The following is a 52,727-nucleotide window of genomic DNA, read 5'->3' as shown; positions in this document are numbered from 1 at the left end:
TCACCACTTCTACGAGGTTGATGAGAGTGGGGCCTTGGGCGATCTGCGAGACACAACTCTGGTAAACGCTGGTGAAAGCCGCGATGTCATCTGTGTCTTCGATAACCCTGGTCGCTGGTTGATCCATTGCCACATGCTCAGCCACGCCGTTGGCGGGATGCGAACATGGGTGAATGTGGCATGAGGTGGGTGATCCCAATCTTGCTGTCTTTGGCATCCCCAGTTGCCGCTGATCACAACTGGGATCACCGCGACATCGTTGCGGGTCAAAGCCTTTATTCAGACAACTGCGCATCCTGCCACGGTGCCAACCTTGAGGGACAGCCGAACTGGCAATCCCCGAACGCCGATGGTGTGCTTCCAGCCCCGCCGCATGACGGGACAGGTCACACGTGGCACCATGATGATGAACTGCTGTTCGAGTATACCAAACTCGGTGGCGCTGCTGCATTGGAGATCAGGGGTGTAACTGGGTTCAACAGCGGGATGCCAGGTTTCGGCGAAACACTCACAGATGATGAGATATGGGATATCCTCGCCTACATCAGATCAACTTGGTCTGAGCGGGAACGCGAAGTCCAAGCCAGCAGGAACCCTCCCCACTAACAATTCAGTGGAGTCGCTTCATCCACAACAGGACTTGCCCTCTTGTATCGGCGGGCAAGGAACCGTCGCATACGAACAGTAAACGCAGCAGTCACCGCTCAGTGGCTTGAGTACAGTTTGGCATGACTTGCATTCATAAAACCACTGACACGCATCTGTTGGCATCATTTCAGTTTCGACATGCCCACAGTCGGGACAGGTCAGTGTGGACTCAAGAACAACTACTGTTTCCGTCGTTGCCATATCGCGTACCCCGTAAGAATAAGAAACCCTGCCAGAATTGGCAGCAAAACTGCGTCGTTATACAGCACACCCAATAACCTAGTAAGACCGAGTGCGGTCAAAACGATTGGTAGCAACGGCGTAAAGCAACACAGCGCAGCAAGCAGCGTTCCCCCAATGCCAAATGCCAATAGTTTATTTTTCATATTGCTATCCCTCGTCGTACCGACTGTGCGGTTATAGCCAAGGTTTGATTTGCATTGGCACCCGCCATCCAGTCATAGCTCCTGTAGCGACTACAGGAGCAAGAGAAATGTTTACCATCGGGAAAGCTTCGCAGAAGAGCGGCGTCCACATTGAGACGATCCGTTATTACGAACGTGAGGGGCTTGTTCCGAAACCTGATCGCTCGGCGGCAGGGCGACGCCTGTATACCGCTGATGAAATTGCAAAGTTGCGTTTCGTAAAGCGTTGCCGTGATCTTGGGTTTCCGATGTCGATCATCCAAACATTGCTTTCATTGAACGACCAGCAAGGTCGTTCTTGTAAGGAAGTGAAGAGCATGGCCGAGGACCAACTAGTCGCGATCAATGCCAAGATTGATAGTCTTGAACGACTTCGTGCGGCCTTACAGCGCCTGTCTGCGAGTTGTGATGAGGGGACATCTTCATGCCCGATGCTGGATAGCTTGATGAGCGAGGCTCCAACGGTGCCACTTTAGCTGACTATCAGCCAACTGATCTGAATGATTACGTTAGGCTGTACTGTCCACGTCCTGTTTGAACCACACGACCGTCATCACACAATGCCCGCAGTGCGCGATAGCAGGCTTCTTGACTGAGATTGATGCGGGTGGCCAACTCGGTCACCGTAGCATCGAAGTACCCTGCCTGAACCGCAGCCAAGATGCGGTCTTTGGCCGACGGGATTGCCAGCAACTCGATATGTGCGCGGTACTGTTGGACCTGAATTGCAAGCAACCTTGTGAAGCCTTCGAAGAACTCTGGATTGGATTGCAATGTGGCTTTGACATCTGCCTTTGCGATCTTCGTGACGCTCCCAGCTTCAGTGCAAATCGCATCGCAATGGTAGGTCTCTGAGAAGACTGATGCCTCAGCAAACAGCCCGCCCGAAACCGCCCTATGAAGGGTCAAAGTGTCGCCACCCAGCCCAGTACGTTTCAGCGTCACGCACCCAGAGACGACACGGTAAAGTCCTGATGTTGTCTGGTTTTGGCGAAACAGCACGTCACCTTTTTGCATGTCAATTGCGCGACACGCAGTCCTGGGTAGATGGGAGAAAGGATCAGAAATCATATGATTGAGATCATAAGCGGCCAGAGTGAAGTTGGATAGGGTTATCAAGAAATAGGAGGATTCAATGAAGCTAGGACTTTTATCAGCAGCCATGATGTTCGTCGCATCCAACGCCATGGCACAACATGCGCATACGTCGGGGTCACCAAACGAAGCGGGTCAGTCCCAGTTCGCAGCGATTTCTGAGATCGTGAAATTGCTGCGTGACGACACAGACACGGACTGGACGCAGGTAGATATCAAAGCACTGCGTGATCACCTCGTGGATATGGACAACGTGACGACGAGGGCATCGGTTGAGCGAAAGGTCGATGAGTTGAGTGTGACGTTCACAGTCACGGGAGATGATGTGGTAGCATCGTCCATCAGACGCATGGTGTTGGCACATAGCCCGATGTTGCAGGGATCATCGGATTGGACCGTCACCGCTGGGGAAATAGATGATGGCGCATCGATGCTGGTCCAGGTCGGGTCAGATGAAGAGCTAAACCAAGTGCTGGGATTGGGATTCTTTGGATTGATGACAATCGGTGCGCATCACCAACAGCACCATCTCATGATCGCGACTGGGCGGTCGCCACACTAACCGCTTCGTTTCTCACAAACGGTCGGTTCCAAGATTCTCGATAGCACCAGAACAGCATGAAATCCTGGCCCATATATCACTGGTTACAGGATCATCGTTACCCCCTATCGAAACCTATCTCCCATCTTGTTATGCTTGTGATGAGTTTTGAGAAGGAGAATGCATGAAGGTTGGCTATGCGCGGATTAGCACAGATACACAGACCCATGATGCACAGGTTGCAGCACTCAAGGCGGCAGGGTGTGAACGCATCTTCACTGAGGTGGCGTCGGGTTCAAGGAAAGATCGCCCCGTGCTTGCCGAGGTCTTGGGATACCTACGTCCTGATTCGTGTGACACTTTGGTAGTCTATAAGTTGGATCGGGTTGCACGAAGCCTCCCACACCTCATTGAAATCATGGACCACCTGAAGGCAAATGGCATCGAGTTCCAGAGCGTAACTGAGGCCATTGATACCAACACTAGCTCTGGGCGTTTGATGTTCCACGTGGTCGGTGCCATCGGAGAATTTGAACGTGACCTAATCCGAGAACGCACCCAAGCTGGTCTAAAGGCGGCACGAGCAAAGGGGCGTGTTGGAGGTCGGCCTCGTCAGATGACCCAAGAGAAGGTTATGGCGGCGAAAGAACTCCTGACTAATGGTACTGCCGTGAGAGACGTGGCAGAGGCCATGGGTGTCTCAGTCCCGACACTATACAGATGGCTACCAGCGTCGGTGCGGTGAAGACCCCTCGAACCCAGTTGCACATCCGCCGATCCAGACCTATCCGTAACGGATGAACGTATCCATTTCCGTTACGGCTTGTCGGCATTGCAAAGCCGAACTTGCACCTAGTAGCCATCGATCTGATCGCAAGTTCTGTTCAGACCGATGCAAGCAGGCTGACTACCGACGTCGACGGAAAATCAAAGAGAAACCCGTCGAAGCTCTGGTGCGGGGTAACAACGCTGATCTGATGAAGAACGTGGCCAGTCTATATGCTGCTGATCCCGACATCACCATTGCTGATGTGACCTATGGCAAAGGTGCGTTCTGGAGGAAAACGCCTCATCTGAAGATCACGGGATCGGACCTGCTCACAGTACCAGACCGTCCGTACGATTTTCGCAGCTTGCCATATGCCGACCAGTCATTCGATATAGTGGTGTTTGATCCGCCATACCTCGTCTGGCCTGGCAACCACATGTCAGATGACCGCTACCGCAATGCGGAGACGACAAAGGGCATCGACTACAAAGGCGTTCGTCAACTTTACCAAGACGGGCTTCTGGAGGCTGCACGGGTCGCCAGGCGACAGATATGGGTGAAGTGCAAAGATACCGTGGAGGGGCCACGACAACGGTTCCTGCATGTACACCTGCTACAGGATGCTGAGGCATTGGGTCTGCGGGGGCGTGATCTGTTCGTATTGGATGCGACCAGTAGGATGCCGAACAACCACTGGTCCACACAAAAACACGCACGGAAGACCATGTCGTATCTGTGGGTCTTTGATGTCATCAGATAATTTTCTTGAGGTCCGATGATGTTGCGTCTTCAAGTTCAGGGTGCCACACCAAGCTTCTCAAAGAACGCTGCATGTCGAGCCTTTGCACCTGAAATTAAGTCCGTGTATGATGTTACTTCCATAAAGATTTTAAAGCCTTCATCCCATCTGTAGTATGACTTCGACCCTGCTTTTTTGTAGAATCCGCCGATACGCTTCATCACCTGTCGTAACGTCTCCGTATCATCTGCCACGATCTGACACATGAATGGCGTCTGGTCTTCAATGGTCCTAATCAGCCTCCCATCATATCGAGTTGCTTCGCCAGCTTTGCGAAGCTCATCAACATAGTCTTGCACCTGCGTGAAAGGGTTGTCTGCCATCGTGTAGTCGTTTCGTTTCGGTCGTTTGAACTCAACGATTGTTATCGGCTCTTGCGAAGACGCTTTGTCAAAGCCCATCCCAAGATCGAACAGAGTCACATCAGGTCGCCGCTTGTCCGTGCTGGCTGACTGGGCTTGAATTTGCTTGTCGGAGTTGAAGTAAGAATAGAACGCAAGCCTGTCATCGATGACCCAAAGATTATGGTCGTCATAGCTAAGGTCGCTTTTGGTGGTCCCCAATGGGCAAATGAGTTCGTGAACGACCCGTTCGTAGTGAGCCTTTTCAGCGTCAATGTCGGCAAAACCAGTCTTCTCTTCGAAGATGTCGAGGATCAGTTTGCGCTTGTAAATATACTCAGCCAGAGATGACAGTGACTCGTCTTGCAACTCCGACACATAAGCCTTGGCCTTCTGCTCGATGTCTGGACGGTCCTTTGCTTTCGCCTCAGCAAACTGTCGTCTGGTCTTCTTGTATTGACGCAGGGAATGACGGGACAATTCTACAAAAATTTCCTCATCCTTCTGCGTAGACAAGGATAGCTTATCCGCGATTTCTTCAGGGTTCTTGGCGATGTTGTAGAAACGCAGATGCTCATTGCGCACATTGACGATTGTCTGAATCTGGCGCTCACGCACGAGGTCGATCTCAACCTTCAAGAAGTCATGCATGTGGGTGATGCATTCACGCTTGAGTTCATCAATAGTCTCGGCGCTTAGGGAGAACTCGGTTCTGGTATCGTTGACCGAACTATCCAGCATCGGGCCTTCCAGGTAACCGAAGAACGCATATTTGCCGTCAATCGCCTTCAAGCCGATCACGCCGTCCATATCGTAGCGGTTGACAGCCCGACCATGCGCACCAAAGAACAGCCCATTGGTGCCCTTCTCGTCATCCGAATAGTTTTTCGGAACTAAGAAGCAGTTGAGTGACAATTTGCGTTCTTCGCTGTCCACACTGACTTGGACAGGAAACGTTCCATCTCGAACAACATCATCTGTAAATTTGTCGAACAATACGATGCTCTTCTTAGAGTCCATCAGCGTGATCTTGGGGCAATCAACATTGACGAAATAGTTGATGAAATGAGCAACGGTTCTGACAGCAACGGTTTCTAGCTTGGCAGGGATGTGAAGGGCGTACGCGGTCTTTAGTGGGGTCAGTCGCACAGATGTGCCGATCTCTCCACTGGATGTGTGGTGGTTGAGTTTCGAAATCGGTTCGTCAGGATCAGCAACAAAATCGAATGAGATCGATTTGCTGCCATCGTCATCAAAGTAGTTGCTGGATATTGATACCTTATCGGCGACCTTCAACCACAGCAGCCGCCCCACGCCTTTGCCGCCGAACTTCACCTTCTTCATGGAGTCCGACTTCCGAAAGGAAATCATGTTGTTGGTATCAAGCCCGATACCATTGTCTGTTATGACGAAGCCTGTGTAGGAGCCTTCTTCATTTTCTGTCATCTCAATATCAATGATACCCGATGACAGGCGGTCTGTACCGAAACGCTCCTGGATCTTATGAATCGAGTTCATGAGTGCTTCAAACATCGGTTGAAGGGTATTTTTCGGCGACGGGGCCAGTGATAGATTATTGATCCGTCCGATGGGATCGGACAACCAGCCAGTTTCAACCACAATCATTTCCTTCTTTAAATGCGATCAACCTAGCCAACGGATAGTTCAATTGAAAGGTGACTTGTCTTCAATGTATTGTGGATCAGGCAGTAACCGTGCGTAGCACCGAGAAGCGCAGTAGCATCAGTGCCAAGGACCGATAGCCAATCAACCTATGCACCGCACCCAATATTCATATGCTATGGCTTGAGCATCCACCTTTCGAAATCATGATAATGCGTGTTTGGATCAATGCCTTGAAAGTCGGTCATAGCTTCCCACTCAGCATCATAGGTCAATGGTCTGGTACGCAGTGAACGGGTTCGACCTTTGAGATGAGGTAGGATTCTGTTCGGTGAAAAGTGACCGCAATCACGGTGTATCTCAATGAGATGCCGACCATCACAATACAAGTCATCGTCCGTCAGTCTTGAGTGCTGATCCACAAAGAACCAGATGACTTTAGCAGCCGATGCACCTGCTGAAACACGGCCAACAAGTTGAGATCGGTGTCTTCAATTCAGGCGTCACAGTCTCCACGCCTAATCGCGGGTTTCTTTGAAACCCCTGATAGCTTCTGTCTTCGTCGTCGAGCGTCGACCTTTCGCCTTCGAAGCTCACGTTCATTTTGCTCATTTTTCCGTTCTCGCAGATCAGATCGCGCACCATATTTGATGCTAGGGATCGCATAACCTTCAGTGCCGTCCTCAAACTCCAGTTTGCCACCAGTTGGGATCAGCGGACCAATCTCACGGGTGGTGTTGAGGGTTTTCATCTCGTGTTGGGCGAAAACAAGTCTGGCTTTCTGATGCGTGGTCATCCGTTTGTAGGCGGGTGTTTCCTGAAACAGAGACCGACGCGGTGCGTCATTGCAGTGCCCGTGTAAAACACAAGAAGAGACACCAGGTGCATCCATCAATTCGATACCCTGAGACTGGAACATCTTACGTTCATCTTCATTGTACCATGCACGGGCGTAAGTGTTCACATGATTGATCTTAAACAAATCTAGTCCTCGATCATCCATGTACAAAGCAAAATCACATAAGGCGTCTTCACGCTGACGACCTGCAAAGCCTTCAGTGGTCGTACCCAGCGCAGCAACACGAATGCACCGACGACAATCACCTTCATTGATGTCAACGTCGCCGTCAGCACCAGTGACCAATTCCTCCAGCTTCCAAATGTATGCCAGTATGTCGTCCAAATTCTCCTGAATGGTTTTGTTCCGATCAAGCTCTTGGCGATGTGTGCGGCGATATCCAGGAAACTCTGCATCCAAAAGGGATTGGTAAAGCGTGTTGCTTTGCACCCGCACCAGCCGATGTGAGCTTACGACGAATCCACCTGTTTCTGGAAAATCCCAATGCAGTTCCGCACACATACGCTGTAACGCTGCTCTGTCATGGTAATCTTCAAATGAACGCCGATCAGGTTCGAATGCACCCACCTCTACATAGCCAGCACCAGCAGCTTCCATGGCCTTCTGGATCGTCCTAAAGCTGGCACGTGCATCAGCCATCATGGCTTCCTGCTGATCCATATATTGGACGACACCATGAACAACGGTTTCCATGGTCCATTCTCCGATACAGTCATCGAAGAACAAGCTGTCCAGATCGAGATGCATGGATCGTGCCATCAGGTGACGTGCAATGGCACACAACGGCGAAGATGGGTGTGCGGCACCGTCCAGCATATTGATCTTGTCGTAGAGGGCTTTGCATTCAGGTTTGTGCAGACGCTTCTTGAGGGCCTTCAGAATGCGCTTCGTCGCTTTGAGTTCACGGATTAGATATGGCATCCGCAGCAGGCCCTCAGGGTTGCTCATCACATAGTCCCTGTAACGCTGCGAGAAGATCGTCTTGCTCATCGTCCGTTGCAGGCGACCGTTCTCTGACTTACTTCGTTGCTCTTCGAGATCATCGCGGTTGAACCGACGTGACTGCTTCTTGTGTTTCATTTGACTTGGCGAAAGCCGTGACATCGTGGTGGTGATGTTGGGCCGAACGCTTCCTGTTAAATCTGCGTCAGCCAAAGGGCATCAGGCCGCAAAACGCGGTTCTGGTACGCCGTGACGCACCAGGCTAACGAGGTATTTAGGTAAGTTGGTTGATGCCGCAGCACCCGTGACTGCTGGGTGCACCCCGACGACAGGATTTCCCTAAATAAGGATATGACCCTTTAGGAGAAAACCGATGTCAGGAACCCGCAACACGATCCGTAACTTGGACCCCGATCTGGTGACCGAAGCCAAGGTGCATGTCCTTCAGACAGGGCGGCGTACACTAGGTGAGTTGGTCACTGACGCAATTGAACTGCTTATCGACCACGAGACCCGTGAAGACCCTCAGGACGCCAGTGATGGCCGTTCTGCGTTGGTGTGACGATCTACATTCACATCGATGTTGCGGTGGTGGAAGGCCACCGTGGAATAGTGCTGACATCGCATAACCCCGTTAAGAAATTATCGGGAATTGGACCCGACGGAAGGCATCGGTGAATTTGCACCGCGCATCTCAAAGCTAGGGAGGTGGATGTTCTGGATCAATGAAAAATAAGGACGTTGGGGAAATCGTGATCTGGATTATGTTCTTGAAGAATAAACAAATTATTCATCAAGAATGAGTGGTTTGTTCGTCACGAACGGTTTGGTGTGCGTCCTGCTGAACCAAGAAATCAAAGCACTTTTGCAGCACCGCCTATCTCAGCAGCGTTCATTCATGACGAATGAAATCACGGCATAAATCCTGCAAACTGTAACATTTGAGGTTTCACCGCACGGCACTGGCACCCAAAGGAGATTAAGTGAGTGACGAATCACGATCTGAACACCCGCTTTCACTAAGCAATGTGACTGGGGTAGAAGGTACCAGGCGATTTATCATGGCAACGATGTCAGGTCGTCTGTTTCTAGGATCGACGATACCATGATCAATGTGCACCTGATCAACGCATCTTTTGTGCAAACGCACTGCGATCAGTATTCGTCCAGTGAAGCTGGTGGGCCAAGCGATGTCGGCAAAGGCTTTGACGAGGTATGGCTTCAGCAGGGTCTCGTATTCTGCGATCTCCATGGCTTGGACCTTTCGGTGATACATTCTGGGAATATCGATTGGCTTCACACCCATCTGAGAACGGATGTGATTGCGATGGAGGAGACGTTCGTACACCTGCTGACGCTGATCACCTGATAACGATCCGTTGCATCTACCTATCAATGTCGGCCAAAGCCCCGCAGAGGCGTTTTCCGAGGCCCTGGAGGCCATTGTTGCCGCCACGTACCCAGATGATCACTAGCGCGGCTTTACGGCGCTCCACCCATGCGTGACGTTCTGCATCGTCTAAAGTGTACCAGCGTTGCCAAAACGATCCGCGATGGTGTTTGGGGAGATTGGCCAATACAGCGTTGATCTGGTTCACCCACTGGTCTGTCGTGAATGCTGGTACAGCATCCATCGACAGTGTCGGGTGCAGCACGGGACTTAACCATCGCCCCATTAGCCGATCAAACCAATTTCGTTCGTCACGAATGGTCCGCACTCAGCTATCGGTACTGGATAACTGATCACGTGCGTTGGCTTCCATCTCTGCAACCAGATCAACATTCTCAGCCCGCCACGCAACGTATGCCGCATAGCCACGCTGGTTCACTCCAGCCCGCTCAGCAGCACTCATGGACTGGTAAGCGACCATATCGACCTCAGTAAGGAACCCCAGCTTCACCTCGGTGTAAATGCTGGTGCAGGTCTCAACTTCGGCATGAGACAGAACCCGCACCTCGGCTGCTTCGCTGCAAAGTAGGTAGGACGCAATCAGGGTTAAGGCTTCTGCTGTCAAGTGACTCTCCTTGTGTCAGTCATCTGTAAGAACGTCGTATTATGACTATTTTGGAATCAATATAGGCATAATATGCTTACTTATAGCCGTAAGTGGCGTAATATGTAACTGCCCAAACTGGAGAATTTCAGCGAAGATGATTGCCAAGCAACACATGAAGGCTGGGACCAATGGGACCAAACGTTCCGAACAACATCGCAAAACATCGCAGGGCACTGGATATGTCCCAGGATACGCTTGCTGGAAAGTTGGGCATCACGAAATCACAGGTGTCACGGCTGGAACGTGGGCTGTCGTCCATTACCCAAAGCAGGATGCTCCAGTTAACCGAGCTATTCGGGATCGAACCCCATGCATTGTTCAATGATGCAGCGTCGCGAGAGGACATCGACTTGGATTTGATGCGGGCCGTGATCGTGCAACTCGATGAGATGCTGCTTCGTCTGGGCGTTAACCTGACACCAGAACAGCGAGGTGACCTAACCGTGGAGTTATACAGACTGGAAGTGAGAGGGTTGGACGAAGATCAACTCTCAGATCACCAAGTGAACATCAAACGCTTCGAGGGAATGGTGAAGGCGTTGGGGAATTGATTTCATAAAGATAGGTCACCGTCGCGGATCAGTGGCTTCAACCCACTTCCGCTTAACCTCAAACTCAGGGCCATCAACATAGTGGCGGATCGCACCAGCCTCTTTGTGGCCCAAGATGGCACGTTGTACCTGTATGTCTGCACCAGCGCGGCGCATCGCATTGACGAATGTTGACCTGAGTGAGTACAGGGCTTTCTGTGGGTCTGTAATCGGGGTCTGCATCTTATCCCTAAGGAGACGGCTGAAGTTGTGGCGCACAGAGCCGACCTGGTCAGTCTTGATCGACTGAAAAGTCTTTAGTCCACCAGATGCTATCCATCGTGGGAAATCACCTATATCTGGATGAAGAGGGACGACCCTTGTTGAGCTTTCGGTCTTGCTGCCAGTGATGCGTATCCAGTCATCTGTGACATCATCTGGTGTCAGCCTAATGACTTCGATTGGCCGCATACCTGAGAAAGCCAATACCCTCACGACCATGTGGATGGCCTCACGACGCGGATCAGACAATCCTTGCACAGGTGACGACCAAAGCTCGTCAGCAGCGTTCATGATCCGTGTGAACTCACGTGGGTCGAATGGTTTCCACTTCCTTTCTTCAATTGGCCTTTTGTCTTTGGGGAGTTTGACCCCAAGCATAGGATTCACTGGGATGATGTCTTCATCGAAGGCGAATGCAAAGATACCTTTGATTGGTGTGAAGATGGCTTGGATGGAAGCGACTTGAATTGTCCCGATCAAATTGTCCCTCAACTGCTTCAAGTCTTCAGCGCGAACATGTGCCAGTGGAACATCGCCTGTGATCGCAATGAGCCTGGCTACCTCACGGCGATACTTTGACCGCGTCCCAGTCCGAATGGAGTTGAATTTACAGTAATTCTCCAAGACCGCTGTAATACTGTTCTTGTCATGTGTGACGCTTGAAATCTTTCGTTCAATACGATGCTTTGCAAACATGTATTCATCCCGATCATCAGGATCAGTTGGCGGTGTTGGGTTTGGACCAAAGTACTGCTGGAAAATGCGCCTTAGCTCGTCACGGTAGCGTTCATCGGACATCGGTCTTGGTGGGTGACGCGTGAACTCAAATTCAACCAAACCAACATCAGATGAGTGGGTCTGAGCCAATTCAATGAACTCAGGGTAGGGCGTAAGTTTGATTTTTCCTAACTTGGGTCCACCGCGTTTTGCATATTCTATTTTAGCGCGTAGTTGGAGAACCTCATGCTCTGGGGCCTTGGCCTTTGAGTGGTATTCATCGAGCTTGCTGACTTCTTCCAGAGCGTACATCCAAGGTTTGGGTAAGTCTTCAACCGAAGCAAGCTGGTCGCCTACAATGTGGACTGACGATTCACCAAGTCGCTCCACGATGCTTTGGTGTGCATCATCCTCTGCCCGTAGCACTTCGGCTTCAACCGCGTCGTAGCCTTCAGGTGTCTTCAGTTTGGTCAGCAGATCGTCGTGTTCTTCAGCCCAGTTGACGACAAGCTGGACAGCCTTGGCGTAGCTGACATCTCCACATGGCATTTGCCACTTGGATATCCCCAATAATTCCCGAAACTGATCGGGTACGCGGCGCTGGTAGTAATACCGTCCACGATCAATTTTCAGGTATTTCACCTTCTTCTCAACAGTCATTTGTATCGAAAACCGCGTGATATGTATCGAAAATATGCCATCTCAGCGTTGATCATATGCTGAATAGCTATAAAAATCAACGCTGTAGAGTGAATGGTGGGCGACCCTGGAATCGAACCAGGCGTGCGTCTCCGCGAGGGAGTTACAGTCCCCTGCCACACCTTGCGGCCTGTCGCCCACTGGCGCGCTGGATAGCCTTGGCCCCTTGGGGCGTCAAGATGAAAATCACGCGCATTTGGCACGGGTTCACAGGGGCCGCATAGTCAGGTATCGGCAGGGGCACGCAACGCCGGGGACGATGATGAAAAAGCCAAAATGGGTGATCGCCAAAGAACAGGCCAAACGCGCCGCCGCAGCCGAGACGGTCTGGCTTTTCGGGCTGCACGCGGTGCGCGATGCTTTACAGAATCCGGCGCGCGAAAAGCTGCGGCTGGTGGTGACGCGCAATGCCCTGGATAAGCTGGCGGATGCCGTGCAAGCCGCTGAAATCGAACCGGAAATCTCGGACCCGCGCAAGTTTGCAGCGCCCATTGATCCACAATCGGTGCATCAGGGGGCCGCACTTGAGGTCAAGCCGCTCAACTGGGGATCGTTGGAGGACGTGGCGCTGGGCGACGGGGCGATGCCACCACGCATGGTGCTGCTCGACCGGGTGACAGACCCGCATAATGTGGGTGCGATCCTGCGTTCAGCGGAAGTCTTTGGCGCGCGGGCGGTGGTTGCCGTGCAGCGCCACTCCGCGCCTGAAACCGGTGCTTTGGCCAAGACCGCCAGCGGCGCGTTGGAGCGCCAGCCCTATATTCGTGTGCGCAATCTGGCTGACACGATGATCGCGCTCAAGGACATGGGTTATCTGGTGCTGGGCCTTGATGGGACGGCAACCGCGACGATGGAAGAAGCGCTGGACGGTAAACGCGACCGGGCCGTCGCACTCGTTTTGGGGGCAGAGGGGCCGGGATTGCGAGAAAAGACGCTTGAAACCTGCGACCAATTGGTACGGATTGACGCAACTGGCGGTTTTGGTTCGCTCAACGTCTCAAATGCGGCCGCAGTTGCCCTATATGCTTCCAAAGCATAGGAGGCCCCATGGGTGCTGTGAAAGTTGCGACATGTTGTTATTGCGGCACCAAGGCGGCGCTGGTTCTCAAGGGGAAATCCCGGCATGAATTGGCCTGTGCGACCTGCGGTGCGCCGCTGCACCGGTTGAAAATGTTACCAAATGCGCCGCGCGGTGCGACCGCGCCTGCGGCGACGCCCGCCCGCCCGGCCCCTCGCATTGACCCATCCCACGGTGTGAAACCTGCAGGCTGGGGTAAGAAAAAGCGTAAGAAACGCAAAGGTTTGGGGCGCAAAGTGTTTGAAGAATTGTGGGACGTGGTCGAAGATATCTTTGACTGAAACATTTGTCCGCCTGCTTTCACGCCTTGGCGAGCAGGGTCGCATTTGCAGGCAGCCTCGCGCATTTTAGGCTCAGACCCGCAATCTGAGGACCCAAAATGATGCTGACCCGTCGATCCATGATTGGCCTTTTGGCCGCAACACCATTCCTGGCCCGTCCGGCCTTTGCCGCCAGCCCCGAGGTTTTTGCCGAAGGTGGCCTTGCCATCCGTGGCGCTGATCCTGTGGCCTTTTTCACAGCCGGAGCGCCGACCGCAGGTGACGCGGCACACAGCCTGATGTGGAAAGGGGCGACATGGCAATTTGCAAGCGCCGAGAACATGACGCTTTTTGAAGCAAATCCAGAGGCTTACGCGCCGCAATTCGGCGGGTATTGTGCCTTTGCGATGTCCAAAGGTGCCATCGCCACCTCTGTCCCGGAGGCCTGGACGATTGTGGATGACAAGCTTTATCTGAACTACTCGGTGAATGTCCGCACCATCTGGTCGCAAGACATTCCAGGCAATATCGAAAAGGCCAATGGGCATTGGCCTGACATCCTCACGGCGTGATCACATCGCAGTGCGAGGGCCTTTTTCGGCATCGGGGCGACCCCATCTGTTTCACAGGGCAGTCCCCCGGAACAACTGCCTGAAAGACTGTCCCTCGTTCCACAAACTGCGCCCGGTTGATCCGGGCGCTTTTTTGTGACCACGTAAGCCATGACCTATTCCGACGCTCATCTGCGCGAGATTCTGCACCGCACCAAGACCATCGTTGTGGTCGGTGTGTCGGCCAATCCGGTGCGGCCCAGCTATTATGTCGCGCGATATCTGACGCTGAAGGGGTTTGCGGTCACACCGGTCAATCCGGGGTTGGCCGGGCAGTCGCTATTCGGGGTGGAGGTTTACCCTGACCTCAAGAGCGTCCCGCATGACATTGATATGGTGGATATTTTTCGCCGCTCTGATGCGGTACCGCCGATTGTGGATGAGGCGCTGGCGCGTTGGCCCAAGTTGCAGACCATCTGGATGCAGATTGGTGTGGAGCATGCGCAGGCAGCCGCAAAAGCAGAGGCGCGTGGGGTGGATGTGATCCAGAACCGCTGCCCCAAGATTGAATATCAGCGGTTGTTCGGAGAGCTGCGGATGGGTGGGTTCAACACCGGGATCATTTCGTCCAAGCTGTGATGTCATGGGGGCTGGCCCCCAAACACACAGTAAATTGGGGGCCAGCCCCCAAACCCCCGGGATTATTCTAGCCAGAAGAAGAGGGACGTGCCGCTTTTTCGGCAATGCCGGAGGTGCCCTGACGGCGGGCGAGTTCGGTCAGGACGTCATCAAGCGGGACGTCACGGGCGGCGAGCATGACAAGCAGGTGGTAGAGGACGTCGGCGGCCTCTGTCGTCAAGGCAGCACGGTCGCCTTTGACCGCTTCGATGATCGCCTCAATCGCTTCTTCCCCGAACTTTTCGGCGCATTTTTCAGGGCCCTGCGCCAGCAGTTTGGCGGTCCAGCTGGATGCGGGGTCAGCGCCTTTGCGCGCGGCGATGGTGGTGGCGAGGTCGTCGAGCGTCATGTCATCCTCATCGGGATACCGTTGGCGGCCATATGCGCCTTTGCCTCGGCGATTGTGTAGGTGCCGAAGTGAAAGATTGATGCCGCCAGCACGGCAGATGCGCCGCCTTCGGTCACACCTTCGACAAGGTGATCCAGCGTACCAACACCGCCAGAAGCGATGACAGGCACGTTCACCGCATCGCTGACTGCACGGGTAAGCGGCAGGTTGAAGCCCGCTTTCGTGCCGTCGCGATCCATTGAGGTCAGCAGGATCTCTCCTGCACCTTTTGAAACGACTGTCTGGGCAAACTCCACCGCGTCGATGCCCGTGGCGCGGCGTCCACCGTGGGTGAAGATCTCCCACCGGCCGGGTGCGACGGTTTTGGCGTCGATGGCCACCACGATGCATTGACTGCCAAAGCGCAGTGCCGCCTCGGCCACGACATCTGGGTTGGCCACGGCGGCTGAGTTAAAACTGACCTTGTCAGCACCGGCCATCAGCAGATTGCGCACGTCATGGTGGGTGCGGACGCCGCCGCCGATGGTCAGCGGCATAAAGCATTGCTCGGCCGTGCGGGTCGCCAGATCGTACATGGTGCCGCGGTTTTCTTCCGTGGCCAAGATGTCGAGGAAACACAGCTCGTCCGCGCCAGCCGCGTTATAGGCAATGGCGGCATCGACCGGGTCGCCTGCGTCAATCAGATCGACAAAGTTCACGCCCTTGACCACGCGGCCTTCGGCGACGTCTAGGCAGGGGATGATGCGGGTCTTGAGCATGGGGGGCGTGATAGGGCGGATTACTGCAAAGGGGAAGGGGGCAAACGTGATCGCTGCAAGGGGTGCAATTGTGGATGATCCGGTTAAGCTGCCTGTCAGTTTGGGATGGGACACGATGAAACGGTTAATCGGTATCTTCTTGTTGTGCGTGATCGCGCTGCCCGCGCTGGCAGAGCGCAGGGTCGCGCTTTTGATCGGCAACAATGCGTATGATGCGGTTGAACCGCTTGCCAAGGCGGTCGCTGACGCCGAGGCGATGGCCGCGCGGTTGTCGGACGTGGGGTTCGAAGTGATCCTGGCCACCGACGTGACACGGCGCGACTTCAACCTAAGGATTTCGCAGTTCACGGGCTATCTGGGGCCGGGGGACACCGCGTTTATCTTCTTTGCAGGCCACGGGGTCGAGATTGATGGCGAGAACTATCTGTTGCCGACGGACATCGTTGTGCCTGATGCGGCCTCTTCCGACTTTGTGCGGTCTGAATCGATCCCGCTATCGGGGCTTCTGGATCGGGTGCGCCGCACCGGAGCGCGGGCGACCCTTGCGGTGATTGATGCCTGCCGCAACAACCCTTTCCCGCAGCGCGCAGGCCGATCTATTGGCGGCACGCGGGGACTTGCGCGGTTGGCCGCACCCGAGGGGACGTTTGTGATGTTTTCGGCAGGTGCTGGGCAATTGGCGCTGGATCAACTGAATGCGCAGGATGACGCGGAAAACTCTGTCTTTACGCGGTTGTTGTTGCCCAAGATCGGTCAGCCGGGGTTGGAGTTGCGAGAGCTGATCTCGGATTTGCGGGTCGAGGTGCGCGATCTGGCACGCAGCGAGAACCACGCGCAGTTTCCGGCCTATTATGACGAGCTTTTGGGCGATTTCTATTTCACCAAGGCCTCGGCAGTCTCGACCGGAGGTGTTGCTTCTGATCCGCTGCAAATCCCCAAAGACATCCCCGAACTCAGCAACATGGGCGCGGTTGTGACCACCAAATCGGTGGATGAAGTGATGGCCGCGCTCGAGGCCGCGGTGATGGATTTGGGCGGGCAAGTTTATGGCCGAATTGATCCACACGCGGTTGCCGCGCGTGGCGGCGAGGGTGTGACAATGATGCGCGCGCTATGGTTCAGTGATCCCGCCCTTGACGCCATTGCGATCCGCGAAAACAAGCTGTCGGCGCTGTTGTTGCCGCTGAAGGTGCTGGTGTTTGAACACAACGGGCAAACTGTCTTGGCATACGAACATCCGACAGAGCTGTTTGATGATCTGACGTTTGCCGGGAATACGGATTTTCTGGACCTCTATGCCTCGATGCTGTGGGCGGTGACGGGAACGGCTGCACGCTAGATCCTGCCGACTGTCATCTGCTCGCGCAAATGTCAGTGGCGTGCCACTTGTGACGTGGCAGTGTCGGCCCATGTCATTTGGAGGATGAGATGAAGTCTTTGATAGCAGCGGTATTGATCGCAAGCGGGAGCATGGCCATGGCCGAAAACGTTACCAAATCTTCGCCCCTTAGCGTCGATGAAACGATCAACGGGCTTGGGGCCGCAGTTGAAGGGGCAGGGGCCACGGTTTTTGCGCGGGTCAATCACGCCGCAGGTGCAGAGAGCGTCGGCAAGTCGATCCCGGATGCACAGTTGCTGATCTTCGGAAACCCGGCGCTGGGTACGCAGGCGATGGAACAGGACTTGCGCGCCGGGCTGGTGCTGCCGTTGCGGGTGCTGGCCTATCAGGATGTGGAGGGCAACACACAGATGACCTGGGCCACGGCAGAGACTTTGTTCGAGGGGCTCGACATCCCTGCCGACGCGGATGTGGTGAAGAAGGTCAACGGTGCGCTGAACATGCTGACCGACAAGGCGATGAGCGCAAATTAGCGCCGAACATCTGCCGCTGTCGCTGGCGATTATTCGACGAATAATCGGTGCCCGCCCTGGATCGGCCGTCGATCAGGTATTCAGCGCTGCCAGCGCTTCTGCCAGATCAATCGCGCCGTCATAAAGCGCCCGGCCAGAGATCGCGCCTGCGATGACGCCCGTGTCACGCAGCGCGGTCAGGTCGGCCATTGACGACACGCCGCCTGATGCGATCACCGGAATGTCCACCGCGCGGGCGAGTGCTTCTGTCGCGGGGATGTTCGGCCCCTTCATCGCGCCGTCACGGTTGATGTCGGTGTAGATGATCGCGGCGATGCCCGCGTCCTCGAACGATTTGGCGAGGTCGGTGACCATCACATCTGTTTCCTCGGCCCAGCCGCGCGTGGCGACGCGGCCATTGCGGGCATCCAATCCAACAGCGACCTTGCCGGGGAATTCCCGCGCAGCCTCGCGCACCAGATCGGGGTTTTCGACCGCGACCGTGCCAAGGATCACGCGGGCCAACCCCTTGTCGATCCAGCGTTCAATCGTCGCCATGTCCCGGATGCCACCACCCAATTGCGCAGGCACGGGGCAGGCTTTCAGGATCGCCTCTACCGGGGCGGCGTTGACGGGTTCACCGGCGAAAGCGCCGTTCAGGTCAACAAGGTGCAGCCATTGACATCCTGCCGCAACAAAGGCGCGCGCCTGTGCTGCGGGGTCGTCATTGAAAACTGTGGTCTGGTCCATATCCCCATGCACCAGCCGCACAGCGTTGCCGTCTTTGAGGTCAATGGCGGGATAAAGGATCATGGCAAGGCTCCGTGCGTTTTGGGCCTTTTGACCAAGGGTTGCAGCATTTGCAACCCAACGTCAGGCTTGATTGGGTCGCGGCAGGGCGGTCATGGTTGCCCCATCACTCAGGGAGGAATGAGACATGAAACGCTTTTTGGTCACTTTGGTGGCGATCTTTGGCTTTGCAACCGCCGCTGCGGCACAGGACGCCGCAGTTGGAATCTGGCAGACCGAAGTCGACGACGGGGCATTCGCCCATATTTTGATGCAGCCATGTGGCAATGCCGTTTGCGGGACAATTCAGCGGACCTTCAATGCGGATGGGTCAGAGTTTCAGTCGGAAAACATCGGCAAGCAGATCGTGATCAATATGATCCCCAACGGCGACGGGTCCTATAACGGTCAGGTGTTCCGCCCGTCGAACGGCAAGACCTACACCGGCAAGATGCAAGTTAACGGCAACGCGTTGCGGCTGCAGGGTTGCGTTGCGGGTGGCCTGTTGTGCGCCAGTCAGAACTGGGTTCGCGCGGGCTGAATTTGGTCAGAATGAAAAGAAGGCCCCGCTGGCAACGGCGGGGCCTTTTTCGTCGGTTCATTGGCATTTCAGAGACGTTCAGAGAACGCTTTAGCGCCCACACAATTCCCGGTTCAGCAGCCCGGTCTCAACCAGCATGCAGCGGTCCCGTGCTTCGAAATAATATCCGCGTGCGTACCACATGACCGCCCGCGCCTCGTCCCCGTCGGACACGAGCCACGCGCCGCGCAGGTATTTGCCCGCGTAGCGGAGTGTGACCTCTGGGTCGAGCAGTTCGGACGGCGGGCCACGGTGGCCCATGGTGCGGGCCGTCTCAGGCAGAATCTGCATCATGCCCCAATAAGGACCGTTGCGCGCGCGGGGGCGGTAGTCGCTTTCACGCTGGATCACCCGGTGGATCAGGCTGGCGGGGATGTCATGAAAGGCCGCGTATTCATTGATAAGCGCGCGTAATTCCGGTGTTTCATTGGGATACAGCCCCGGCTCTGCCTGACGGGTGACAGCGGGTGCTGGCTTGCGACCGCAAGCGGGCAAGGCCAGGAGCATCAAGATTGCGGTGCGGCGTTCAAATATCATGGCTCCTCCTAGCAGAATGTTGCCGTCTTGCGCAGCCTGAAAGCAATGGCCAGACAAGCGGTGGCAATCTTGCGCCAAGGTCTTTGCTTAACGTATTGCTTAATTAACGAATGTGTTTATTAAGGGACCATGACCCTCGAATCCCACCTTGATCAGACATTTGCAGCACTGGCGCATCCCACACGGCGCGCAATTCTTGCGCGATTGGCGCAGGGAGATGCTACGGTCAACGATCTGGCCGCCCCGTTTGAGATGAGCCTGCCTGCGGTGTCGCGGCACATCAAAGTGCTGGAAGAGGCGGGGCTGATCTCTCGAGGGCGCAACGCGCAGTTTCGGCCCTGTAAACTGAATCCCGAACCAGTGCGCGCTGTGGCAGATTGGGCCGCGCAATATCAGCACATCTGGGGCGTGCGATTTGATGCAATGGACGATGTTTTGAAAGCAATGAAGGACAAAACTGATGAGTGACACGCAAATCTGGGCGCGGATAGAGCGCACATTTGACGCCGCAATTGACGCGGTTTGGGCCATGTGGACCGATCCAGCCATGTTCCAGAAATGGTATGGTCCGATGGGTATGACGGTGCCGATGGCGGAAATGGATGTACGTGTTGGCGGCACCCGCAAAATCGCGATGGAAATGGTGACACCTGACCGGACGATGAAGATGTATTTCACCGGCGTCTATAAAGAGGTCAATCCGACCAGCCGTCTTGTCTATACCGAAGCCATGTGCGACGCCGATGGTACATTGATCCCGCCGTCGCAGATGGGCATGCCCGAAGGCACGCCAGACATCACCGAAGTCATTGTCGAACTCCGTGCCGAGGGCGACAAGACCGCCATGACAATGGTGCATGTGGGCGTGCCAGCCGGATCACCGGGCGAAGGCGGCTGGAATCAGGCGATCGACAAGCTGGAAGCAATGCTCGCCGCCTAGGGTGTCCACCGCAGGAAGTTTGCGATCATTCGCAAACCGGCATCCTGGCTTTTCTCAGGATGGAACTGCGCCCCGATGATCGTGTCACGGCCGACCAGGGCCGTGACGTCACCGCCATAGTCGACGTGTGCCAAAACATGAGCGGGGTCAGCGGCTTGCATGGCGAAGCTGTGCACGAAATATGCGTGATCGCCTGATGTGATCCCATCCAGCACCGGGTGTGGCTGGTCAATCACCAAATTGTTCCACCCCATGTGCGGCACCTTCAGCCCCGGTGCATCAATTGCGCGGATGTCGCCGGGCACCCAGCCAAAGCCGGGCGTCTCCTGATACTCATGACCGGTCGTTGCCAGCATCTGCATCCCGACGCAAATCCCGAAGAATGGCACTGCGCGCTGCTCCACGCTCTCGATGATTGCCTCGGCCAAGGCGGTGCGGCCAAACAGCTCTGCCCGGCAATGCGGGAAAGCGCCGTCGCCGGGCAGCACGATCCGGTCGGCACGGGCCACCACATCGGCATCAGAGGTCACGACCACAGGGCCGCTGCCAACTTCTGTCGCCATACGTTCAAATGCCTTTTGCGCCGAATGCAGATTGCCGCTGTCGTAGTCGACAAGAACCGTTGTCACAGCGCACCTTTGGTGGATGGGATCGCATCCGCCTTGCGCGGATCGGTTTCGAGCGCATCACGCAAAGACCGGGCCACCGCTTTGAAAGCGGCCTCGGTGATGTGGTGGGCGTTGAAACCATGCAGCTTGTCGATTTGCAGTGTGATCCCGCCATGCGTGCTGAAGGCCTGAAAAAATTCGCGCACCAATTCGGTGTCGAACGTGCCGATCTTGCCAAAGGGCAACTCCAGATTACAGATCAGATAGGGCCGCGCTGACAGGTCCAGCGCACAACGCACCTGCGCGTCATCCATTGCGAGATGGCAGGAACCGTAACGCACGATGCCCTTTTTGTCGCCCATGGCTTGCGTCAGAGCTTGACCCAGCGCGATGCCCACGTCCTCGACGGTGTGGTGATCATCAATGTGCAGATCACCCGACGCCCGCACATTCATGTCAATCAACGCATGGCGCGACAGCTGGTCCAGCATGTGGTCAAAAAAGCCCACGCCGGTCTGGTTGTCGTAACGGCCCGTGCCATCAAGATTGATGGTGACGGTGATATCCGTCTCGGCAGTTTTGCGGGTGATCGTTGCCTTGCGCATCCGTCTCTCCGTTGGTGTTCACGCGGCTTATAGGGGCAGGGGCAGGCCGCGCCAAGCTGCGCGATGACTGAATGTGAAAGCCGTGACCGGATCGCACCGGCCTAGAACGAAACAAGGCCGCGCAAGCAGCGCGGCCTTTGGTTTCGAATTGGAGCGGGCGATGAGATTCGAACTCACGACCCTAACCTTGGCAAGGTTATGCTCTACCCCTGAGCTACGCCCGCGCGCCAATTCGTGAGGCGTGATCTATAAACACTTCGCAGTCTGCGCAAGACCAAAATCGCACATTTTCTCAATTTGTGGGGTCTGACGTGGCAGAGCCTGTGTCCTCAAAAACCTGGGTCTTCAGGCCGACATCTTCGCTATGGGCGATAACGCCGTTCGGGGCCAGCAAAAGCAGTCCATAGGCCGGTGGTTCGTCGATTGAAAGCGATGAATTGACGTCATCAAAGTCGAGGACGCCTTGATGGCAGGGGCTTTTGAACATGGTCCAGGGCACGCCTCGGCTGCTGCCAGAAATGGTGCGGTGGACATGACCACAAAAGAGATGCGTGGACGGGTGCGCTGCCAAAAGGTTCAGCAATGCGTCACCATCCGCAAGTTTGATTGCATCCATGCCAACAATTCCGGTGTCAAACGGCGGATGATGGGTGAAAATCAGCGGGATGCGTCCATCAGCGCTTTCAAGCGCCGTACGCAGCCAGCCCATGCGGTCAGCGCACAAAAGTCCGCTGTGGTGTCCTGCGGGATAGGGTGGGCCGACGAGCGTATCCAGCGTGATTATGCGGTGTTCCCCGACGTCCATGACATGTTGGATATGACCATGGGCCGTTTGCGGTGCATTGGGGAAGAAATTCAAAAACGCATCGCGTCGGTCGTGGTTGCCCATCATCGGGACTACCGGCATCGGGACAGGGGCCAGGGCGTCTCGCAACCGTTCATATTGTGCGGGCAGGCCATGATGGGTCAGATCACCCATCAGCACCATCGCCACGGCGTCACCGTGGTCGGCCAGGGCCGCGTCGCGCACCATCTCAAACCGCGCCAGCGGGTCCAGCCCGATGATCTGCTGATCGGGGCGTGTGATGTGCACGTCAGTGATGACAATGATCTTTTGCATGCCGCATCAAAGGCGCAAATCCCATCGCAAGGCAATCAGGATTCGGAAAATTCGATCAGATCCCAGCGGTTGCCAAAAGGGTCCTGAAAAACCGCAACAGTGCCATAGGGTTCACGGCGTGGCGCTTCTTCGAATGTGACACCTTGTGTCAGCATTCGGGCGTGATCGGCGGCAAAATCATCGGTTTGCAGAAACAGCCAGACCCGTCCGCCGCCCTGGCGACCGACAAAGGCCGCTTGGTCGCCCACGGCGCGGGCCAGCAGAAACGCAGTTTGCGCGCCCGGCGGTGCGACGCGGACCCAACGCTTGCCGTCCCCCATATCGGTATCTTCGAGCAGCTCAAACCCCATCGGGCCGGTAAAGAACGCGATGCCGGCGTCATAATCCGGGACGAGGATCGCGACGAGATGCAGTTTCAACTGCAGGTCCAGTCGGCCTCGAACGGCGGCTTTGCCAGATCGTTCAGCTGATCCAGACTTGCGGCATCGCCCTGCTGTTCAAGTATCACACGCGTTGTGTAATTGCCGTATTGCGCCCCGCTTGGGTGATACCACGCCCAGTCCACGATCATGTCATAGTCAAAACCGATCTGATCCCCAAGGTTCAGACCGGGAAGAGCATGCGGTTGATTTGCCAAAAGTCCGGCAAACTCTGCCCCGTCCCACGCTGCAAAAGGGTTCACCCAGATGATTTCATGCGTCATCTCGGGGTGATCCACTGGGATCTTCACTTTCAGCAAACCGCCACCGGGGCCATATCCTTCGTCATCAACGGCTTGGCACAGGAATAGGGGCAGCGACTTTTGCGCCGCTGCAATGGCAGCATTCATCGTCGGATCGTCAGACCCAAATGGCGTGACTGGATCACCGCTTGCCTGCCCATGCGCTTGGCCAGCGCAGGTAAGAGTGACTGCCACGATGGTGTGTCGCAACATCACTCCAACTCGACCAGCAAATCCTTGGCGTCGATTTGACCTCCAGCGGTGACATGCACCGCCTTGACCACCGCGTCGCGTTCGGCGTGGATGCCGGTTTCCATCTTCATTGCCTCGATGGTCAGCAGCAGATCGCCTGCCTTGACCTCTTTGCCCGCTGTCGCTGCCACGGTTGCGACAACACCGGGCATCGGCGCGCCGATATGGTTCGCGTTGCCGTCTTCCGCCTTGGGGCGGCTGATCTTGTCGGCGGCGGCCAGGCGGTTCATCACGCGAATGGTGCGGGGCTGGCCGTTGAGTTCAAAGAAGACTTTGACCTCGCCATCCTCGTTCATGTCAGATGTCGCCTGCATGCGGATTTCGAGCGTTTTGCCGGGGTCAATCTCTGCTGTAATCTCTTCGCCCGGTTCCATGCCGTAAAAGAACGTCTTAGTCGGCAGGGTCCGCACGGGGCCGTAGGTCCGGTGACGACCCATGTAGTCAAGGAAGACCTTGGGGTACATCAGATAGCCGTTCAGATCCTCGTCATCGACCGGTTTGCCATCCAGTTGCTGAGAGAGGTCCGCGCGGGTCGCCTCTAGATCGACGGGTTCAAGGTGCTTGCCGGGGCGATCTGTCGACGGTTTTTCACCCTTGAGCACCTTTTTCTGGATCGCCTTGGGCCAGCCGCCGGGGGGTTGGCCCAGGCTGCCCTTCATCATGTCGACAACACTGTCAGGGAACACCACGTCGGTCTTGGGGTCTTCCACATCGTCGCGGGTGAGGTTCTGGCTGACCATCATCAGCGCCATGTCACCGACCACCTTCGAGGACGGTGTGACCTTCACGATATCGCCGAACATCTGGTTCACATCTGCATAGGTCTGTGCGACCTCGTGCCAGCGTTCTTCCAGCCCAAGTGACCGGGCCTGCGCCTTGAGGTTGGTGAACTGACCGCCGGGCATCTCGTGCAGGTAAACCTCTGACGCGGGCGCTTGCAGGCCGGATTCGAAGGCGAGGTAGTGGGCGCGCACACTTTCCCAATAGTTGGAAATCTCGCGGATCGCGCTGACATCCAGCCCGGTATCCCGCTCGCTGCCTTTGAGCGCCTCAACAATCGAGCCCAGCGTCGGCTGACTGGTGTTGCCTGACAGCGCGTCCATCGCGCCATCGACACAATCGACACCTGCAGCGGTGGCCGCCATGACCGTCGCAATGGCGGCACCAGACGTGTCATGCGTGTGGAAGTGGACGGGCAGGCCAACCTCTTCCTTGAGCGCCGTGATAAGGGCGGTGGCCGCGGCCGGTTTCAAGAGGCCCGCCATATCCTTGAGGCCCAGCACATGTGCGCCTGCGGCCTCAAGCTCTTTGGCCATTCCGACGTAATATTTCAGGTCATACTTGCTGCGGTCGGGGTCCAGCAAATCGCCGGTGTAGCAAACCGTGCCTTCGCAGACCTTGTTCGCTTCGATCACCGCGTCCATTGCGACGCGCATGTTGTCCACCCAATTGAGGCTGTCGAAGACCCGGAACACATCCACGCCGCTGGCTGCGGCCTGTGCTACAAAGGCCTGCACCACATTGTCGGGGTAGTTGGTGTAGCCGACACCATTGCTGGCGCGCAGCAGCATTTGGGTCATGATGTTGGGCATGTTTGCGCGGATGTCGCGCAGGCGCTGCCAGGGGCATTCCTGCAGGAACCGGTAAGCCACATCAAAAGTCGCACCGCCCCAGCATTCCACGCTGAACAATTGGTTCATCTTGGCGGCATAGGTCGGTGCCACGCGGATCATGTCGATAGAGCGCATCCGCGTTGCCAGCAAAGACTGGTGCCCATCCCGCATAGTGGTGTCAGTGATCAGCAGTTGCGGCTGATCCTTCATCCATTGCGCCACCGCCTCTGGTCCGAAGTCATCCAGAATGTTGCGTGTGCCGGGGACCACATCGGTGCTGGGTTTGACCGGCGCTTTGGGGGGCTTGACGTCGGCGGCGGGGCGCGGACGGCCAGCGGTCTCAGGATGCCCGTTTACGGTGATATCCGCGATATAGGTAAGGATCTTGGTGGCGCGGTCGCGGCGCTTGGAAAAGTTGAACAGGTCCGGCGTCTCGTCAATGAACTTGGTGTGGTATTCATTGTTCAGGAACGTCGGATGCTTCAGCAGGTTTTCCACAAAGGCAATGTTGGTGCTGACCCCGCGAATACGAAACTCGCGCAGGGCGCGGTCCATCCGTGCAATCGCCATCTCTGGTGTCGGGGCTTTCGCGGTGACCTTGGTCAGCAGACTGTCATAGTAGCGCGTGATCACAGCACCGGAATAGGCGGTGCCGCCGTCCAGACGGATGCCGGGGCCGGTGGCGGACCGGTAGGTGCCAATGCGGCCATAGTCGGGGATAAAGTTGTTTTGGGGGTCTTCTGTCGTGACCCGGCATTGCAGCGCGTGACCGTCCAGTTTGACGTCGTACTGGCTTGCGCAGCCGGTGGCTTCGACGATACTTTTGCCTTCGGCGATCAGGATTTGGGCGCGGACGATGTCGATGCCCGTGACCTCTTCGGTGACGGTGTGTTCCACCTGCACACGGGGGTTCACTTCGATGAAGTAGAACTCTCCACTGTCCATATCCATCAGGAATTCGACCGTGCCCGCACATTCGTAATTCACATGCTGGCAGATTTTCTTGCCCAGATTGCAAAGCTGTTCGCGCTGGGTGCCAGACAAATAGGGGGCCGGGGCGCGTTCAACGACCTTTTGGTTGCGACGCTGGACCGAACAATCGCGTTCCCACAGGTGATAAATCTGGCCCTGACTGTCGCCAAGGATCTGCACCTCGACGTGGCGGGCACGCAGGATCATCTTTTCCAGATAGCCCTCGCCATTGCCAAAGGCCGCTTCTGCTTCGCGCCGGCCTTCCAGCACTTTCTCTTCCAACTCGTCCTCGGACATGATCGGGCGCATGCCGCGACCACCGCCGCCCCATGACGCCTTGAGCATCAAGGGATAGCCGACCTCTTTGGCCTCTTTCTTGATCGCGGCCATATCGTCGCCCAGCACCTCAGTCGCGGGGATCACAGGCACGCCCGCCTCAATCGCGACGTGGCGCGCGCTGGCTTTGTCACCCAGCTTGCGCATGGTTTCGGCCTTGGGGCCGATGAAGGTGATGCCGTTGGCGGCACAGGCGTCAACAAACTCGGGGTTCTCGGACAACAAACCGTAGCCGGGGTGGATCGCATCTGCCCCGGACATTTTTGCGACGCGAATGATCTCTTCAATGCTGAGGTAGGCGGCAACGGGACCAAGGTCTTCACCGATGCGGTAAGCCTCGTCAGCTTTGAAACGGTGCAAGCCCAGCTTGTCCTCTTCAGCGAAAACCGCGACGGTCTTCTTTCCCATCTCGTTGGCAGCGCGCATGATGCGGATGGCGATTTCGCCGCGATTGGCAACGAGGATCTTGGTGAATTCGGACAAGGGAAGGCTCCTTCTTCGCAGTTGCAGCATTGTTAAGGTGCCGATGCAGAGAGGTAAATACGGGTTTCTACGCTGTTTGCGCCCAAACTTGGCCGTTGACGATCATGCCGCGTAATAAAGTTACGTCAAATTTGTGTTGGCGTTGCGATTGTTGCGGGCAGGTCGCCAAGTCGACGGGCGCCGATTTGTCCCATGTTGCTGATCATGTCCTGCCGCAGCAGGTCCACTACATGACGCGCACCTACATCCCCCAGCGCGCCCAAGCCATAGTGAAAGGCCCGTCCCAGCATCACGAAATCCGCGCCGAGCGCGATGGCGCGCAAGATATCCAACCCGCCAGAAATGCCGCTGTCAAAGATCACCGGCAATTGTGTTGCGGCACGAATCCCCGGAAGCGCGGCAATTGTCGCCACACTCCCCGCAAACTGGCGTCCGGCATGGTTGCTGACCCAGATCGCATCGACCCCTTCATCCGAGAGCCGTGCGGCATCGCCGGGGTTCATCACCCCTTTGACAATGAGCGGCCCGTCCCAGGCATCGCGCAGCTCTTTCAGGTAATCCCAGTCAGGGGAGGTGCGCATCAGGTATCCGATGTGTTCGTTGGACGGCAGCACGCGACGTTCCGTCGTGTAGCTTTCCATCAGCTTCGGACGGGGCATGCCGGTTTTGCGGATGCCATTGGTCCATGCTGGGCAAAGCGCCATCTGAGCCAGAATTTTGGGTGTGATCGTCGGCGGATTGGTCATCCCGCCTCTGATCTGACGTTCACGGCGCGACGCGACGGGCACGTCGACTGTCAGGATCAGACCGGTAAAGCCTGCGTCCTTTGCCCGTTTGAGCATATCCGCAAGGATCGTGCGATCGCGCGGGGGATAAAGCTGAAACCACGCGTTCGGCCCCAGCGATCCGGCCAGATCCTCTGGCGTCTGGCTGGCCATTGTGGACAGACAATAGGGCATTCCCTCAGCGGCGGCCAATCGGGCAAGACTGTGTTCGGCCCCTGGCCAAATCAACCCGGACATGCCCACAGGCGCCACGCCAAAGGGCAGGGGAAAGTCCTGCCCGAAGAGCGTTGTGGACAAATCAGGCGTGCCTTCGCCATGCAGGATCGAGGTGCGCAGCATCACGTCCTGCAAGGCGTCATGATTGCGCTGCAATGTGGATTCGTCACCTGTGGCACTATCAAGGTATTCCCAAACGAAGTGCGGGATGCGCCGCCGGGCACGAGATTTCAGATCGCTCAGAGCGGGATATCGGCTGTGCAGGTTCATCGCGCGGACGCTAGTGGAGCGGTCGCAGAATGAAAAGGCGGGCGGCGGTTGGGGTGGACAACGAGGGAGCCTCCGGCGGGCATATTTTTATTCAAAAGAAAGGTGGGAACAGAATGTGAACACCTCTTTTGCTGTGCGGGGTTTTCCGCTATCTTGTGCCGCATGAGCCATTTTAGCGAAGATGATGCCTTTGAGGCTGCGGCCGTTCCGCTGAGCCGTCAGGCTATGGTGGGGCGGTCGGCGCCCTATCTGGAGGGGTTGAACCCTGCACAAAGGGCGGCTGTTGAGGCGCTAGAGGGGCCGGTCCTGATGCTTGCCGGGGCGGGGACGGGCAAGACCAAGGCTCTCATGACCCGATTGGCACACCTAGTGTTTACTGGCAGTGCGACTCCGAGAGAGATTTTGTGTGTGACGTTCACCAACAAAGCAGCCAAGCAAATGCGTGATCGGCTCGAGGTCGAGCCATTTGGTATCAAGACGCCGATGCAGTGGATGGGCACTTTCCATGCCATCTGTGTGAAGCAACTCCGTAGGCATGCCGAGATGGTCGGGTTGAAGTCGAACTTCACCATTTTGGACAGCGACGACCAGCTGCGGCTTATGAAACAATTAATTATTGCCGCAGGAATCGACGAAAAACGCTGGCCGCCGCGGATGCTGGCGGGGATTATTGATGGCTGGAAGAACCGTGCGTTAACCCCTGAAAATGTGCCGGTCGCGGACAGCGGTGCGTTCGACCACAAGGGAGTGGCGCTTTATGCGGCTTATCAACAACGGCTGCTGGAACTGAATGCCTGCGATTTTGGCGATCTGCTGCTGCACATGGTCACCATATTCCAAAACCATGAAGATATCCTGAACCAGTACCAACGCTGGTTCCGTTTCATACTGGTCGACGAATATCAGGATACAAACGTCGCCCAATATCTCTGGCTGCGGCTACTGGCGGGTGGGCACAAGAATATCTGTTGCGTGGGCGATGATGACCAGTCAATCTATGGTTGGCGTGGGGCCGAAGTGGGCAATATCCTGCGGTTTGAAAAGGATTTTCCCGGCGCAACTGTTGTCCGGTTGGAGCAGAATTACCGATCTACAGCGCATATTCTTGCCGCTGCATCCGGTGTCATTGCCGCCAATAAGGGCCGTTTGGGCAAGACGCTGTTCACGGAAGCCGAGGGCGGCGAGAAGGTGCGGTTGATTGGGCATTGGGATGGTGAGGAAGAGGCGCGCTGGATCGGGGAAGAGGCGGAAGCCTTGCAGCGCGGTACGCGAGGATTGGATGGTAAGTCGCTGGATGATATGGCGATTTTGGTCCGGGCCAGTCATCAGATGCGGGCCTTTGAAGATCGGTTCTTAACCATAGGGCTGCCCTATCGCGTGATCGGCGGGCCGCGGTTTTACGAACGGATGGAGATCCGCGATGCAATGGCCTATTTCCGGCTGGCCGTCAGCCCCGACAATGATCTGGCGTTTGAGCGGATCGTAAATACGCCTAAGCGGGGACTAGGGGAAAAATCCGTCGCCAAGATACTGCGTACCGCGCGTGAAAACGGCATGATCAACTTGGATGGTGCAGCCTCTTGTCTTGAGAGTGGTGAGATAAAGGGAGCTGGCGCCAAAGAACTACGAGTCTTCATCGATGTCGTTGAATTTTGGCAGCAGTTGCAAAGGTACGGGGGGCAGGAGCATCGCGCGAAAGAATGTATAGAAAACGCTGAGATAGCGGAAGAAGAAGCCGTGCTTCTTCAGCAGCGAATTGACGCGCTTAGAGATGAACTGCCGGAGTACGAAGCAGGCCGAGAGAAGCACCTAGCGCGCCTAAATGCTTTGATTGAAGAGTTTGAGAGGCAAACAAAATTAGCCCAACATATGCGACTTGGTGCTGAGGCAATTCTTGGCAATCATATTGCCTTTGCAGAGCTCATACTCGATCAGTCGGGCTACATCAAAATGTGGCAAAACGACAAGACGCCAGAGGCACCGGGGCGGCTGGAGAACCTCAAGGAACTGGTCAAGGCGCTGGAGAATTTCGACAACCTGCAAGGGTTCCTGGAACACGTCGCGTTGATCATGGACAACGAATCCGAGGATGCCGAAGAAAAGATCAGCATCATGACGCTTCATGCAGCTAAGGGTTTGGAATTCCCTGTTATTTTCCTGCCCGGATGGGAAGATGGGCTGTTCCCCAGTCAGCGCAGTATGGATGAGAGCGGGCTGAAGGGGCTAGAGGAAGAGCGCAGGCTGGCCTATGTCGGCATCACCCGCGCGGAAGAGATTTGCACGATAAGTTTCGCAGCAAACAGAAGGGTTTACGGGCAATGGCAGTCGGCGATGCCATCGCGTTTCATAGACGAATTGCCCCCCGAAAATGTCGAGGTTTTGACGCCGCCGGGGCTTTATGGCGGGGGCTTTGGTGCGGCGGGGATGTCGGCAAGTGCCAGCCCCGCGATGCAGGGCGCGATGGGATCGGACCTGCATGAAAAGGCCGCAAAATCAGATGTTTACAATTCTCCGGGGTGGCGGCGGTTGCAGAACCGAAGCCAGCAGCGCGGCATGTCGATGCCCGGTGAGGCACGCAATATGACGATTGATCTGGACGCGGTCAGCGCGTTCACCACGGGCGACCGGGTGTTCCACCAAAAGTTTGGCTATGGTCAAGTGGTTGGAATCGAAGGGGATAAACTGGATATCGACTTTGAAAAGGCGGGGTCCAAGAAGGTCGTGGCGCGGTTTGTGGTGAATGCAGATGCCGCCGACGACGTGCCGTTTTAGCCCGCTTGCCGATTAACACACCGCGCCAAAGGCGGCCGTTAACCAAACCAGACGGGGTAAAGGGTTAACACCAAAAGAAGCGCCATTGCCCCGTTAAAAAGCCGCAACCGACCCGGGCGTGACAAGAGTCGCTTGAGCTGCGTCCCAAGCGTGGCCCAGAGGGTAATCGACGGAAAATTGGTCATCGCAAAGACACCCGCCACCAACACCACGGGCCCCAGACTGCCGTCGCCGGGGGTGAAATTGGAGATGGCCGTCAGTGCCATGTACCACGCCTTGGGGTTGACCCATTGAAAGGCGGCGGCTTGCAGAAAGGTGAAGGGCTTGCCACGCGCTTCGCCCGTCCGGGGCGGTGCAGCGGTGGCAATTTTCCAAGCAAGATAAAGAAGATAGAGCGTTGAGATCAGTTGCATGACCGTCTGCGCGACAGGGTAGAGCTCAAAAATCTGCCCCAGACCCAATCCGACGAGGGTGACCATAAAAGCGTGGCCCAAGGAGATCCCCAACATATGCGGGATCGTGCGCCGGAACCCGAAATTGGCACCAGAGGCCATCAACATCAGGTTGTTTGGACCGGGGGTGGCAGAGCTGACAAAGGCAAAGCCGATCAGGGCAATCAAGAGGTCATAGGTCATTGCGCAATCCTACATCGCAATAGGCGCGATGAAATTGCATTCTGTGTGAAATTCGTGCTAGTTGTGCAACCTATGTTGAAAATTGACGAAATTGGCGCGCAAATATTGCGTGAATTGACCCGCGATGGGCGGATCAGCAACTTGGTGCTGGCTGAAAAAGTCGGGCTGTCGCCCTCGGCCTGTTCACGGCGCGTCACCGAGATGGAGCGGGCGGGGATCATTAAGGGTTACCTCGCACGTTTGGACCCGATGCACACCGGGCAGGCCTATGTCGTCTATGTTGCGGTGGGTCTGGCAGAGCATACCAAGTCTGCGCAATTCACCTTTGAGCGCGCGATGAAAGCCGCACCTGAGGTCACAGAATGCCACAATGTGGCGGGCGCGTTCGAATATATGCTGCGCGTCGAGGTCGAAGACCTGCCATCTTACAAAGCCTTTCATACCAATACCTTGGGGACCGTTCCGCATGTGAGGTCGATCACCAGCTATATGGTCATGGGCAGCCCAAAGGACCTGCGGAGTTAACGCCAGTTCCGTTAACCCTGTTCTGGCACAATGGGTTAATCCGCGCATCCGGTGCACAAAGCATGCACATTGCATGCATATCCAAATGTGAACATGCGTTAAGGCTGGGGCGTCAGATCAGTGGTTGTGCCTCGGGGCGGTATCAGAACAGGGTCGGATTTTCGCACTCCCCAAAAAGAAACGGCGATGCGCGGGAGGAGGTGCACATCGCCGTTCTTATTGGTGGCGCATTCCCCCGGGAGGAGGTGGGAGTTTGCGCCGGTGTCATCGAAACCAGCCAGGGAGGAGGTTGGTGGCTTCGACCAACGGGCTTGCGCCGGGAGGAGGTGGCGGGCCCGTATTCTGTTTTGACAAGAATGGCGGCTCCGGGAGGAGGTGGAGCCGCCACCTTGTGTCTGGCCTGGCCGGATCAGGGAGGAGGTTGACCGGTCAGGCACTGGTCAGGACTGCCGCGGGAGGAGGTGCAGCAGGCCCGATGCGGTCGGCTTACTTGCCGTAGGCAGCTTCGTAAGCGACGGCCTTGATCGACGCGCGGCTGATGCCGAGGTCGGCCAGCTCGCGGCTGGACAGGGTTTCAAGTTCGGCCACGGTTGTGCGGAAGACTTTCCGCTTGGCGGAGGCTTCTGCCCACTGCGCCCGGAAGTCTGCGAATTTTTCGGCCAGCGACAGGCCAGCGGTGTTTGTGTTTGTATATGCCATCATGCGTCTCTTTTCATTCTTCACTGCGTTGCGCCGTATTGCGCCTCGTGGACCAGATTTAGGGATATGCTGCGATTGCACAATGCATGATGCTGCAATGCGGCTATGCACCAAGTGCATGATGACCAAGGGTAAATCTTCAAAATGCTGACACAATAGGCAGAATCGCCGCGAGGCCTTGCGGTTTGCATGTGTCTCAACGATGTTGCCTTGCGTTTGGGCGTTCAGCAAAGAGGCGATCATGGCAGAGAAAAACGACATTCTGGCGGCTTTGGCCCGCGTTGGCCTGCCCGATGGCGGCGATTTGGTGAGCCGCGATATGATCCGCGCGCTGACGGTCGAGGGTGACGCCGTGCGGTTTGTCATCGAAGCGCCGGATGCGGCCATGGCCGCCCGGATGGAGCCCGTCCGGCAGGCCGCCGAACAGGCGGTTATCGGGTTGGGCGCAGCACAGGTGAGCGTCATTCTGACGGCACATGGTCCGGCGCCCAAGCCGCAACAGGCGCCGCCAAGCCTGAAGGTCGGCCGGCATCCGGAACCACAGGCGGGGCCGAGCAAGCCTGCGGGCGTGGACCGGATTATTGCCATCGGGTCCGGCAAGGGCGGGGTGGGTAAATCCACCGTGTCCAGCAATCTTGCCGTCGCCTTGGCCAGGGAAGGGCGGCGCGTGGGGCTGTTGGATGCCGATATTTACGGTCCCAGCCAGCCGCGCATGATGGGTGTCAACAAGCGCCCCGGCAGCCCCGATGGCAAGACGATCATCCCGTTGCAGGCGCATGGGGTCACGATGATGTCGATTGGGCTGATGGTGGACCCCGACAAGGCCGTGGTCTGGCGCGGGCCGATGCTGATGGGGGCGCTGCAACAGATGCTGGGGCAGGTGGAATGGGGCGAACTGGACGTGTTGCTGGTCGATCTGCCGCCCGGCACGGGGGATGTGCAGTTGACGCTGTGCCAAAAGACGCAGCTGACCGGCGCGCTGGTGGTCAGCACGCCGCAGGATGTGGCCCTGCTGGATGCGCGCAAGGCGCTGGACATGTTCAAGACGCTGCACACACCGGTGCTGGGGCTGATCGAGAACATGTCGCAGTTTGTCTGCCCGGATTGTGGTGCGACCCACGACATCTTTGGTGCGGGCGGGGTTGAGGCGGAAGCCGCGCGCATTGGCGCGCCGTTCCTGGGCAGCTTGCCGATTGATCTGGACACCCGGCTGGCCGGGGATGCGGGCACGCCTGTGGCCGCAGGCGATGGGCCGATGGCAGAGGCCTATGCCGCGCTGGCAAGGCGTTTCATCGCGGGCGGCATGGCATGATCCGCGCCGCTGCGCCCAGCGATCACGATGCGATCTGGGCGCTACTGGAGCCGGTGTTTCGCGCAGGCGAGACCTATGCCGTGGATCCAGCGATCAGCCGGGATGATGCGCTGGCCTATTGGACGGGGGGTGCTGCTTGTTATGTGACCGAGGTGGATGGGGCCATTGTTGGCACCTATTACATCCGCACCAACCAGCCCGGCGGCGGCGCGCATGTCTGCAATTGCGGATATGTCGTCGGGGACGCCGCGCGGGGGCGTGGGCTGGCCGGGCAGATGTGCGAGGCCAGTCAGGAACAGGCCCGCGCGCTGGGTTATCGCGCCATGCAGTTCAACTTTGTCTTGGCCAGCAATGCAGGCGCTGTGCGGTTGTGGCGTCGGCTGGGGTTTGAGACGGTCGGCACGATCCCGGCGGCGTTCGATCATCCCAAGCTGGGTATGGTGGATGCCTACGTGATGTATAAACAGTTCAAGTAGTGTCGAAAATCACCCCTGCGCCGCCCAATTGAGGCCGAAATTCCTGTGCAGGCTTGTCCCAAGTAAAAGGGGCAGGAGCAGGCCGCATGGAATTGAAAGAGATCATTTTGGGCGCCGTTTCGCTTTGCGCGGTGGTCATGCTTGGCACCGGGGCAGGGCTGAAAGAGCTGGGGCTGGTTGGTCCGAATGGTGCCTTTGGCGGCGGTGGTCTGTCGATTGGCGGCAGCATCAATGACCGCGCTGACGACAATCTGCTGCATTGGGATTTGTCGATGGGCAAGCTGCACCCCAAGGGGATTGCCACCACTGACGGCTATGCATTGATCCGGCAAGTGGCGGTCGCGCATCCCGGTGAGACGCGGCAGGAACCAAGCGGCATTGTGCCGTTGGTCGCGGATGATTGCACCGCGCGCGCGCCCGCACCCGGCGAGGTTGTTGCCAGTGTTTATGGTGCGGTCAGCTATTTCGAGAGCGGCATTCACGCAATCACACACGATCAGCTGGCCTATCAGGCGGAGAACTGGCTGGAAGATCAGGTCAGAAACCTGAGCAAGCCGCGCCCGTTGCCGAGCGGGCGGCTGCAGACGATGGATATTGTCGATGTCTATGTCACCGATACCCGCGCGCCGGTCTATCTGATCCTGCAAAGCGACGGCAACGGGCTGGCGTGGAATCTGCAACTGGCGCCGGGTGTGGAGCTGGCGCAAGTGACGGTGATCGCGCAGCAGACGGTGGGCGTGGCCAATGTGCCGGACGGCGTGCCGATTGATCTGATCGGAACCGGTTGCGGTGTAGATGTCACGCGGATGCCGCGTCCGCAGTGGGATTTTGTGGAAAACACCCGCAACGGGATTGGCGATCAGGACCTTCTGGATCAGCATTATGCGCGGGCCGGGGCCTATGCCGATTGGTTCTATGGCGTCTTTGGCGTGGGGCCAGAGCAGGCAACAGCCGGGTTCGGCAAACAGTCTTATGTGTTGGCGGGGCCGATGCCGGCCGCGGACGCCTTGATTGATTACACGCCGATGGGTGTGCTGCATCTGACCGAAACCGCGTTGGTGCTGGAAGGTTCGCGCAGCGAGCGACAGGCAAAGCGGGACGCTGCGATAGAAGAGATTCTGGTCTCTGCAATCAACGGGCCGGTCAGTGATCTGCAATATACGCAACCGATGCTGCGTGACGGCGTGACCTTGCAGGGGGATCAGTGATGTTGTTTTTTCGTATTCTGCAGTTTCTGGTTGGTGGTCTGTTCCTGAGCGCGCTCGCGTTTTTTGCCGTCGTCACCTTTGGTACGGGGCAGGGCGAGGTGGCCCAAGCGCAAGAGGGGCCAGCGGTTGAACGGCGCGACCAGTTGGAAGAGGCTATTCTGGCGGACCGGCCAGAGGGTGAGGGGCTGAGCTTTCTGGAAAACCTGATCGTGACGGTGACCGGCAAGGCGATCACGGCTGTTGAAGACGCAGAGGCCGAGGGTGTGTTGGACGTGGCGACGCTGAACCGGGAGCATGTGGTCGAGATTGACCAGTTTGTCCATCTGGCCGATTTGATACCTGCGGGAATGATGTCGCCGCCAGAGGTGGACCGAGATACTTTTGCGCTGGCGCAAGTGCCGCGCTATTTGCGCGAACGCGAGTGCCCGCTGTTGTTGGAAGAACTGGCAGTGGCTTGCCAAGTGCTGAGCGCGCGGGTGTCGGCGGAAGAGGACAACATCTATCAAGTCGATGCCAAGATCGCATTTGTCGCAGAGGCCGCGCCGGGCGATGTACCGCTGGTCGAAAACCTGCGCACGGTGGCAGAATGGTTTGACGTTTATGATGGCGAGCGTCCGCGCGGCGACCGCGCCGATCAGGACGCGGTGCGCCGCCTGAGCTATGCGCAGGTCGTCACGCAATGCGCGGCCCTGCGTGAGACTTACGGCAATTGCGTGGTCGAAGAGGTGGACGTGAATTTCCGCCGGAACGACGCAACCCCAGAGGCAGAGCGGGTCTTTGTGCGGGTCAAAGTCTCTGCGATCGTGCCGGGGTCTGACAGCTAGTCCCAGTTGGGAATTCACGGAATCGATTGGTTCGGGCCGAATCAAATCGTGTGAATCGCATGGTTTTACCGGCGTGCGCGGGGTCTTATGGCCCCGTTATTGCCGTTGGGGCGGGGGATTTCGAAAAAAGTTGGGATTTTTGTGTCGGTGTGTGAATCGCGAGAGCGTGAGCGCATGTTGATCGGCAACTTCTTGCTGGCACAACATGTAGTGTCACGCGTCGCGGAGATCTAGATTTGGTGGTGTCTGGCGATCGCACAGATTCACGTTAGTTCACAAAAATCCCAGAAAAGTGTGGACAGAACCATGTGGTTCCGGCACAAAGAGTGCACGGTAACGACGGGCAAACGATCAAAGGGACGACAAGATCCCAACCGGCAAAAGTCAGGTTTCATACAGGCCCCCGAATTACTGAACAAAGAGATCCGGCGCGCGAGCGAGCAGACATCCCCCCAGGTGGCGCGCGCAGCTGGACTAGCCCCCACGGGGCAGAGGGCGGCGGATTGAGCAGTGGCAGCAGCTCAATCCGCCGTTTTCACATTCGAAGGACGAAACGAAAGACGGGACGTAAGTGGCACTGAAGTTTACAGGCGAACACACCCAAAAGGTGGACAGCAAGGGGCGCATGAGCGTGCCTGCTGATTTTCGTCGTGTGCTTGAAGGTGGCGATCCTGACTGGGCGGCTGGCCTGCCGATGAAGTGCCAGATTGTTTATGGTGACCACCTGGATGGGCGGTTGCAGGTCTATTCGGTGGCCGAATACGACAAGGTCATGGACCGGATCGAGGCGATGCCCGATAGCGACCCCAACAAGGACCACATCACGCATCTGATGATTACCCAGTCCGAGCCGCTGACAGTGGACAAGGACGGGCGCGCGGTGCTGCCGTTGAAGCGCCGCGAGAAGCTGGGTCTGACGGAAGGCGCGCTATCGTTCCGTGGCAGGTTGAGCCATTTTGAGATTTGGAAGGCCGAGGATTACGACGCCGAGGTGAGCGCACCGGTCCAGGACTTCCTGAGCGATAAGCCCAAGAACTTTAACCCGCTATCAATGGTGCCGTAGCGATGTCCACGTCAGCTGCCGCAGACAAAGCCCCACATATCCCGGTTCTGATCCGCGCAATCTTAGGCGCGGTTTCCCCTGTTCAGGGGGTCTGGCTGGATGGGACATTCGGGGCGGGCGGCTATACGCGGGAGTTTCTGCAAGCAGGGGCCGACAAGGTGATCGCGGTGGACCGTGATCCGCTGGCGTTCGAGATGGCCGAGGATTGGATCGGGGACTACGGCGACCGGATTGAACCCGTCGCAGGCACGTTTTCCAAGCTGGATGAGTATGGGTCTGATCTGGACGGTGTGGTGCTGGATCTGGGCGTGTCGTCGATGCAGTTGGATCTGGCAGAGCGCGGCTTTTCGTTCATGCGCGATGGGCCGCTGGATATGCGGATGAGCCAGGAAGGGCCATCAGCGGCGGACCTCTGCAATGAGGCGAGCGAGGCGGAACTGGCTGATATCATTTACCTTTATGGCGAGGAACGCGCGAGCCGCCGGATCGCCAAGGCAATTGTGAAGGCGCGGCCGGTGACCACCACGGGGGAATTGGCCAAGATTGTCGAGGGGTGTTTGCCGCGTCCCAAGCCGAACCAGAGCCACCCCGCCACGCGCACTTTTCAAGCGTTGCGGATCGCGGTGAATGACGAATATGGCGAGTTGTGGCAGGGGCTGATGGCAGCGGAACGCGCGCTGAAGCCCGGCGGGCAATTGGCGGTGGTGACGTTTCATTCGGTCGAGGACCGGATGGTCAAGCGGTTCATTCAGGCGCGCGCGGGCAAGACCGCCAACGCCAACCGCTATGCGCCCGAGACCGAAAAAGAGGCGGCGGCCTTTACGGTCAAAAGCCGCAAGGCGATTGGGCCGGACGCAGAAGAACTTGCGATGAATCCACGCAGCAGGTCAGCCAAGCTGCGGGTGGCGGTGCGCACGGATGCGCCCGCCGAGGCGATAGACCCGAAACAATTGGGCATGCCGATGATGAGGGGCGGGAAATGAAGGCGTTGTTTTATGTTTTGGCCGCGTTTGCGGTGATGGGGCTGGGGTTCTGGGCCTATCAGGAAAACTATAAGACCCAGCAGGCGATCAAGCATGTGCGCGGGCTACATGGCGAGATTGGCGCGGCACACGAGCGGCTGGGGATGTTGCGGGCGGAATGGGCCTATCTGAACCGGCCCGACCGGCTGGCCGATCTGGCAGAGCTGAACTTTGATCGGTTGGGGCTGCTGCCGCTGATGCCCGATGCCTTTGGGAACGTCAGCCAGATCATCTATCCGCTGCCCGATATTCTGCCGATCACCGACCCGATTGATGTGCGTTCCGTCACGATTACAGAGGATGACCCGCTATGATCCGCACGCCGCTGCGCCCGCTGGCCCGTATCCTGAAAGCCCGCGAAGTGGGCGAAAACCCCGACGCCATCGAGGCGGAAAACCTTGCGCGCCGCCATGAAGAGATGCGCGACAAGGCCCGGTTTCGGGCTGAGGGGCGGTTGCTGGTGCTGGGGGGCGTGTTCTTTAGCGCGTTCCTGACAATTGGGGCGCAGATGGGGGCGCTGGCGTCATCAGTGCCGGAAGAACCGCGCGCGCGCACGGTGGGCAATCCGATCATTGGGCAAAGGTCCGATATCGTGGACCGCAACGGGCGGATTCTGGCGACGAATTTGCAGACCCATAGCCTTTATGCGCAGCCGCCGCAGATGGTGGACCCGCGCGCCGCCGCCGAAGGGTTGGCCGCGATTTTCCCTGAAATGGATGTCGAAGAACTCTATAAGGATTTCACCGGCAGCCGGAAATTCTTGTGGATTCGCAAGCAGATAAGCCCAGAGCAGATGCAGTTGGTGCATGACATCGGCAGCCCCGGTTTGCTTTTTGGTCCGCGCGAGATGCGGCTTTATCCCAACGGGCCGATTGCCGCGCATGTCATGGGCGGTGCGTCTTATGGGCGCGAGGGCGTGTCGAGTGCTGAGGTGATTGGTGTCGCGGGTGTCGAACGTCGGTTTGACGACTATCTGCGCGATCCGGCCAATGAAGGTGCCCCGCTGGAGTTGTCACTGGACCTGACCGTGCAAGCGGCGGCCGAAGAGGTGCTGGACGGCGGGATGCGGATCATGAACGCCAAGGGTGCAGCCAGCGTCTTGATGGATATTCACACCGGCGAGGTCATTTCGATGGTCAGCCTGCCGGATTTTGACCCGAACAACCGGCCGCAGGTGCTGACGCAGGGCGATCAGAGCGACAGCCCGCTCTTTAACCGCGCGGTGCAGGGGGTCTATGAGCTTGGCTCGACCTTCAAGATCTTTGCCGTAGCACAGGCGATTGATTTGGGTCTGGTGAATGCCAACACGATGATCGACACCAAGGGCCCGCTGACCTGGGGCCGGTTCCGGATTCGGGATTTCCACGACTATGGCCCGGAATTGTCGGCCACGGATGTGATTGTGAAGTCGTCCAACATTGGCACGGCGCGGATTGCGATGATGGTTGGCGGCGCGCGGCAAAAGGAATTCCTGGGCGAGCTTGGGTTCCTGGAAGCGACCCCGGTGGAAATGCAGGAGGCGCCCAGCGGTGCGCCGCTGTTCCCCCGTCAGTGGTCTGAAATCTCAACGATGACAATCTCTTACGGGCATGGGTTGTCGTCGTCACCGCTGCATCTGGCGGCGGGCTATGCCAGTTTGCTGAATGGCGGAACACGGGTGGAACCGACGTTGCTCAAGCAGGATCGCGCGCAAGCGGGGCCGCAGGTGGTCAGCCCGCAGGTCAGCCGGATCGCGCGCGAGATGTTGCGGCAGGTGGTGGTGCGTGGCACGGCCTCTTTCGGGGAGGTGCCGGGCTACGAGGTCGGCGGCAAGACCGGGACAGCGGATAAGCCCAAGGAAAACGGTGGCGGTTACTATGATGACAAGGTGATTGCGACGTTTGCCAGCGTCTTTCCGGCCAATGATCCGCAATATGTGTTGATCGTCACGCTGGATGAACCCAGCGAGACCAGCGGTGACAAGCCGCGCCGCACCGCCGGTTGGACGGCTGTGCCGGTGGCCGCAGAGATGATCCGCCGGGTGGCCCCACTGTTGGGTGTACGTCCGCAGATTGAAAGTCTGGAACCGGTCGGTGTAACACTCACCTCAAACTGAGGGGTGGTCATGGGCAAGACATCATCATTGGCAGAGCTGGGGCTGACCGCGCAGGGCGGGCGCGAGGCGCAGATCAGCGGCATTGCGGTGGACAGCCGCGCGGTGCGGCCCGGGTACCTGTTTGCGGCGATGCCCGGCACGGTGGTGCATGGTGCGACCTTTGTGGCGCAGGCGGTGGAAGACGGGGCCGTGGCGGTGCTGACCGATGCCAAGGGGGCCGCGTTGATCGACGTCGACGTGGCGGTGGTTGTGGCGCAGGACCCACGTGCGGCCTTGGCGCAGACTGCAAGCCTATGGTTTGGCCCGCATCCCGGAACGGTGGTGGCGGTCACGGGGACCAACGGCAAGACCTCGGTGTCGACGTTTACACGGCAGATCTGGGAGGCGCTGGGGCTGGCAGCGGTCAACCTTGGCACCACGGGTGTTGAGGGCGCATGGGCCTATCCGCTGAAGCATACCACGCCCGAACCTGTCACATTGCACAAGGTCTTGGCTGAGGCTGAGGCCAATGAGATCACGCATGTGGCCATGGAGGCGTCCAGCCACGGGCTGGACCAGCGGCGGCTTGACGGGGTGTTGTTGACGGCGGCGGGGTTCACGAATTTCACCCAGGACCATCTGGATTATCACGCGACGTTTGAGGCGTATTTCGACGCCAAGATGGGGCTGTTTACGCGGGTGCTGTCAGAGGACGGTGTGGCCGTCGTCAACATGGATGATCCCAAGGGGCCGGATGTGGCCTCATTGTGCGAATACCGCGGGCAAGAGGTGATCGGCGTGGGCCGGGCAGAGGGGTGCCGGTTGCGCCTGTTGGGCCAGCGGTTTGACGCCACGGGTCAGGACGTGCGGTTTAGCTGGCAGGACCGGCCCTATCAGGCGCGTCTGGATCTGATGGGTGGGTTTCAGGCGGAAAACGTGCTGCTGGCGGCTGGATTGGCGATTGCGGCAGGCGCGATCCCCGGTGATGTGTTCAGCGTACTGCCAGAGCTGACCACGGTCAGGGGCCGGATGGAGCTGGCTGCGACTCGCGAAAACGGGGCGGCGGTGTTTGTAGATTATGCTCATACACCCGATGCGGTCGAAACTGCGCTGCGCGCGCTGCGGCCGCATGTGATGGGCAAGCTGATTGTGATTGTGGGCGCAGGCGGTGACCGCGACGCAGGCAAGCGGCCGCTGATGGGCCGTGCGGCGGCGGATCAGGCGGATGTGGTGATTGTCACCGACGACAACCCGCGCAGCGAAGACCCCGCCGGCATCCGCGCCGCGGTGATGGCCGGTGCGGTTGAGGGCGATTGTGAGCAGGTCTTTGAAGTGGGCGACCGGGCCGAAGCAATCCTGCGCGGCATTGACGCGCTGGGGGCCGGGGACGCGCTGTTGATCGCGGGCAAGGGCCACGAAAGCGGGCAGATCGTGGGCGACACGGTGCTGCCGTTTGATGATGTGGAGCAAGCCAGCGTTGCCGTGGCCGCATTGGAGGGCCGGATATGAGCCTGTGGACAGCGGCAGAGGCGGCGGCGGCCACGGGCGGCACCACGACCGGGGACTGGCAGGCCAATGGTGTGTCGATTGATACCCGCACCATCGCGGAAGGTGATCTGTTCGTGGCGCTGACGGATGTGCGCGACGGGCATGAATTTGTGGCGATGGCCTTTGAAAAGGGGGCTGGGGCGGCACTTGTTACCCATCGGCCCGCGGGCGTGGCCGAAGATGCGCCGCTGTTGATCGTGGATGACGTGCTGGCGGCCTTGGGTGCGATGGGCACAGCCGCCCGCGCGCGGACGGATGCCCGGATCGTCGGGGTGACGGGTTCGGTGGGGAAAACCTCGACCAAGGAAATGCTGAGCTGCGTGTTGGCGCGGCAAGGGCGGACCCATGCCTCTGTCGCGAGTTACAACAACCATTGGGGCGTGCCGCTGACGCTGGCGCGAATGCCGCGCGACACCGAATATGCGGTGATCGAGATGGGGATGAGCAACCCCGGCGAGATCGCGCCCTTGTCGAAAATGACGCGGCCACATGTGGCGATGGTGACCACGGTGGCGGCGGCACATCTTGAGGCGTTTGACGATCTTGACGGGATCGCGCGCGAGAAGGCCAGCATTGTGGAGGGGTTGGAGCCGGGCGGCATTGCGGTGCTGAACGCCGATATTCCGACCGCGCCGATCTTAAGAAAATACGCGCAGGATCAAGGCTTTGCGATCCAAAGCTTTGGTAGCACCGCAACCGATTGGGCCTTGGGCATGGTGCGGGTCACGGATTCGGCCACGGTGATCGAGGCGACCCACCGCGACGATGCCTATCTGTTCAAACTGTCGCTGCCCGGACGGCACTTTGCGATGAATGCGCTGGGGGCCTTGGCGGTTTGCGAGGCTTTGGGCGCGGACCCGGCGATTGCGGCACAGGACATGGCCCTGTGGGTGCCGCCGCAAGGGCGCGGGTCGCGCAGCATCGTGGCGTTGGATGCAGGATCAGAGGATGAAACCATTGATCTGATTGACGATGCCTTTAACGCCAATCCGACGTCATTGTCCGCCGCACTCGAAGTGTTGGCGGCCGCGACCCCGGTTGATGGTGTCGGACGGATCGTCAAGGGCCGCCGCGTCGCGATTCTGGGCGATATGCTGGAACTTGGGCCGGACGAGGCGGCGATCCATGCGGGCCTTGCGGATGATCCGCACCTGCAGGCGCTGGAGTTGGTGCATTGCGTGGGTCCACGCATGAAACATTTGCATGATGTCCTGCCAGAGGCACAGCGCGGGCAGTGGTTCGCGGCGGCTGAGGCGGGGGCCAGTGCGGCCACCCAACTGGTGGATGCGGGCGATGTGGTGCTGGTGAAGGGGTCAAAGGGCAGCAAAGTCAGCCTGATTGTTGACGCCATTCGCAAACTCGGGCATCGCTGATTTAGATAAGAAACGAAGGGGCAGAGCGGATGTTGTATTGGTTGACAGCCTGGTCAGATGGCGGCGACTTTTTCAATCTGTTCCGGTACATCACGTTCCGCGCAGGTGGGGCGTTCATGACCTCGCTTTTGTTCGGGTTCATGTTCGGGCTGCCATTGATCAACGTCTTGCGGCGCAAACAGGGCAAGGGCCAGCCGATCCGCGACGACGGCCCAGAGGGTCATTTCGTCAAGGCGGGCACGCCGACGATGGGCGGATTGCTGATTGTGGGCGCGCTGACCACATCGACCTTGCTGTGGGCGCGGTGGGACAACCCTTATGTCTGGCTGGTGCTGTTTGTGACGTTGTCCTTTGCGCTGATTGGATTTGCCGATGATTATGCCAAGGTCAGCAAACAGAATACGGCCGGTGTGTCTGGTCGGGTGCGCATTTTGTTGGGGTTACTGATTGCCGGGATTGCGGGCTTTTGGGCGGCGCAATATCACCCCGAGGGATTGGTGAACCAGCTTGCCGTGCCGGTGTTCAAGGATACGCTGATCAACCTTGGTCTGCTGTTTGTGCCCTTTGCGGTCATCGTCATTGTAGGAGCCGCGAATGCGGTGAACCTGACGGATGGTCTGGACGGTCTGGCGATCATGCCGGTGATGATTGCCGCAGGCACATTCGGGATTATCGCCTATTTCGTGGGCCGCGTGGATTTTTCCGAGAGCCTTGGCCTGCACTATGTGCCCGGATCGGGTGAGATCTTGATCTTTGCCGCCGGGCTGATCGGCGGGGGCCTTGGTTTTCTGTGGTACAATGCGCCACCGGCTGCCGTGTTTATGGGGGACACAGGGTCATTGGCGTTGGGCGGCGCGCTGGGTGCGATTGCGGTGGCGACCAAGCACGAGATCGTTTTGGCGATTGTCGGCGGGTTGTTCGTGGTCGAGGCCCTGAGCGTGATCATTCAGGTGTTCTATTTCAAGGCCACGGGCAAGCGCGTGTTCCTGATGGCGCCGATCCACCACCACTACGAGAAAAAGGGTTGGGCGGAATCGACGATTGTGATCCGGTTCTGGATCATCAGCCTGATCCTGGCGATGATTGGTCTGGCGACGCTGAAGGTGCGGTAATGCCCCACGCAGAGATCAAGTATTCCGATGATTTGGCGATTGATCCCTACCGCATTCTGACCCGGATCGAAGAGGTCATTCAGGACCATGATCCCGGTGCGGGGGCCTGCAAGGGGCGGGCATACCCTGCAAGCGTGTCGCACCACAGTCACATCATGATTGATATCTCGCTTTTGTATAAGCCGCACCGCAACAGGGCGTTTCGGACCAAGCTGCTGGACGCGCTTGAAGTGGCGATCAAGCGCGAGATCCCGACGCCCTGCGCGTTTTCGCTGGGGCTGCGGTTCAACGAGGAATTCTATGTCACCAACACCCACTTTGGGGTCGGCAGATGACCGGGACGGTTGCTGATCTGGGCGGGATGTTGGCGGGGATGACGCCAACGCCGGTGCCGGGGGTGGTGCATTTCTGCAAGGTTGGATTTGACGATCCAAGGCTTGCGGAGCTCGCAACGCAGGCGCTGTGCACCTTTCGCGAGGTCGAGGATATGACGCTGATCCTGACGCAAGCACAGGCAGACGCGGCCGGTCTGGCGGGGGATCAGCCGATGGCGCAGATCACGTTGGGGGTCTATTCATCGCTGGAAGGTGTCGGGCTGACGGCGGCGGTGGCCACGGCGCTGGCCGAGGCCGGGATCGCCTGCAACATGGTGGCGGCCTTTCACCACGACCATGCCTTTGTGCCAGCAGCACAGGTGGACGATGCGATGGCCGTTTTGACGGCGATCTCATCGGCGGCGCGCGCCTAGATCGGCACTGAATCAAAGCCGCTATCCGGCTTTTCACCGTTCAGCCATGCGATGGCATCACTTTCCCGATCAAGGCCAAAGCTTTTGATGTCGATGCCCGGCAAGACAAAGCCTTCGAACTCTGCCGCGTTGCGCAGCCAGGTCGCATCACAGAGCACCGCACATTTGTCGATCTTGCCAAGCAGCGCAAAGAGCGACGGCAGGCGGCCAAACTCGACCATGAGCGCGCTGAGTGACGGCATTTCGAAGTCGGTGATGCGGTAGAGTACCTTGCCGTTTGTCATGTCGCCCGCCTCGGCGATCAGGCGGTCAAGGCCGGTGGCCATTTCGATGGATGAGACGCTGCCGGACAGGTCAATGTCGAGACGGTCGGCAGCGGGTTTTGAGATGCGTAGCATGGGGCCTCCTCCTCAATCAGTGTCGAAAGGGTAACCCGGACAGCGCAGGACGCACCTTGATCTGGCGCAAAGCGGGTGCGGTGGCTTGCATGGGCGGCAAAGGCGATGCACTTTGCCGGGCAAACCGCCGGGGCAATGGCGGGGGACGGCGTCAGGGGGCAGGATGATACCAGTCAGAGGATACCAAGGAAGCACCGTGGCGGTGCTGGGGCTGGGCCGCACAGGGCTGGCGGCAGCAGCGGCACTTGAGGCCGGCGGCGCAAATGTCATTGTCTGGGATGACGGGCAAAGTGCGCGGGATGCTGCGGAAGACGCGGGCTATGAATTGCGCGACTTGAGCAAGACCGGCGCGTTTGCGGGCGTCGACGCGCTGTTGGTCAGTCCCGGTATCCCGCATCTTTACCCCGCCCCGAACCCCGCAATTGCGGCTGCATGGGAAGCAGGCGTGCCGGTGGACAATGACATCGGCTTTTTCTTCCGCTCTTTCGCGACGGACGACTGGGACCGGTTTGACGTGGCCCCGCGCGTGGTGGCGGTGACCGGATCAAACGGGAAATCGACGACAAGCGCGCTTTTGCATCATATTCTGGTTGAGAATGGCCGCCCCAGCCAGTTGGCGGGCAATATCGGGCGCGGGTCGCTGGATATTGAACCGGCCCACGACGGCGAGGTCGTGGTGTTGGAGCTGTCGTCCTATCAGACAGAACTCGCCCGCAGCATGACGCCTGATGTGGCGGTCTGGACCAATATCAGTGCAGACCATCTAGACCGGCACGCAGGTTTGGGGGGCTATGTCGCTGCCAAGCGCCGGTTGTTCGCAGAAGGTGGGCCGGATCGCGCGGTGATCGGTGTGGACGAACCCGAAGGGCGGTATTTGGCCAACCAGATGGCTGAAGGCCCCGAAGACGACCGGGTGATCCGGGTGTCGGTGACCGACAAGATCACGCGCGGCTGGACGGTCTTCGCCAAGAAAGGGTTTCTGAGCGAGTACCGCAAGGGCCGGCAGGTGGGGTCAATTGATCTGCGCGACATCGCGGGGCTGCCGGGCGCACACAACCATCAGAACGCCTGCGCCGCCTATGCGGCCGCCCGCGTGCTGGGGCTGGGGCCAAAGGGGATCGAGGCGGCGATGCGGTCTTATCCCGGACTGCCGCACCGGTCGCAGGTCATTGGCACGCGCGGAGGGGTGACATTTGTCAACGACAGCAAGGCCACCAATGTGGATGCCGCCGCCAAGGCGCTGGCGGCCTTCAAACGTATTCGCTGGATCTGCGGCGGGTTGCAGAAGGACGGTGGTCTGGACGGGTTGGTGCCGCATCTGGACCACGTCACCAAAGCCTATGTTATCGGGCGCGAGCCGGAAGATTTCGCGCGGCAATTGCCCGGTGTCGCGGCCGCGATTTGCGGCGACATGGCGACTGCGGTGGCACAGGCCAGTGCCGAGGCGCAGATTGGCGAGGTGGTATTGCTGGCCCCGGCCTGCGCCAGCTTTGACCAATACGACAGTTTCGCCGCACGGGGTGACGATTTCATTCAGCTGGTCGACACAGTGTTAAGCCAGCCAAAGTAACCTTAGGGCACTGGCCTTACGGCGCGGTGCGGACTGGTTATGCGCGGCGCACCCTTCTGCGCTAGACTGACGATGGGAGGAACGATGGAATCACTGGCGCTGAGCTATGAGATGATGGCGGTCTTGGGGCTGCTGGCGCTGACAATATTCCTGTTCGTCTCGGAAATCGTGCGGATTGATCTGGCCGCAGTGCTGGTCATGGTCTTGCTGGGTGGGCTGAGTTATCTGCCCGGACTTGGCAATCTGGCGGATGTCCAGAACCTGTTCACCGGCTTTTCATCCAATGCGGTGATGTCGATCATTGCGGTGATGATTATCGGGGCCGGGCTCGACAAGACCGGGCTGATGTCAAAGGTGGCGGCACTGATCATCAAGCGCGGTGGCACGACAGAGGCACGGATCATTCCGATTGTGTCGGGCGTTGTAGGCGTCATTTCATCCTTCATGCAGAACGTAGGAGCCGCGGCACTGTTCCTGCCGGTCATGAGCCGGATTTCAGCCCGCACGGATATCCCGATGAGCCGGCTGCTGATGCCGATGGGCTTTTGCGCGATTCTGGGCGGCACGATCACGATGGTGGGATCCTCGCCGTTGATCTTGCTGAACGATCTGATCATTGCCAGCAATGACACGCTGCCCGCGGACCAGCAGATGGAGCCTTTCGGGCTGTTCTCTGTCACGCCCATCGGGGTGATGCTGGTGACGACCGGGGTGCTTTATTTCGTGCTGTTCGGGCGCTGGGTGCTGCCTGCCAAGCGCGAGCGTGGCACCGATGGCGGGTCGGCGCGGTCGATGCAGGCCTATATCGAAAACACCTATGGGCTGCGGGCGGATATGTTCGAGGTCAACGTGCCAGAGGGGTCGATCCTGATCGGGCATACGCTGTCGGACCTGATGGTGGCGCATCACATGTATATTCTGGGCACGTCATATCGCGGCCATAAGGTGATTGCACCCATGGCGGACACAACGATCGAGGCGCCCGCGCGCCTGGCGGTGCTGGGTCTGCGCCGGGTGGTCGCGGAAGAATTCGCAGAGCCTTACGGGCTGGAGATCATGCCGGAGCTGGACGTCTTTGCCGATGATTTCGCCGCCACGCAATCGGGGGTGGCCGAGGTGGTGATCCCGCCAGGGTCGGGCGTGATTGGACAGACGCCGATTGATTTGCGGTTGCGTCAGAGTCACGGGCTTTCGCTGTTGGCGATCCATCGCGGGGCCGAGACCATGAGCCACGTTGAAACCGAGGATCACGTGGCCACCCATATCGGGCAGGTGCCATTTCAGGCCGGTGACACCGCGGTGGTGCATGTCCAGTGGGACCGGCTCACGCGGTTGAAGACGGACCGGGACTTTGTGGTTGTGACATCAGATTTCCCGCAAGAGGAATTGCGCCCGCACAAGGTTGGCTGGGCGCTGGTCTTTTTCGCGCTTGCATTGGGGTTGATCCTGTTTTCGGACGTGCGGCTGTCGCTGTGCCTGCTGACAGGGGCGGTGGGCATGGTGCTGAGCCGGGTCTTGTCGATTGACGAGGCCTATCAGGCGGTGAGTTGGAGTACGGTGTTCCTGCTTGCCTCGCTGATCCCGCTTGGCCAGGCGGTGCAGAACACCGGCACGGCGAACTGGATTGCGGGGCATGTGTTGGTCTTGCTGGATGGCTGGCCGCTTTGGGCGTTGCAGACCGGGCTTGCGGTGCTGGGCACCGCGTTCACGCTGGTGATGTCGAATGTGGGGGCCACGGTGTTGCTGGTGCCGCTGGCGATTTCGATTGCGGTCACAGCGGGCGGAGACCCGGCGGTTTTCGCCCTGACGGTGGCGATTGCAACCTCAAATTCCTTCCTGATCCCGACCCATCAGGTGAATGCACTGATTATGGGGCCAGCGGGCTATCGCGTCATTGATTTCGTCCGCTCAGGCGGGGTGATGACCGTGCTGTTCCTGATCGTGTCGATGTTCGGGCTGACGGTGTTCTTCTAGACAAAGGAAACCCCGCGCCGCATGTGATGCGGCACGGGGTTTGATCGCTGAAAGACGCGAAAGGCGGTGTCAGGCTTTGGTGGATCGCTTGCGCGCGCCTGCCAGCATGCCCAGACCCGCCAGCAGCAGCCAGCCCCCGGCAGGCAGCGGTACGATACCGACGTCGCCCTCGGTATCGGAGGCGACAATCAGCAGGTTGTCAAAGGCCGCGTAGCCACCTGACAACAGGTCGATTTGAAGGGTGACAAGACCATCAACCGAATTCTTGGCATCCAGACCAAAGGTGAAGGTGGTGAAATCAATCACGTGCCGTGCAGAGGCACCGGGCGAGAACACTTTGCGGTCAAGCAAGGTGCCGCCACCGATGCCGCCCGAGCCCTGACCGTCAAAGAGCGAGAACTGAAAGTCGGGTGTGGTGTCGAAGTTGCCACTGTGGAATGGCGCGCCGCAGCATTCCAGGTCAAGGTTGGTCAGGTCGATCCGCACATTCAGGAAATCAAAGCCGGTGATGTCAAACGTCAGGCCCAGCAGGTCATTTTGTGCCGACGACAACATCCCAATGAGGAAGTCGCCGGATTGGGCAAGATCACCGGAATAGCCTCCGATACTGTTGAACTGCCGGTCGCCGCCGGGATTGGTGCTGTCGGTGACGTTGATCGTTTCAACCGTGAAGGTATTCCCGAAGGTGAAGCCAGCCGGCTGGTTGCCGTAGTTGACGTTGACCTTTTGGCCATCCACGTCAGACCGGGCCGTGCCGACGAAGGCATTGGGGTTTTCAAAATCCTGATCATAGAGCGTGACTGGTGCGGCGGATGACGCGGTCGCCAGACCGAGTGAGAACACAGGAGCCAGGGCGAAGGCGCCAAAAATCTTCATGAAATTCTTCATCATCAATCCTCTTGATCATCACAAAATTGACATAATCATACAGCGCGCGACCCAAATTTCAATTGGGAAACAGGGTGCGTTGGAGCATGCGACCCGTCGATGCGGTGTTGCGGGGGGCTGGAACCTGATCGAAATTGGTCGCTGCCTTTCCTGATTTGGCATCCGTTTGCCGCGTGTGGACCCAACAAATGCCACGTTCCTTGGTTAACAATAGAGGGCATATTGGGAGTAGTGTCATGGATTACATGCAGGAAATGTTGCGCTTGTATAAGCAGGGTCCCGGCGGGATGGAGGTGTATAACATCTCGGTCGCGGGGCAGTTGATCACCGTGGAAAGCGGGCCGATGGGGCGACCCGGCCACAAGGTGCTGCATCCGCTGGCGGATAAGCCACGGGTGGATCGTTTGGTGCAGGGCTTGCTGGAAAAGGGCTATGCGCCGCTGGAAAAGACTTTTGGTCCCTGGGCGGTTGCCAAAAAGGCCGACCAGATGCGCGCACCGACACGTGCCAAGCGCAAGCTGGGCGGCGGGTTCTGAAAACCGTGGCGAGACCTGACCGCGGCGGGGCGCGATTTTTTGACGAAAAATCGGTGCCTGCCGCGCGGAGATTATTTTGGCCGGAAGAAGAGTGGACCACTGATGCCTGATGAGTGTGACAAGACGCTGCATTTGTATCGGGATACGCCACGCGGGGTGTGTCTGGTCAGTTTCTTTGATCAGGGAGATCGGTTTGTTGTTGAGGGTGGTGGCACCGGGCAGACCCGCAGTCGCGCAACCTTTGGCAAGGATGAGGCGCGGGACGTAGAGGCCGCGATCGAAGCTTTGTTGGCGGATGGATATGCGCCGATCAGTGCCGATCAGGTGTCCGGGATCAAAGGGCCAAGCGACAACGTCGGGCGCAGGTCAGATGGCCGGTCGCCTTGGCGATCCGGGCGGTTTTGGGACGTCAGAGAAGACATCGGTTTGTATTGGTCAGGCGATCGGTTTTTGTGACGCGATCGCCTGACCGCAGGCCCAGCCGGACGACCAGGCCCATTGGAAGTTGTAGCCACCCAGCCATCCGGTGACGTCCACAGCTTCGCCAATGGCATAGAGGCCGGGGAGGGTCTTGGCCTCCATCGTTTTGGAATTGAGTGCGGCGGTGTCGATGCCACCCAGTGTAACCTCTGCTGTCCGGTAGCCTTCGGAGCCGGTGGGTGTGAGGTGCCAGTGGTGCAAGCGCTGGGCGATGTCGGCCAGCGCGGCGTCCGACATCTCTGCGATGGGGCCGGGGGGCAGGGTGTCTGCAAGGTATTGCACCAGCCGGTTGGGCAAGACCTGTGACAGGGCGCTTGTCAGTCCTTTCCGTCCTTCCGCGCGCTTGGCCGCCGTCAGCGCTGAAAAGAGGTCCTGCGTGGGAGAGAGGTTGAGACTGATCGCGTCACCTTCGGTCCAGTAGCTGGAGGCTTGCAGGATCGCGGGGCCAGAGAGGCCGCGGTGGGTGAAGAGTGTCGCTTCTTCAAAGGTGGTGCCGCCCGCGGTGACTTTTGACGGCAGGGCTGTGCCGGAGATTGGCGCGAAAGTGTCACCGAAGGTGAGTGGCACGAGGCCGGGGCGGGGTGTGATCACGTTCAGGCCGAAGTGGTCTGCGATCTGGTAGGCGAGGCCCGTGGCCCCCATCTTGGGGATGGATTTGCCGCCTGTGGCGAGCACAAGGTTGCGGGCGGTGATCGGGGTAGTTTTGCCGTCGCGGGTCAGGGTCGCGCGGAACTGGCCGTCGTGCCGGATGTCTGTCGCAGAGGTATTCAGCCACAGATCAGCAGGGGCCATTTCGGCCAGCAGCATGGCG

Annotated in this window: 61 protein-coding genes and 2 tRNA genes (2 of these 63 running past the window's edge); 37 read left to right on the top strand and 26 right to left on the bottom strand. The window is 58.2% G+C overall.

Going from position 1 to position 52,727, the window contains the following annotated elements; all coding sequences use genetic code 11:
- Both AB3Y40_RS10580 and AB3Y40_RS10575 read left to right on the top strand, forming a co-directional pair.
- Positions 1-184, top strand: partial view of a multicopper oxidase family protein gene (locus tag AB3Y40_RS10580; protein ID WP_369438749.1) — the end only. The gene continues 1,064 nt to the left of window position 1, outside the view; the window shows 184 of its 1,248 coding nt (coding positions 1,065-1,248); the start codon falls outside the window, past its left edge; the stop codon is at positions 182-184.
- Positions 181-606: a c-type cytochrome gene (locus tag AB3Y40_RS10575; protein ID WP_369438748.1), complete on the top strand. Its 426-nt coding sequence runs from the start codon at positions 181-183 to the stop codon at positions 604-606. The genes AB3Y40_RS10580 and AB3Y40_RS10575 overlap by 4 nt, the downstream gene beginning before the upstream one ends.
- Before the next feature lie 18 nt (positions 607-624).
- Here AB3Y40_RS10575 and AB3Y40_RS10570 read toward each other — a convergent pair whose 3' ends face one another.
- Together AB3Y40_RS10570 and merF are read right to left on the bottom strand one after the other, a co-directional pair.
- On the bottom strand, positions 625-849 hold the full coding sequence (locus AB3Y40_RS10570; RefSeq protein WP_081498354.1) for a GDCCVxC domain-containing (seleno)protein: 225 nt from the start codon (positions 847-849) through the stop codon (positions 625-627).
- Complete coding sequence (gene merF / locus AB3Y40_RS10565; RefSeq protein ID WP_081498355.1) at positions 828-1,034, bottom strand: mercury resistance system transport protein MerF; 207 nt, start codon at positions 1,032-1,034, stop codon at positions 828-830. Before merF ends, AB3Y40_RS10570 begins: the two co-directional genes overlap by 22 nt.
- Before the next feature lie 107 nt (positions 1,035-1,141).
- Between merF and AB3Y40_RS10560 the strand changes: the two genes are divergently transcribed.
- A complete protein-coding gene (locus AB3Y40_RS10560) occupies positions 1,142-1,549 on the top strand; it encodes a MerR family transcriptional regulator (protein WP_369438747.1) in 408 nt (135 codons plus the stop codon).
- Positions 1,550-1,577: 28 nt separating this feature from the next.
- Here AB3Y40_RS10560 and AB3Y40_RS10555 read toward each other — a convergent pair whose 3' ends face one another.
- Positions 1,578-2,237: a Crp/Fnr family transcriptional regulator gene (locus AB3Y40_RS10555; protein ID WP_369438746.1), complete on the bottom strand. Its 660-nt coding sequence runs from the start codon at positions 2,235-2,237 to the stop codon at positions 1,578-1,580.
- Between AB3Y40_RS10555 and AB3Y40_RS10550 the strand changes: the two genes are divergently transcribed.
- The 3 genes from AB3Y40_RS10550 (at position 2,209) to AB3Y40_RS10540 (ending at position 4,238) form a co-directional block, all read left to right on the top strand.
- On the top strand, positions 2,209-2,730 hold the full coding sequence (locus tag AB3Y40_RS10550; RefSeq protein WP_369438745.1) for a hypothetical protein: 522 nt from the start codon (positions 2,209-2,211) through the stop codon (positions 2,728-2,730). The two genes, AB3Y40_RS10555 and AB3Y40_RS10550, sit on opposite strands and share 29 nt — an antisense overlap.
- A 163-nt stretch (positions 2,731-2,893) precedes the next feature.
- The gene (locus AB3Y40_RS10545) at positions 2,894-3,454 is read left to right on the top strand and encodes a recombinase family protein (RefSeq protein ID WP_369438744.1); all 561 of its coding nucleotides are present in this window, start codon (positions 2,894-2,896) and stop codon (positions 3,452-3,454) included.
- A 52-nt stretch (positions 3,455-3,506) separates the two neighbouring features.
- The gene (locus tag AB3Y40_RS10540) at positions 3,507-4,238 is read left to right on the top strand and encodes a hypothetical protein (RefSeq protein ID WP_369438743.1); all 732 of its coding nucleotides are present in this window, start codon (positions 3,507-3,509) and stop codon (positions 4,236-4,238) included.
- Between the two features lie 35 nt (positions 4,239-4,273).
- Here AB3Y40_RS10540 and AB3Y40_RS10535 read toward each other — a convergent pair whose 3' ends face one another.
- Both AB3Y40_RS10535 and AB3Y40_RS10530 read right to left on the bottom strand, forming a co-directional pair.
- A complete protein-coding gene (locus AB3Y40_RS10535; RefSeq protein WP_369438742.1) occupies positions 4,274-6,244 on the bottom strand; it encodes a hypothetical protein in 1,971 nt (656 codons plus the stop codon).
- Between the two features lie 493 nt (positions 6,245-6,737).
- Positions 6,738-8,255: a hypothetical protein gene (locus AB3Y40_RS10530; RefSeq protein ID WP_369438741.1), complete on the bottom strand. Its 1,518-nt coding sequence runs from the start codon at positions 8,253-8,255 to the stop codon at positions 6,738-6,740.
- A gap of 160 nt (positions 8,256-8,415) precedes the next feature.
- On the opposite strand from AB3Y40_RS10530, the gene AB3Y40_RS10525 reads away from it, so the two are divergent.
- Positions 8,416-8,604, top strand: coding sequence for a hypothetical protein (locus tag AB3Y40_RS10525; RefSeq protein WP_369438740.1), 189 nt, complete (start codon positions 8,416-8,418; stop codon positions 8,602-8,604).
- 543 nt (positions 8,605-9,147) lie between these two features.
- Positions 9,148-9,411, top strand: coding sequence for a hypothetical protein (locus AB3Y40_RS10520; RefSeq protein WP_369438739.1), 264 nt, complete (start codon positions 9,148-9,150; stop codon positions 9,409-9,411).
- Between the two features lie 16 nt (positions 9,412-9,427).
- Here AB3Y40_RS10520 and AB3Y40_RS10515 read toward each other — a convergent pair whose 3' ends face one another.
- Together AB3Y40_RS10515 and AB3Y40_RS10510 are read right to left on the bottom strand one after the other, a co-directional pair.
- On the bottom strand, positions 9,428-9,697 hold the full coding sequence (locus tag AB3Y40_RS10515; RefSeq protein ID WP_369438738.1) for a hypothetical protein: 270 nt from the start codon (positions 9,695-9,697) through the stop codon (positions 9,428-9,430).
- 63 nt (positions 9,698-9,760) lie between these two features.
- The gene (locus AB3Y40_RS10510) at positions 9,761-10,057 is read right to left on the bottom strand and encodes a hypothetical protein (protein ID WP_369438737.1); all 297 of its coding nucleotides are present in this window, start codon (positions 10,055-10,057) and stop codon (positions 9,761-9,763) included.
- A gap of 170 nt (positions 10,058-10,227) precedes the next feature.
- Here AB3Y40_RS10510 and AB3Y40_RS10505 point away from each other — a divergent pair, with 170 nt between their 5' ends.
- Entirely contained in the window at positions 10,228-10,650 is a 423-nt protein-coding gene (locus AB3Y40_RS10505) for a helix-turn-helix domain-containing protein (RefSeq protein ID WP_369438736.1), read from the top strand.
- Positions 10,651-10,665: 15 nt separating this feature from the next.
- On the opposite strand, the gene AB3Y40_RS10500 is transcribed toward AB3Y40_RS10505, so the two are convergent.
- Positions 10,666-12,288 carry a tyrosine-type recombinase/integrase gene (locus AB3Y40_RS10500; protein ID WP_369438735.1) on the bottom strand — a complete coding sequence of 541 codons (1,623 nt, stop codon included), beginning with the start codon at positions 12,286-12,288 and terminating at the stop codon, positions 10,666-10,668.
- Between the two features lie 94 nt (positions 12,289-12,382).
- Positions 12,383-12,466, bottom strand: a tRNA-Tyr gene (locus AB3Y40_RS10495).
- 123 nt (positions 12,467-12,589) lie between these two features.
- Here AB3Y40_RS10495 and rlmB point away from each other — a divergent pair.
- From rlmB to AB3Y40_RS10475, 4 genes are all read left to right on the top strand, one after another.
- Complete coding sequence (rlmB, locus tag AB3Y40_RS10490) at positions 12,590-13,366, top strand: 23S rRNA (guanosine(2251)-2'-O)-methyltransferase RlmB (RefSeq protein WP_369438734.1); 777 nt, start codon at positions 12,590-12,592, stop codon at positions 13,364-13,366.
- Positions 13,367-13,374: 8 nt separating this feature from the next.
- Positions 13,375-13,686: a hypothetical protein gene (locus AB3Y40_RS10485; RefSeq protein ID WP_369438733.1), complete on the top strand. Its 312-nt coding sequence runs from the start codon at positions 13,375-13,377 to the stop codon at positions 13,684-13,686.
- Positions 13,687-13,784: 98 nt separating this feature from the next.
- Positions 13,785-14,237, top strand: a complete 453-nt coding sequence (locus AB3Y40_RS10480; RefSeq protein WP_369438732.1) for a YHS domain-containing (seleno)protein — start codon at positions 13,785-13,787, stop codon at positions 14,235-14,237.
- 150 nt (positions 14,238-14,387) lie between these two features.
- Positions 14,388-14,855: a CoA-binding protein gene (locus tag AB3Y40_RS10475; protein WP_369438731.1), complete on the top strand. Its 468-nt coding sequence runs from the start codon at positions 14,388-14,390 to the stop codon at positions 14,853-14,855.
- Positions 14,856-14,922: 67 nt separating this feature from the next.
- Here the strand turns inward: AB3Y40_RS10475 and AB3Y40_RS10470 are convergent, their stop codons facing one another.
- Both AB3Y40_RS10470 and hisF read right to left on the bottom strand, forming a co-directional pair.
- Positions 14,923-15,243, bottom strand: coding sequence for a phosphoribosyl-ATP diphosphatase (locus AB3Y40_RS10470; RefSeq protein WP_369438730.1), 321 nt, complete (start codon positions 15,241-15,243; stop codon positions 14,923-14,925).
- Positions 15,240-16,001, bottom strand: a complete 762-nt coding sequence (gene hisF / locus AB3Y40_RS10465; protein ID WP_369438729.1) for an imidazole glycerol phosphate synthase subunit HisF — start codon at positions 15,999-16,001, stop codon at positions 15,240-15,242. The genes AB3Y40_RS10470 and hisF overlap by 4 nt, the downstream gene beginning before the upstream one ends.
- Before the next feature lie 46 nt (positions 16,002-16,047).
- Between hisF and AB3Y40_RS10460 the strand changes: the two genes are divergently transcribed.
- Both AB3Y40_RS10460 and AB3Y40_RS10455 read left to right on the top strand, forming a co-directional pair.
- Positions 16,048-17,340 (top strand): caspase family protein, encoded by a 1,293-nt coding sequence (locus AB3Y40_RS10460; protein WP_369438728.1) that lies wholly within the window; start codon positions 16,048-16,050, stop codon positions 17,338-17,340.
- Between the two features lie 137 nt (positions 17,341-17,477).
- On the top strand, positions 17,478-17,873 hold the full coding sequence (locus AB3Y40_RS10455) for a DUF302 domain-containing protein (protein WP_369438727.1): 396 nt from the start codon (positions 17,478-17,480) through the stop codon (positions 17,871-17,873).
- A 72-nt stretch (positions 17,874-17,945) separates the two neighbouring features.
- Here the strand turns inward: AB3Y40_RS10455 and hisA are convergent, their stop codons facing one another.
- Positions 17,946-18,665 (bottom strand): 1-(5-phosphoribosyl)-5-[(5-phosphoribosylamino)methylideneamino]imidazole-4-carboxamide isomerase, encoded by a 720-nt coding sequence (hisA, locus tag AB3Y40_RS10450; protein WP_369438726.1) that lies wholly within the window; start codon positions 18,663-18,665, stop codon positions 17,946-17,948.
- A gap of 124 nt (positions 18,666-18,789) precedes the next feature.
- Here hisA and AB3Y40_RS10445 point away from each other — a divergent pair, with 124 nt between their 5' ends.
- The gene (locus tag AB3Y40_RS10445; RefSeq protein ID WP_369438725.1) at positions 18,790-19,182 is read left to right on the top strand and encodes a DUF2147 domain-containing protein; all 393 of its coding nucleotides are present in this window, start codon (positions 18,790-18,792) and stop codon (positions 19,180-19,182) included.
- Positions 19,183-19,272: 90 nt separating this feature from the next.
- Here the strand turns inward: AB3Y40_RS10445 and AB3Y40_RS10440 are convergent, their stop codons facing one another.
- Complete coding sequence (locus AB3Y40_RS10440) at positions 19,273-19,758, bottom strand: transglycosylase SLT domain-containing protein (RefSeq protein WP_369438724.1); 486 nt, start codon at positions 19,756-19,758, stop codon at positions 19,273-19,275.
- Positions 19,759-19,887: 129 nt separating this feature from the next.
- Between AB3Y40_RS10440 and AB3Y40_RS10435 the strand changes: the two genes are divergently transcribed.
- Both AB3Y40_RS10435 and AB3Y40_RS10430 read left to right on the top strand, forming a co-directional pair.
- Positions 19,888-20,226, top strand: coding sequence for an ArsR/SmtB family transcription factor (locus AB3Y40_RS10435; RefSeq protein WP_369438723.1), 339 nt, complete (start codon positions 19,888-19,890; stop codon positions 20,224-20,226).
- Positions 20,219-20,698 (top strand): SRPBCC family protein, encoded by a 480-nt coding sequence (locus AB3Y40_RS10430; RefSeq protein WP_369438722.1) that lies wholly within the window; start codon positions 20,219-20,221, stop codon positions 20,696-20,698. The genes AB3Y40_RS10435 and AB3Y40_RS10430 overlap by 8 nt, the downstream gene beginning before the upstream one ends.
- On the opposite strand, the gene hisH is transcribed toward AB3Y40_RS10430, so the two are convergent.
- The 8 genes from hisH to AB3Y40_RS10390 form a co-directional block, all read right to left on the bottom strand.
- Positions 20,695-21,327 carry an imidazole glycerol phosphate synthase subunit HisH gene (hisH, locus tag AB3Y40_RS10425; RefSeq protein ID WP_369438721.1) on the bottom strand — a complete coding sequence of 211 codons (633 nt, stop codon included), beginning with the start codon at positions 21,325-21,327 and terminating at the stop codon, positions 20,695-20,697. The two genes, AB3Y40_RS10430 and hisH, sit on opposite strands and share 4 nt — an antisense overlap.
- Positions 21,324-21,911 carry an imidazoleglycerol-phosphate dehydratase HisB gene (hisB, locus tag AB3Y40_RS10420; protein ID WP_369438720.1) on the bottom strand — a complete coding sequence of 196 codons (588 nt, stop codon included), beginning with the start codon at positions 21,909-21,911 and terminating at the stop codon, positions 21,324-21,326. Before hisB ends, hisH begins: the two co-directional genes overlap by 4 nt.
- Before the next feature lie 149 nt (positions 21,912-22,060).
- Positions 22,061-22,135 (bottom strand) — tRNA-Gly (locus AB3Y40_RS10415).
- Between the two features lie 68 nt (positions 22,136-22,203).
- Positions 22,204-23,031, bottom strand: a complete 828-nt coding sequence (locus AB3Y40_RS10410) for a metallophosphoesterase (RefSeq protein WP_369438719.1) — start codon at positions 23,029-23,031, stop codon at positions 22,204-22,206.
- A gap of 35 nt (positions 23,032-23,066) precedes the next feature.
- On the bottom strand, positions 23,067-23,456 hold the full coding sequence (locus AB3Y40_RS10405) for a VOC family protein (protein ID WP_369439639.1): 390 nt from the start codon (positions 23,454-23,456) through the stop codon (positions 23,067-23,069).
- Positions 23,447-23,965, bottom strand: coding sequence for a DUF2314 domain-containing protein (locus AB3Y40_RS10400; protein ID WP_369438718.1), 519 nt, complete (start codon positions 23,963-23,965; stop codon positions 23,447-23,449). Before AB3Y40_RS10400 ends, AB3Y40_RS10405 begins: the two co-directional genes overlap by 10 nt.
- Entirely contained in the window at positions 23,965-27,408 is a 3,444-nt protein-coding gene (locus tag AB3Y40_RS10395) for a pyruvate carboxylase (protein WP_369438717.1), read from the bottom strand. The genes AB3Y40_RS10400 and AB3Y40_RS10395 overlap by 1 nt, the downstream gene beginning before the upstream one ends.
- Before the next feature lie 125 nt (positions 27,409-27,533).
- Positions 27,534-28,679 carry an alpha-hydroxy acid oxidase gene (locus tag AB3Y40_RS10390; RefSeq protein ID WP_369438716.1) on the bottom strand — a complete coding sequence of 382 codons (1,146 nt, stop codon included), beginning with the start codon at positions 28,677-28,679 and terminating at the stop codon, positions 27,534-27,536.
- Between the two features lie 162 nt (positions 28,680-28,841).
- Between AB3Y40_RS10390 and AB3Y40_RS10385 the strand changes: the two genes are divergently transcribed.
- Positions 28,842-31,451 carry an ATP-dependent helicase gene (locus tag AB3Y40_RS10385; protein WP_369439638.1) on the top strand — a complete coding sequence of 870 codons (2,610 nt, stop codon included), beginning with the start codon at positions 28,842-28,844 and terminating at the stop codon, positions 31,449-31,451.
- 38 nt (positions 31,452-31,489) lie between these two features.
- On the opposite strand, the gene AB3Y40_RS10380 is transcribed toward AB3Y40_RS10385, so the two are convergent.
- Entirely contained in the window at positions 31,490-32,086 is a 597-nt protein-coding gene (locus tag AB3Y40_RS10380) for a LysE family translocator (RefSeq protein WP_369438715.1), read from the bottom strand.
- 72 nt (positions 32,087-32,158) lie between these two features.
- Here AB3Y40_RS10380 and AB3Y40_RS10375 point away from each other — a divergent pair, with 72 nt between their 5' ends.
- Positions 32,159-32,611, top strand: a complete 453-nt coding sequence (locus AB3Y40_RS10375) for an Lrp/AsnC family transcriptional regulator (protein WP_369438714.1) — start codon at positions 32,159-32,161, stop codon at positions 32,609-32,611.
- A 486-nt stretch (positions 32,612-33,097) separates the two neighbouring features.
- Here the strand turns inward: AB3Y40_RS10375 and AB3Y40_RS10370 are convergent, their stop codons facing one another.
- Positions 33,098-33,310 carry a DUF1127 domain-containing protein gene (locus AB3Y40_RS10370; protein ID WP_369438713.1) on the bottom strand — a complete coding sequence of 71 codons (213 nt, stop codon included), beginning with the start codon at positions 33,308-33,310 and terminating at the stop codon, positions 33,098-33,100.
- Between the two features lie 241 nt (positions 33,311-33,551).
- Between AB3Y40_RS10370 and AB3Y40_RS10365 the strand changes: the two genes are divergently transcribed.
- From AB3Y40_RS10365 to AB3Y40_RS10305, 13 genes are all read left to right on the top strand, one after another.
- The gene (locus AB3Y40_RS10365) at positions 33,552-34,622 is read left to right on the top strand and encodes an Mrp/NBP35 family ATP-binding protein (protein WP_459553978.1); all 1,071 of its coding nucleotides are present in this window, start codon (positions 33,552-33,554) and stop codon (positions 34,620-34,622) included.
- Positions 34,619-35,098 (top strand): GNAT family N-acetyltransferase, encoded by a 480-nt coding sequence (locus AB3Y40_RS10360; protein WP_369438712.1) that lies wholly within the window; start codon positions 34,619-34,621, stop codon positions 35,096-35,098. The genes AB3Y40_RS10365 and AB3Y40_RS10360 overlap by 4 nt, the downstream gene beginning before the upstream one ends.
- Positions 35,099-35,184: 86 nt before the next feature.
- Positions 35,185-36,306: a hypothetical protein gene (locus AB3Y40_RS10355; RefSeq protein WP_369438711.1), complete on the top strand. Its 1,122-nt coding sequence runs from the start codon at positions 35,185-35,187 to the stop codon at positions 36,304-36,306.
- Positions 36,306-37,130 carry a hypothetical protein gene (locus AB3Y40_RS10350; protein ID WP_369438710.1) on the top strand — a complete coding sequence of 275 codons (825 nt, stop codon included), beginning with the start codon at positions 36,306-36,308 and terminating at the stop codon, positions 37,128-37,130. The genes AB3Y40_RS10355 and AB3Y40_RS10350 overlap by 1 nt, the downstream gene beginning before the upstream one ends.
- 571 nt (positions 37,131-37,701) lie before the next feature.
- Positions 37,702-38,193, top strand: a complete 492-nt coding sequence (locus tag AB3Y40_RS10345) for a division/cell wall cluster transcriptional repressor MraZ (protein ID WP_369438709.1) — start codon at positions 37,702-37,704, stop codon at positions 38,191-38,193.
- Between the two features lie 2 nt (positions 38,194-38,195).
- Positions 38,196-39,176 carry a 16S rRNA (cytosine(1402)-N(4))-methyltransferase RsmH gene (rsmH, locus tag AB3Y40_RS10340; RefSeq protein ID WP_369438708.1) on the top strand — a complete coding sequence of 327 codons (981 nt, stop codon included), beginning with the start codon at positions 38,196-38,198 and terminating at the stop codon, positions 39,174-39,176.
- Positions 39,173-39,529 carry a cell division protein FtsL gene (ftsL, locus tag AB3Y40_RS10335; RefSeq protein WP_369438707.1) on the top strand — a complete coding sequence of 119 codons (357 nt, stop codon included), beginning with the start codon at positions 39,173-39,175 and terminating at the stop codon, positions 39,527-39,529. The genes rsmH and ftsL overlap by 4 nt, the downstream gene beginning before the upstream one ends.
- Positions 39,526-41,310: a peptidoglycan D,D-transpeptidase FtsI family protein gene (locus AB3Y40_RS10330; RefSeq protein WP_369438706.1), complete on the top strand. Its 1,785-nt coding sequence runs from the start codon at positions 39,526-39,528 to the stop codon at positions 41,308-41,310. The genes ftsL and AB3Y40_RS10330 overlap by 4 nt, the downstream gene beginning before the upstream one ends.
- Before the next feature lie 9 nt (positions 41,311-41,319).
- Positions 41,320-42,798, top strand: a complete 1,479-nt coding sequence (locus AB3Y40_RS10325; protein WP_369438705.1) for a UDP-N-acetylmuramoyl-L-alanyl-D-glutamate--2,6-diaminopimelate ligase — start codon at positions 41,320-41,322, stop codon at positions 42,796-42,798.
- Entirely contained in the window at positions 42,795-44,210 is a 1,416-nt protein-coding gene (locus AB3Y40_RS10320; RefSeq protein WP_369438704.1) for a UDP-N-acetylmuramoyl-tripeptide--D-alanyl-D-alanine ligase, read from the top strand. Before AB3Y40_RS10325 ends, AB3Y40_RS10320 begins: the two co-directional genes overlap by 4 nt.
- A gap of 29 nt (positions 44,211-44,239) precedes the next feature.
- Positions 44,240-45,322: a phospho-N-acetylmuramoyl-pentapeptide-transferase gene (gene mraY / locus AB3Y40_RS10315; protein WP_369438703.1), complete on the top strand. Its 1,083-nt coding sequence runs from the start codon at positions 44,240-44,242 to the stop codon at positions 45,320-45,322.
- Positions 45,322-45,657, top strand: a complete 336-nt coding sequence (locus AB3Y40_RS10310; RefSeq protein ID WP_369438702.1) for a hypothetical protein — start codon at positions 45,322-45,324, stop codon at positions 45,655-45,657. Before mraY ends, AB3Y40_RS10310 begins: the two co-directional genes overlap by 1 nt.
- Positions 45,654-46,070, top strand: coding sequence for an ACT domain-containing protein (locus AB3Y40_RS10305; protein WP_369438701.1), 417 nt, complete (start codon positions 45,654-45,656; stop codon positions 46,068-46,070). The genes AB3Y40_RS10310 and AB3Y40_RS10305 overlap by 4 nt, the downstream gene beginning before the upstream one ends.
- Here the strand turns inward: AB3Y40_RS10305 and AB3Y40_RS10300 are convergent.
- Positions 46,067-46,468 (bottom strand): SpoIIAA family protein, encoded by a 402-nt coding sequence (locus tag AB3Y40_RS10300; protein ID WP_369438700.1) that lies wholly within the window; start codon positions 46,466-46,468, stop codon positions 46,067-46,069. The genes AB3Y40_RS10305 and AB3Y40_RS10300 overlap by 4 nt on opposite strands.
- 163 nt (positions 46,469-46,631) lie before the next feature.
- Between AB3Y40_RS10300 and murD the strand changes: the two genes are divergently transcribed.
- The gene (gene murD / locus AB3Y40_RS10295) at positions 46,632-48,038 is read left to right on the top strand and encodes a UDP-N-acetylmuramoyl-L-alanine--D-glutamate ligase (RefSeq protein WP_369438699.1); all 1,407 of its coding nucleotides are present in this window, start codon (positions 46,632-46,634) and stop codon (positions 48,036-48,038) included.
- An 84-nt stretch (positions 48,039-48,122) separates the two neighbouring features.
- A complete protein-coding gene (locus AB3Y40_RS10290) occupies positions 48,123-50,012 on the top strand; it encodes an SLC13 family permease (protein ID WP_369438698.1) in 1,890 nt (629 codons plus the stop codon).
- Positions 50,013-50,081: 69 nt separating this feature from the next.
- Here the strand turns inward: AB3Y40_RS10290 and AB3Y40_RS10285 are convergent, their stop codons facing one another.
- Positions 50,082-50,888: a VPLPA-CTERM sorting domain-containing protein gene (locus AB3Y40_RS10285; RefSeq protein WP_369438697.1), complete on the bottom strand. Its 807-nt coding sequence runs from the start codon at positions 50,886-50,888 to the stop codon at positions 50,082-50,084.
- Positions 50,889-51,136: 248 nt separating this feature from the next.
- Here AB3Y40_RS10285 and AB3Y40_RS10280 point away from each other — a divergent pair, with 248 nt between their 5' ends.
- Together AB3Y40_RS10280 and AB3Y40_RS10275 are read left to right on the top strand one after the other, a co-directional pair.
- Positions 51,137-51,436, top strand: coding sequence for a hypothetical protein (locus tag AB3Y40_RS10280; RefSeq protein WP_369438696.1), 300 nt, complete (start codon positions 51,137-51,139; stop codon positions 51,434-51,436).
- Positions 51,437-51,538: 102 nt separating this feature from the next.
- Positions 51,539-51,892, top strand: a complete 354-nt coding sequence (locus AB3Y40_RS10275; protein ID WP_369438695.1) for a hypothetical protein — start codon at positions 51,539-51,541, stop codon at positions 51,890-51,892.
- Here AB3Y40_RS10275 and AB3Y40_RS10270 read toward each other — a convergent pair.
- Positions 51,872-52,727 carry the 3' portion of a BaiN/RdsA family NAD(P)/FAD-dependent oxidoreductase gene (locus AB3Y40_RS10270; protein ID WP_369438694.1) on the bottom strand. The gene runs 320 nt beyond the window's last position, so the window shows 856 of its 1,176 coding nt (coding positions 321-1,176); its start codon lies beyond the right edge, outside the window; its stop codon occupies positions 51,872-51,874. The two genes, AB3Y40_RS10275 and AB3Y40_RS10270, sit on opposite strands and share 21 nt — an antisense overlap.

Source organism: Yoonia sp. R2331 (assembly GCF_041103235.1).
Lineage (GTDB): Bacteria > Pseudomonadota > Alphaproteobacteria > Rhodobacterales > Rhodobacteraceae > CANMYO01.
This window is presented reverse-complemented; position numbering and strand designations above follow the sequence as displayed.

What these genes read in the sequence shown, in the direction of transcription:
- mraY (WP_369438703.1), top strand. Translation starts at nt 44,240, where the DNA reads ATGTTGTATTGGTTGACAGCCTGGTCAGATGGCGGCGACTTTTTCAAT.
- AB3Y40_RS10320 (WP_369438704.1), top strand. Translation starts at nt 42,795, where the DNA reads ATGAGCCTGTGGACAGCGGCAGAGGCGGCGGCGGCCACGGGCGGCACC.
- AB3Y40_RS10365 (WP_459553978.1), top strand. Translation starts at nt 33,552, where the DNA reads ATGGCAGAGAAAAACGACATTCTGGCGGCTTTGGCCCGCGTTGGCCTG.
- AB3Y40_RS10445 (WP_369438725.1), top strand. Translation starts at nt 18,790, where the DNA reads ATGAAACGCTTTTTGGTCACTTTGGTGGCGATCTTTGGCTTTGCAACC.
- merF (WP_081498355.1), bottom strand. Translation starts at nt 1,034, where the DNA reads ATGAAAAATAAACTATTGGCATTTGGCATTGGGGGAACGCTGCTTGCT.
- AB3Y40_RS10370 (WP_369438713.1), bottom strand. Translation starts at nt 33,310, where the DNA reads ATGGCATATACAAACACAAACACCGCTGGCCTGTCGCTGGCCGAAAAA.
- AB3Y40_RS10385 (WP_369439638.1), top strand. Translation starts at nt 28,842, where the DNA reads ATGAGCCATTTTAGCGAAGATGATGCCTTTGAGGCTGCGGCCGTTCCG.
- AB3Y40_RS10455 (WP_369438727.1), top strand. Translation starts at nt 17,478, where the DNA reads ATGGCCGAAAACGTTACCAAATCTTCGCCCCTTAGCGTCGATGAAACG.
- AB3Y40_RS10435 (WP_369438723.1), top strand. Translation starts at nt 19,888, where the DNA reads ATGACCCTCGAATCCCACCTTGATCAGACATTTGCAGCACTGGCGCAT.
- AB3Y40_RS10325 (WP_369438705.1), top strand. Translation starts at nt 41,320, where the DNA reads ATGGGCAAGACATCATCATTGGCAGAGCTGGGGCTGACCGCGCAGGGC.
- AB3Y40_RS10330 (WP_369438706.1), top strand. Translation starts at nt 39,526, where the DNA reads ATGATCCGCACGCCGCTGCGCCCGCTGGCCCGTATCCTGAAAGCCCGC.
- murD (WP_369438699.1), top strand. Translation starts at nt 46,632, where the DNA reads ATGATACCAGTCAGAGGATACCAAGGAAGCACCGTGGCGGTGCTGGGG.
- AB3Y40_RS10500 (WP_369438735.1), bottom strand. Translation starts at nt 12,288, where the DNA reads ATGACTGTTGAGAAGAAGGTGAAATACCTGAAAATTGATCGTGGACGG.
- ftsL (WP_369438707.1), top strand. Translation starts at nt 39,173, where the DNA reads ATGAAGGCGTTGTTTTATGTTTTGGCCGCGTTTGCGGTGATGGGGCTG.
- AB3Y40_RS10575 (WP_369438748.1), top strand. Translation starts at nt 181, where the DNA reads ATGAGGTGGGTGATCCCAATCTTGCTGTCTTTGGCATCCCCAGTTGCC.
- AB3Y40_RS10485 (WP_369438733.1), top strand. Translation starts at nt 13,375, where the DNA reads ATGGGTGCTGTGAAAGTTGCGACATGTTGTTATTGCGGCACCAAGGCG.
- AB3Y40_RS10380 (WP_369438715.1), bottom strand. Translation starts at nt 32,086, where the DNA reads ATGACCTATGACCTCTTGATTGCCCTGATCGGCTTTGCCTTTGTCAGC.
- AB3Y40_RS10355 (WP_369438711.1), top strand. Translation starts at nt 35,185, where the DNA reads ATGGAATTGAAAGAGATCATTTTGGGCGCCGTTTCGCTTTGCGCGGTG.
- AB3Y40_RS10475 (WP_369438731.1), top strand. Translation starts at nt 14,388, where the DNA reads ATGACCTATTCCGACGCTCATCTGCGCGAGATTCTGCACCGCACCAAG.
- AB3Y40_RS10275 (WP_369438695.1), top strand. Translation starts at nt 51,539, where the DNA reads ATGCCTGATGAGTGTGACAAGACGCTGCATTTGTATCGGGATACGCCA.
- AB3Y40_RS10550 (WP_369438745.1), top strand. Translation starts at nt 2,209, where the DNA reads ATGAAGCTAGGACTTTTATCAGCAGCCATGATGTTCGTCGCATCCAAC.
- AB3Y40_RS10525 (WP_369438740.1), top strand. Translation starts at nt 8,416, where the DNA reads ATGTCAGGAACCCGCAACACGATCCGTAACTTGGACCCCGATCTGGTG.
- AB3Y40_RS10470 (WP_369438730.1), bottom strand. Translation starts at nt 15,243, where the DNA reads ATGACGCTCGACGACCTCGCCACCACCATCGCCGCGCGCAAAGGCGCT.
- AB3Y40_RS10560 (WP_369438747.1), top strand. Translation starts at nt 1,142, where the DNA reads ATGTTTACCATCGGGAAAGCTTCGCAGAAGAGCGGCGTCCACATTGAG.
- AB3Y40_RS10505 (WP_369438736.1), top strand. Translation starts at nt 10,228, where the DNA reads ATGGGACCAAACGTTCCGAACAACATCGCAAAACATCGCAGGGCACTG.
- AB3Y40_RS10285 (WP_369438697.1), bottom strand. Translation starts at nt 50,888, where the DNA reads ATGAAGATTTTTGGCGCCTTCGCCCTGGCTCCTGTGTTCTCACTCGGT.
- AB3Y40_RS10310 (WP_369438702.1), top strand. Translation starts at nt 45,322, where the DNA reads ATGCCCCACGCAGAGATCAAGTATTCCGATGATTTGGCGATTGATCCC.
- AB3Y40_RS10540 (WP_369438743.1), top strand. Translation starts at nt 3,507, where the DNA reads ATGAACGTATCCATTTCCGTTACGGCTTGTCGGCATTGCAAAGCCGAA.
- AB3Y40_RS10570 (WP_081498354.1), bottom strand. Translation starts at nt 849, where the DNA reads ATGGCAACGACGGAAACAGTAGTTGTTCTTGAGTCCACACTGACCTGT.
- AB3Y40_RS10360 (WP_369438712.1), top strand. Translation starts at nt 34,619, where the DNA reads ATGATCCGCGCCGCTGCGCCCAGCGATCACGATGCGATCTGGGCGCTA.
- AB3Y40_RS10390 (WP_369438716.1), bottom strand. Translation starts at nt 28,679, where the DNA reads ATGAACCTGCACAGCCGATATCCCGCTCTGAGCGATCTGAAATCTCGT.
- AB3Y40_RS10480 (WP_369438732.1), top strand. Translation starts at nt 13,785, where the DNA reads ATGATGCTGACCCGTCGATCCATGATTGGCCTTTTGGCCGCAACACCA.
- hisF (WP_369438729.1), bottom strand. Translation starts at nt 16,001, where the DNA reads ATGCTCAAGACCCGCATCATCCCCTGCCTAGACGTCGCCGAAGGCCGC.
- AB3Y40_RS10545 (WP_369438744.1), top strand. Translation starts at nt 2,894, where the DNA reads ATGAAGGTTGGCTATGCGCGGATTAGCACAGATACACAGACCCATGAT.
- AB3Y40_RS10555 (WP_369438746.1), bottom strand. Translation starts at nt 2,237, where the DNA reads ATGGCTGCTGATAAAAGTCCTAGCTTCATTGAATCCTCCTATTTCTTG.
- AB3Y40_RS10410 (WP_369438719.1), bottom strand. Translation starts at nt 23,031, where the DNA reads ATGCAAAAGATCATTGTCATCACTGACGTGCACATCACACGCCCCGAT.
- AB3Y40_RS10290 (WP_369438698.1), top strand. Translation starts at nt 48,123, where the DNA reads ATGGAATCACTGGCGCTGAGCTATGAGATGATGGCGGTCTTGGGGCTG.
- hisB (WP_369438720.1), bottom strand. Translation starts at nt 21,911, where the DNA reads ATGCGCAAGGCAACGATCACCCGCAAAACTGCCGAGACGGATATCACC.
- AB3Y40_RS10400 (WP_369438718.1), bottom strand. Translation starts at nt 23,965, where the DNA reads ATGTTGCGACACACCATCGTGGCAGTCACTCTTACCTGCGCTGGCCAA.
- AB3Y40_RS10430 (WP_369438722.1), top strand. Translation starts at nt 20,219, where the DNA reads ATGAGTGACACGCAAATCTGGGCGCGGATAGAGCGCACATTTGACGCC.
- AB3Y40_RS10440 (WP_369438724.1), bottom strand. Translation starts at nt 19,758, where the DNA reads ATGATATTTGAACGCCGCACCGCAATCTTGATGCTCCTGGCCTTGCCC.
- AB3Y40_RS10520 (WP_369438739.1), top strand. Translation starts at nt 9,148, where the DNA reads ATGATCAATGTGCACCTGATCAACGCATCTTTTGTGCAAACGCACTGC.
- AB3Y40_RS10375 (WP_369438714.1), top strand. Translation starts at nt 32,159, where the DNA reads ATGTTGAAAATTGACGAAATTGGCGCGCAAATATTGCGTGAATTGACC.
- rsmH (WP_369438708.1), top strand. Translation starts at nt 38,196, where the DNA reads ATGTCCACGTCAGCTGCCGCAGACAAAGCCCCACATATCCCGGTTCTG.
- AB3Y40_RS10300 (WP_369438700.1), bottom strand. Translation starts at nt 46,468, where the DNA reads ATGCTACGCATCTCAAAACCCGCTGCCGACCGTCTCGACATTGACCTG.
- rlmB (WP_369438734.1), top strand. Translation starts at nt 12,590, where the DNA reads ATGAAAAAGCCAAAATGGGTGATCGCCAAAGAACAGGCCAAACGCGCC.
- hisA (WP_369438726.1), bottom strand. Translation starts at nt 18,665, where the DNA reads ATGATCCTTTATCCCGCCATTGACCTCAAAGACGGCAACGCTGTGCGG.
- AB3Y40_RS10280 (WP_369438696.1), top strand. Translation starts at nt 51,137, where the DNA reads ATGGATTACATGCAGGAAATGTTGCGCTTGTATAAGCAGGGTCCCGGC.
- AB3Y40_RS10305 (WP_369438701.1), top strand. Translation starts at nt 45,654, where the DNA reads ATGACCGGGACGGTTGCTGATCTGGGCGGGATGTTGGCGGGGATGACG.
- AB3Y40_RS10350 (WP_369438710.1), top strand. Translation starts at nt 36,306, where the DNA reads ATGTTGTTTTTTCGTATTCTGCAGTTTCTGGTTGGTGGTCTGTTCCTG.
- AB3Y40_RS10535 (WP_369438742.1), bottom strand. Translation starts at nt 6,244, where the DNA reads ATGATTGTGGTTGAAACTGGCTGGTTGTCCGATCCCATCGGACGGATC.